The following is a 52,865-nucleotide window of genomic DNA, read 5'->3' on the forward strand; positions in this document are numbered from 1 at the left end:
AGGTTTCTTGGGAAACCCACTGACCGGCGGCATCCAGCACTCGGCGCGCCACGGGTACGTTCAGCGTGGCGTGCCAGTCCGTTTGTGTGGTGCGCTTATCGCCGGTAGTGTCGTTCGCCGCTTCGATGACTTCAGTGAGACGGCCGAAAGCATAGGTATATCGGGTCTGCACCCCATTCGCTTCCGTTCTTGTGAGTAATCGACCACGCCCATCGTAGGTACTGGTCACTGTCCCGGACGCGTCTTGGACACTTAAGGGCTTACGATAAGCGTCATTGCTATAAACATAACTACGGGTCTGTCCTGAAGCAGTATCGACTTCGGCACGGTTGGCCGCTTTATATCGCACATGGGTGGTTTCCACCGGCCCGGAAGGCCCATGCAGCACACTGGATTTAACCCTACCATAGCGGTCATAGCTGAAACTGGCGTAGCGACGACCGTTCTCGCTGGTGATGCCCGTCAGCAGTCCTTTGTCGCCATTAGGCGCCAGTTCCGTCTCGCCATAGTGGTAGCGCTTGATGTGACCGTTACCGTAGTCGACACCAATCAAGTTGAAATCATTATCATATTGATAGGATATGCGACGGCCATCCGGAAGCACCATTGCTTTTAGACGGGAGCCTTCATAACGGAAATGCAATATCCGACCCCGCCGATCAGTGACGGCAACAAGACGCTTTGCACTGGAAACACCCAGATAATCTTCATATGTCAACATGACATCCCTATCTGGCCGCCCCAAATTCCTAATTAGAAAAGGAAATCCTTGCGCATCAAAACTGGTGACATCCCCATTACCCTCCCGCAAAATAAAAGTGCCATCCCGCAATGGGGAAACAACTGCGCCACTGGAATTATCAGAAATCCAATCCTTACCGAAAGAAGAAAGCTTATAATAATAACCCTCATCGGATACAAGAATTTTATTTGTAAAATCCAAGCGCCTTGAAAAGCTATGCGCCCAGCCTATTGCAAAATAATCATCGGAACGAACTTGGCGTAGCGAATGGTAATAGCGAAAAAAATAACGGCCCGCAAATTCAAAATCGGGCTCCGCTCGTGATTTATCTCCATTATCCGGGTGACAGGGATTGGGATTGACAGGGCAGGACGCCATCTGTTTGAAACGGACCTGAATTGACGCAACCGTTATCGGCACACAGATCAAAGGAAAATTCTTTCTCCCATTCACCACATCAGGAACAAACCCCTCCGGACACTGGAATCCCTGCAGTGAAGATATGTCGATTCTTCCACTAGAAATCTTTCCATCCCCCCATGCTGGACACGTATAATTATAGAAAAGACCTCTATTTCCTCCACTTTGAATCATATGACCAACGGAAGAGTAAGACCCTCCGGGTTGCCGGATATAATCAAATGGCTGTGTCAACTCCCCTTCAAATCTCTCGTTAAAATGTGGGCACTGCGGATTTGATCGTTTCAATAAATCAAGAAACTTATATGCCCCTTCTACTTCATCCGCACAATAACCGCCATACTCCACCCCCCCCACCGCCTTGCACCCCAAAGAGCTACCCGCCCCACCAGCCGAGAATCCTTTAGGGTAATAATGAATAGGCGCTTGGTTTCCAGACCTATATTGATAGGACACGAAGCCTTGTGATAGGCCGTAAGAGTCCCGTGAAACCCTCCTAAGCTGCAAATAGCTCCCTCCAACCACCGAAGCACGCATCGCAGCCTCAGCTTCCACAAGCGTGGAATAACACTTCGAGCTGAAACAATAATCCAGCCCGGCGGGGTAGTCCTCGCTATCAACCCCCAAAGCGACGGAAACAAATAACATACTCACCAACAAGGCCATGGATAAAAATGAAATTAATTTCCATGCCCGCCCAAGATAAACCCGCCCCATGCACTTAAACATATTTCCCCCGAAGAGTTTTCCCGCATCAACCGCTCCAACGCCCCGCAGCACTCATAAAAACATGGCGCAGAGCATTTAAAACCACTCCCTTGCCATTCAAGCAACCTCGTCGAACAGCCCAACACTGACTATAGAGCCAATCACACGCCCCAATAACTCTAATATTTGACCGCAAATCCTGAGGTTTCAGCCAAAGAAACGCCGACCCACTCACCAGAAAATCTGGAATTAAATTTATCAGACCACCCCCGCAAATTCACTTTATATATGAATCAGAAATTAAACCGAGACCCCATGCAAGCGCTCAAACAGCTTTAATATTCCATACAAAAATCGTCTTTTTTATAAAGTAAATCTTCTTATTTACTAGAAACATATTTCTTAAAATCATCGCACTCCAGCCAAGCCCAGCTCTCGCCCCGACCATGCCCATACCCAATGGTAATCAAACAATGCAAACATCATTCTCGTTACATTTATAGAAGTCCAAGTTATTTCACCTCCACCTGGAACTAAAAGCATCGAATTAACCACCACAGCCAAGATTAAACAAAAATATCCTCAGAGTTATTTTTATCACTGAAAGATACCCTGCCCCGACGGCAACACACGGGAATGCCCCACCCGCCAAACGCCGGCATCGTCATTACTGGTTCGTGCTTATTGTCACTTCATCGCCTCCTTGCCCTATCACCCTCAAGCTAGGCTCCCGGCCCTTGCGAAGGCCGGCCCCGCAGCCGCTTTTGCTTTTGGCAAACACCCTTTGCCGCCGCCACTTCTAGCCCCATGACGCCGCGATGTCAACCCACTTGGGGTGGGCCATGACTTTATTACTTGCGCCACCGCGGGTCGAATGCGGCATGCGTGCGTCGCTTCGCCGCTGACGCCTCAGCGCTGGCAACGCGAACACCAGACGCTGGCGCGCTGGCCGATCCTCGTTTCTTTCAGCTTGGTTCCGCAGTGCTTGCACGGTTCGCCGCCACGGCCGTAGACCAGCAGTTCCTGCTCGAAGTAGCCGGGCAGGCCATCGGGGCTGATGAAATCGCGCAGCGTGGTGCCGCCGCGTTCGATGGCGTGGGCGAGGATGCGTCGGATCGCGCCGGCCAGACGCTGGTAACGCTCGCGCGAAACCTTGCCGGCCTCGCGCTGCGGGGCGATGCCGGCTTCGAACAGGGCCTCGGCGGCATAAATGTTGCCGACGCCGACCACCACCGATTGGTCCATCAGGAAGGTCTTGATCGATGCTTTGCGGCCACGCGAAAGCGCGAAGAGATAATCGCCATCGAAATCGCCGGCGAGTGGTTCCGGGCCGAGGTCGCGCAGCAACGCGTGGGTTTCGCCGGGCGGCTGCCAAAGCAGGCAGCCGAAGCGGCGCGGGTCGTTGAAGCGCAGCACGCGGCCGTCGTCCAGCGCGACATCGACGTGATCGTGCGCGCGAACCGGCACGTCGCCCGCCAGCACGCGCAGGCTACCGGACATGCCCAGGTGCCAGAGCGCGCTGCCGGCGGCGGTATCGAGCAGCAGGTATTTGGCGCGGCGGCGGATCGCCGCGATCCGCTGGCCGACCAGTCCGGGCGAAACCTCCGGTGGAATCGGCCAGCGCAGCGAGTCACGGCGCAGCACCAGCCCGGCCACACGCCGCCCGACGAGATGCGGCGCCAGGCCACGGCGGGTGGTTTCGACTTCGGGCAGTTCTGGCATCGGGGTCGCGGCCGGTGGAATGGATAAGGAGATGGGGACGAAGCCGCCCCGGGCAAACCCGTCCGGCGCTGAATGCCATACGGCGGCGTCGGGTGCGGTTTGCGGCCACCGGCCCCATGATGGCCGGACACCTTCCGCAACACGCGATCCCCCTCTCGATGCCCACTTCCCCGCTCGACTTCCTGGCCGGCGGCCTGACCCAGATCGGCTGGCTCGGCCTTGGCCTGTATTTTCTGATCGCCACCCAGCTGACGATCTTTTCGGTCACGCTCTATCTACACCGTTCCCTGGCGCACCGCGGGGTGGATTTCCACCCGGCCATCGCCCATTTCTTCCGCTTCTGGTCGTGGCTGACCACTTCGATGATCGCGCGCGAATGGGCGGCGATCCATCGCAAACACCATGCCAAATGCGAGACCGAGGAAGACCCGCACAGCCCGATGTTCAAGGGCATCGGCACGGTGTTCTGGCGCGGCGTCGAGCTTTACCGCGAGGCGCGCCTGGACCGCGCCAGCATCGACCAGTACGGCAAGGGCTGCCCGGACGACTGGATCGAGCGCCGGCTCTACACGCCGTGGGCGAATGCCGGCCCGGTTCTGCTGCTGGTCGCGCTGTTCGTGCTGTTCGGCTTCAAGGGCGTGGCGGCGTGGGCGTTGCAGATGGCGTGGATCCCGTTCTGGGCCGCCGGCGTCATCAACGGCCTGGGCCATTGGTGGGGTTATCGCAATTTCGAGACCTCGGACACCGCCACCAATATTTCGCCCTGGGGCGTATGGGTCGGCGGCGAGGAACTGCACAACAACCACCACGCCTTCCCCTCCTCGGCCAAGTTCGCGCTGCGCCGCTGGGAATTCGACATCGGCTGGGCGGCGATCAAGGGGTTCGAGGCGCTCGGCCTGGCGAAGGTGCTGCGGGTCGCGCCCTCGCTCGACGTGCGCCCGAACATCCCGATGCCGGACATGGAGACGATGAAGGCGCTGCTGGCGCACCGCTTCCAGGCGATGACCGATTTCCACCGCCGCGTGCTGAAGCCGGCGCTACGCGAGGAAAACGGCGGCATCGGCAAACTACCGCGCCGGCTGCGCAAGGGACTGGCCGACGATGGCCGCTGGCTGTCGCCGGAATCACGCGCGCAGATGCAGGCATGGGTCGCGCGCTCGCCACGGGTGCAGGCGCTGATCGAACACCGCCGGCGGCTGGCCGCGGTGCTGGAAGCGCGCTCGGTCAATGCCGGCGAATCGTTGCAGCGGCTACAGGATTGGTGTCGCGAGGCCGAGGCCAGCGGCATCGCCTCGCTGCAAGCCTTCGCGGCGCGGCTGCGCGGGTACTCGCTGCAAACCGCATGAAGCCCCCGGCGCGGCAACACGCGGGCTGGCTGCTGCCGCCACTGTCGCTCCTCCTGGCCCTGCCCGCCGCACAGGCGCGGCCGCCACAGGCCGCCGCCGATTACCTCCAACGCATGGACGCGGATGGCGATGGCCGGGTTTCGCTGGCCGAATACCTCGACTGGATGCGCTACGCCTTCGACGCCATGGACAGGAACCGCGACGGCGTGCTGAGCAGCGATGAACTGCCGGGCGGGCGCGGCAAGCCCGTCACCCGCGCCGGGCATCGCCAGTCGTTGGAAGCCGCTTTTCGCCGGCAGGACATCGACCGCGACGGCTTCCTCTCCGCCCGCGAACTGGCCGTGCCACCGCGCTGAGACGGGCGTTGCGCTCGCCGGCATTGGCGGTTGGCGGTTGGCGGTTGGCGGTTGGCGGTTGGCGGTTGGCGGTTGGCGGTTGGCGGTTGGCGGTCTGCGGTCTGCGGTCTGCGGTCTGCGGTCTGCGGTCTGCGGTCTGCGGTCTGCGGTCTGCGGTCTGCGGTCTGCGGTCTGCGGTCTGCGGTCTGCGGTCGAAAGCATCGGCCGGTCATCGATACCCTGTTGGCAACCATCGCCATGCCGGCATCCGGCAGACGGCCGCCGCCAGCCAGGAAACATCCTCACCCAAAAAAAAGCGCCGGCCAGAGGAAGGGCCGGCGCCACCCCAACCAGAGGAAACCTCAACCTCAGTGCGCCGAAGCCTTCGAAGCGCCCAGCCCGGTCTCCGAACGAATCTGCTGGGCCTTGTAGGCCGCGCGATCCTGCGCCGCGCGCGCGCTGCGGTCGGTGATCGAGAAGAACCAGATGCCGAGGAAGGCGAGCGTCATCGAAAACAGCGCCGGCGAGGTGTAGGGAAACAGTGCCGACCCCTTGGCATTGCCGAGTGTGGCTTCCCACACCGAAGGCGAGAGCACGGTCAACACCACCGCCGAGATCAGGCCGAGAAAGCCGCCAACCACCGCCCCGCGCGTGGTCGTACCCTTCCACAACACCGACAGCAGCAGCACCGGGAAGTTGGCCGAGGCCGCCACCGCAAACGCCAGCGACACCATGAAGGCGATGTTCTGCTTCTCGAAGGCGATGCCCAGCAGCACCGCCAGCACGCCCAGCGCCAATGTGGTGATGCGCGAGACCTTCAGCTCCGAACCCGGCGCGGCATTGCCGTGTTTGAACACGGTGGCGTAAAGATCATGGCTCACCGCCGAGGCGCCGGAGAGCGTGAGGCCGGCGACCACCGCCAGGATGGTGGCGAAGGCCACCGCCGAGATGAAGCCCAGAAACACGTCGCCGCCGACCGCCTTGGCCACCAGCACCGCGGCCATGTTCTTGGCCCCGTCGCCGCCGTGGATCACGCCCTTGGCGGTATCGGCGAACTCGGGATTGGTCAGCACCAGCGTGATCGCGCCGAAGCCGATGATGAAGATCAGTAGGTAGAAGTAGCCGATCCAGGTCGTCGCCCACAGCACCGACTTGCGCGCCTCCTTGGCGTCGGGCACGGTGAAGAAGCGCATCAGGATGTGCGGCAGGCCGGCGGTGCCGAACATCAGCGCCATGCCGAAGCTGATCGCCGAGATCGGGTCCTTGATGAAACCGCCCGGCCCCATGATCGCCTGCCCGGCCGCGCCAGGATCGGCCTCGCCCTTGGCGCCGGCGATGTCGGTCTTCACCTTGACCGCGTCGGCGAAGAGCGATTCGAAGCTGAAACCGTACTTCGCCATGATCATGATCGCCATGAAGGTGACGCCCGAGAGCAGCAGCACCGCCTTGATGATCTGCACCCAGGTGGTGGCGGTCATGCCACCGAACAGCACGTAGACCATCATCAGCGCGCCGACGATCACCACCGCCATCCAGTAATCCAGGCCGAACAGCAGCTTGATCAACGAACCCGCGCCGACCATCTGCGCAATCAGGTAGAACGCCACCACCACCAGCGTGCCGCTGGCGGCGAACGTGCGGATCGGGCCTTGCCTGAAGCGATAACCGGCGACATCGGCGAACGTGAACTTGCCCAGGTTGCGCAGGCGCTCGGCTAGGAGGAAGGTGAGGATCGGCCAGCCGACCAGGAAGCCGGTGGCGTAGATCAGGCCGTCGAAGCCATCGCCCATCACCGCCGCGGTGATGCCGAGAAACGACGCCGCCGACATGTAATCGCCCGCGATGGCGAGGCCGTTCTGGAAGCCGGTGATGCCGCCGCCGGCGGTGTAGAAATCCGCCGCCGATCTGGTGCGGCTGGCCGCCCATTTGGTGATCCACAGCGTACCGACCACGAACGCCGCGAACATGCTGATCGCGATCCAGTTGGTCTGCTGCTTGACGGTCTCGCCGACGTCCGGCGCCGCCAGCGCGCCCGCGCTGACGAACAGCAACGCGGCCAACGGTAGGGTGCGGGCGAAGCGGCTCATTGGCGCGACTCCTGCAACAACTCGGCATTCAGCCGGTCGAACTCGCGGTTGGCGCGGAACACGTAGATCGCGGTCAGCGCCACGGTCAGCACGATCACCCCCATCGCCACCGGAATGCCCAACGTGGTGACGCCCTCGCCGATCCGCCGCCCCAGCAACTCCCTGTCGAAAGCGATCAGGCCGATGAAGCCGTAATAGGCCAGCAGCATCAGCACGGTGAGCGTCCAGCCCAGCGCATTGCGTTTCCGCCGCAACGCCTGGTACTTGGGATTGGCCTCGATGCGGGCCATCATCGGGTCGAGCGGTGCGGACATGCGGACTCTCCGGGGAGCGGTGGAAGAAGGGCGCCGGACACGGCCGGCGCCCGCGGATCAGAAGCTGTACTTCACGCTGGTCTGGACGCGCTTGATGTCACCGGATTGGCCGTTCTCCAGGGTGCGCTCGCCCCAGCCGATCTCGGCGCCGAGGTCGAGTTTCGGGAGCGGCGACCAGATCAGGTTGGCATGTACCGATTGCGTATCACGGGTGATGCCGAACCCGGTCAGGTCGGTGTCGTTGTCGAAACGCGCGGCCGAATACATCAGGTTGCCGCGCCAGCGGGCGTTGAAGGCGTGACGCCAGGAGACATAGCCGCCAACGCCGGTCAGCGGCTTGAGATTGCCGAGCGCATCGGTCATCACGTCCGGCGCGGTGCCGAAGGCGAGATAGCGGCCGATGCCCCTGCCGGCGTTGAGCGAATAACGGATGTCGTCGCGCTCGCCCAGGTTGAACTTACCCGACGCATGGACCGACAACCCGCGCGCGGTATCGGCCGGCACCCTGTATTCGCGCAACATCGTGGCGAACGAAAAATGTCCCCAGTCGCCCTTGGTCTGCCAGCGCGCGGTCACGTCCGGCGACAGGGTGTCTCCGCTGTTATAGCGGCCATCCCCCGCGCGGTAAGACAACACCGTGGTTTGCGGGTTCTCCAGCGAAAACGACCAGCCACCCCGGGTGTAACGCAACTGCGCCTGGCGCGCGAAGATGAGGCCATCGGTGACGCCGGCGAAGTCCACCGATTCGGGGAACGCGGCGGCATCCATGAAGTTCGACCAGGTCTGGCCGGCCAACCATTCGTTCCAGCTCACGTAGGCGTGGCGCAGCGTCGCCCCATGGGTGTTGGTCGAGATTTCGTTGCCCAGCTTGTCGCTGCCGCCGCCGTAGAAATCCAGCTCGACGTGGGCCTTGATCTTGTCGCCGTCCTCGGTGAGGTGATCGGCGCTGAGCCAGACGCGCGAGAACTGCGCGCCGAAATCGGTATAGGCATCGCCGCCGGTGCCGCCGACCGGGATCGCGGCGGGCAGATGGAACATTCGCCCGGCGCCGCCATCGGCGATCCTGCCCCCGCTGGTATCCGTGACCATGGCATCGAACTTGATGAAGCCGCCATAGGTGAAACGCGTGCCGGGCTGAGTGGCCGGCACGACGGCGCCGGACTGAGTGGCCGGCGGGGTTTCCCGCGCCGCCGGCGTCTCGGCGACCCGCTGCCCGGCCAGGCCAGCCTGAGGCGCGCTCCGCTGCTGTTGCGCGGCAAGCTCGGCGACGATCTTCTCCAACTGGGCGATGCGCGCCTCCAGCGCCTTTTCCCTGTCGCTCCGCGTCTGCGCCAGCGCCATGCCCGGCGCGGCCAACGCGATGGTGACGGCCAATCCGAGCAAATGCTTTTGGTTCATTGTCTTCATGTGGTTTCCTCGATGTTCCCCTGTCCACGGAACATTGAACGCCGCCGAGACTCCACGCATTGATACAACCCGCCTATTCCCCATTGGTCGAAGCTGCAATGCAGCATCGACCATCGTCTAACGCCAACGCCACACGCATGGAGGCAGACTCCCCCGGAGCCAACCGACCGGAATCCCATGTCATGAGCCGACCCGCCGACAGCATCCACGCACCCGCCAATTTCGCCGCCAACGCCAACATGCGGCACCGCGACTACGTGCGCGAATACGCCGAGTCGGTGGACAACCCCGACGCGTTCTGGGGCCGCATCGGCGAACGCATCGAATGGATGAAGAAGCCGACCATCATCCGCAACGTCAGCTACGCGCTCGAAGACTTCCGCATCCGCTGGTACGAGGACGGCGAACTCAACGTCAGCGTCAACTGCCTCGACCGCCACCTGCGCGAACATGGCGAGAAAACCGCCATCCTGTTCGAACCGGACGACCCGACCACCCCGGCGCGGAAAATCAGCTACCGCGACCTCTACCTGCAAGTCTGCCAACTGGCCAACGCACTGCGCGGCCTGGGCGTGAAGAAGGGCGATCGCGTCACCCTCTACCTGCCGATGATTCCCGAGGCCGCCGTGGCGATGCTGGCCTGCGCGCGCATCGGCGCGGTGCATACCATCGTGTTCGGCGGCTTCGCGCCGCACTCCATCGCCGACCGCATCGCCGACAGCCAGAGCAAGGTGGTGATCACCGCCGACGAGGGCCGCCGCGGCGGTCGCACGGTACCACTGAAAGCGAACGTCGACGCCGCGCTCAAACTGCCCGGCACCGAATCGGTGGAGAAAGTCATCGTGTTCCGCCACACCGATGGCGCGGTCGATTTCGACACCCGCCGCGACATCTGGTGGCACCACGCGCTCAAGAACCAGCCGATCAAATGCGAACCCGAGCGCATGAACGCCGAAGACCCGCTGTTCATCCTCTACACCTCCGGCTCCACCGGTAAACCCAAGGGCGTGCTGCACACCACCGGCGGCTATCTGGTCTACGCCAGCTACACCCACGAGATGGTCTTCGACCTCAAGCCCGACGACATCTACTGGTGCACCGCGGACGTGGGCTGGATCACCGGCCACAGCTACATCGTTTACGGCCCGCTGGCCAACGGCGCCACCAGCGTGATGTTCGAAGGCGTACCGAGCTGGCCCAACGCCTCGCGCTTCTGGGAAGTGGTGGACAAGCACCAGGTGACGATCTTCTACACCGCGCCCACCGCGATCCGAGCATTGATGCGCGAAGGCGACCATGCCGTCAGGCGCACCTCGCGCGCCAGCCTGCGCCTGCTCGGCAGCGTTGGCGAACCGATCAACCCCGAAGCCTGGCGCTGGTACCACCAGGTGGTGGGCGAGGAACGCTGCCCGATCGTCGATACCTGGTGGCAGACCGAAACCGGCGGCGTGCTGATCTCCCCGCTCCCCGGCGCCACCGACCTCAAACCCGGCTCCGCCACCCTGCCCCTACCCGGCGTGCAACCGGCGCTGGTCGACGCCAACGGCCAATTCCTCGAAGGCGCGGTGGACGGCAACCTGGTCATCAAGGATTCCTGGCCGGGCCAGATGCGCACCGTCTACGGCGACCACCAGCGCTTCATCGATACCTATTTCAAGACCTATCCCGGCCTCTACTTCACCTCCGACGGCTGCCGCCGCGACGAGGACGGCTATTACTGGATCACCGGCCGCGTCGATGACGTCATCAACGTCAGCGGCCACCGCATCGGCACCGCGGAGCTGGAAAGCGCCCTGGTCGCCCACCCCAAAGTGGCCGAAGCCGCCGTGGTCGCCTTCCCCCACGACATCAAGGGCCAAGGCGTCTATGCCTACGTGACGCTGAACGAAGGCGAGGAGCCGAGCGAAGCGTTGAAAAAAGAACTGAACGCCCAGGTACGCAAGGAAATCGGCCCGATCGCCAGCCTCGACCACCTGCAATGGGCGCCCAGCCTGCCGAAGACCCGCAGCGGAAAAATCATGCGCCGCATCCTGCGCAAGATCGCCGAGGATCAACCCGACCAACTGGGCGACACCAGCACCCTGGCCGACCCCGCCGTGGTCGACGCACTGGTCCGCGAACGCATGCACGCCGGACGGAACTGACCCCGCGTGGGCGGGCCCTCCGGCCCGCCCGCCGATCAGCGCCGAATTTTCAGGCATGATCGAGGCATGTCCATGATTCTGATCGCCGACGATCACCCCCTGTTCCGGGAAGCCCTGCGCGGCGCGATCAGCCGCATCCTGCCCGAAAACGAAATCCGCGAGGCCGAGGACGCCGATGGTCTGTACGCCATGGTCGAAGCCGCGCCGGATGCCGACCTGCTGCTGCTCGACCTCAACATGCCGGGCGTACAGGGCCTGTCCGCGCTGGTGCACCTGCGCGCGCAGCACCCGCAATTACCGGTGGTGATGGTGTCCGCCCGCGAGGAACCCGCCGTGATGCGCCGCGCCCTCGACCATGGCGCGATGGGCTTCATCCCCAAATCCGCCGATTCCACCGTGATCGGCCAGGCCCTGTTGCAGATGCTCGATGGCGAACGCTGGGCGCCCGATGCCGCGCTGCACGAACCCCGCGCCGCCAACGACGACGAGCGCGAAATCGCGCGCCGCATCAGCGAACTCACGCCGCAACAATTCCGCGTACTGCAAATGCTTTCCACCGGGCTGTTGAATAAACAGATCGCCTGGGAACTGGGCGTCTCCGAAGCCACCATCAAAGCCCACATGACCGCCATCCTCAGGAAACTCGGCGCCAACAACCGCACCCAGGCCGTACTGATCGCCGGCAAACTGGCGGTGGACCCGAACAGCGTGGAAGCGCCCCCGGAAGACATCGAATGACCCGGCCGCGGCCGGCGGCATTTTCGTATTCATGACCGGCCGGCCGCGCGCGGGCCAGATTGCAGGCATTTACACGGCCGAATATGTCATGCGCCCAATCCCCCTCCTGCCACTCGTCGTCGTCGCCCTGACCATCGCCGCCTGCCAACGCCACGAACGCGTGCCGATGCCCGATATCCGCATCAACCCGCAACCGCAGGAAAAATACGAAATCACCATGCGCGTCGTCGGCGCACCAAGACCTTTCGAGAAAGTCATCGGCACCGCGCAGTACGATATTCCCGATCATGACGATGCCTGCATTCCCACCGACTACACCATCGCACCACTGAGCGGCATCAAGAACAGACCAAGCAAAGACATGCCGGTGGAATGGCACAAGGTTTCGGACACCGAGTACCGTACCGAGGTCTATCTGGATGCCCTGCTGGACGAGGACTATTACGGCTTGGGGACTTGCCGGTGGTATCTGACTGCTGTACGTGCAAAGCTGATTTCCGAACCTGCTATTTTCGTCACTTCAATCGTGAACAAACTACTACTGTCAGGACAAGAAGGTGTGACCTTCGCCAACAAGGAATTTTTCAATTCCCCTCCCCCTTCTTTCGGCTTTTATTCCATGCTGAAGCCCGGCAAATACCAGCCGGGTGACGGTCAATTCCAGATCAACTTCACTGCCCGCAAGGTGATGCCATGAGCCGCCCACTGACCAGCCACGACTATGCTGCACTGGCTTACGATAGCTATACAGATCGGGTAGCCGACCCACAAAAAGAAATTGACATCGAGGGCCGTGATTACCGAATCCTCGCCACCGCCAGCCATCTCAACGGCTATCAGGGCACGCTGTATCACGACGTTGAAAGCAATACCGTCGTCGTCGCCCACCGCGGCTCCGAACTCGACACCTCACTCAAATTCGCCCAGGACTGGGGTTTCACCAATGCCCAGATGGTCCTCCGCCGGGTCAACCCGCAGATAGCATCCGCCGATGCCCTGACCCGCGAGGCGCTGGAATGGTCCAAACGATTGGCCGGCCCGGATGGCCAGCCCGCCACCGTCACCACCACCGGCCACTCCATGGGCGGCACCCACACCCAGGTCATGGCCTATCGCTACGGCCTGTACGGCGAGACCTTCAACGCCTTCGGCGCCAACAGTCTGGCGCTGCGCGTGCCCGCCGACCCGCAGGCCAACGTCATCAACCACGTGCGCGCCACCGACATGGTCAGCGCCCTCAGCCACCATTACGGCGAGGTGCGCGGCTATGCCATCCGCAAGGACGTGCAGGATCTGCTGGCCGACGGCGAGGACCCGCGCATCCAGGGCGTGGCCGGATTCCTCCATGACGCCAAGCAGGTGGGCCTCGCCCCGCACGACATTCAGCAGTTCTACCGGCAGAACCCGGTGTCCGGCGCGCCATTACTGTCGCAGGAAAACGCCGCGCGCTTCGAACAGAACCGCGGCATGTTCCAGGCTTTCCGCCACGACCTTTATCAAACGCGCGCCATGCTGGGCAACGGCATGGACCTCAAGCGCGAGTTCGAGAACGCCATGGAGCACCGCCTGCCGGGCGATCCCGCGCGTCTGCCCAAGCCGCCGCAGGAATGGGATGCCGGTTTCCCCGAGCTGTTCAAGCGCGAGGCCATGCGCTACCACTTGCGGCAGCGCGAGAGCCTGGAACTGCTGATCGACGGCATCCGCTCCACTCCGGGCCGGGTCATGGATTGGGGCGGGGAAAAGATGCAGCAACTGGAAGAAAACGTCCGGCGGGAATTGGGGGTGCCGCTTTCCTCGCTCGACACCCCGCAGGCCGCACCGCCGCCGCCGCGCCTGGACGACCCCGGCCACCCGCGCCACGCCATGTACCTGGGCGCGCTGGCGGGCATGTTGGAGATTGACGAGAAGCACCAACGCGCGCCGGACGGCCGCACCCTCCAGGCCGCCGCCGCATTGGCCACCGCGGCCACCGCCAACGGCCTGAAGCAGATCGACCACATTCTGTTGAGCAGGGATGGGACGAACCTGATCGCGATGGAGGGCGAGCCCGGCAACCCGACACGGCGCATGGCGACATTGCCCACCCTGGCCGCGCTGGATCAACCGATGGACGAGAGCCTGGCGCAGATTGCGCAATCGGAGCGGGCGCAGGCCAGCCAACAACTGGCCGAGCAGCAGAATCAACAACAACAGCAGCAGCAACGCGGCCTTGTGATGGGGTGAGCGGCCCGGGCCGCCTCAACGCCCCGCCAAAAATTCCGCCGCCACCGCCGCCACGGCCGCCGGCGTTTCCATATGCAGGTGGTGGGTGCCGGGCATGACGAACATTTCGCCCCTCGGCAGACAGGCCGCATAGCGGCGGCGCACGTCGTCGGGCAGGTAGGGCTGGGCGGGGTCGGCGAACACCACCCGGGCCGGGCATTCGATTCCGGCCACCAGCACCTCGATCTGTTCGTCCACCGGGCGGATGAACGTCGGCACCATCAACCGCTGGTCGCTCGACCAGACAAAGCCCCCCTCGCATTCGCGGATACCGCGCTCGACGATCAAACGCGCCACCGGCGCGCTCATTTGATTGGCCCGCATCCGCGCCTGGATCGCCTCCTCGACACGCTCGAACACGCGCAGCGGCTTTTCGCGCAGCATGCGGCTGGCCCGCACCGACTCGCGCAGGCGCTCAGCGGTGTGTTCGGCGTGGTCGGACAGCCCGCCCAGCGCCTCGATGCAGACCAGCTTCTCGATGCGCTCCGGCACCGATGCGGCGACCAGGCTGGCGATCCCCGCCCCCATCGAATGCCCAAGCAGACCGAAGCGCGACCAGCCCAGCGCATCGGCCACATCCAATACGTGGTGGACGGCCAGTTCGAAAGTGTAGTTCGCGCCCGCCGGCAGATGCACGCTGCGGCCGTGGCCGGGCAAATCGATGGCGACGAGTTCGACGTCATCGAGATATTCGGCCAGCGGCGCGAAGCTCGCGGCATTGTCCAACCAGCCGTGCAGGGCGAGCACGCGCGGCCGGCCGGCCGCCCCGCCACGCAGACCGGCGACGCGCCCGAGCGGGATATCGATGGATGTTTCTTGAAGACGCATGGAAATAGGATTCAACTCTCGACCTCAGCCGATTTTGGCACAGCCACGTGCTTTGATTCCGCATTGCCCACGCCGCGGGACGGCCCCGCGAGGGAGGGGTCAGGGCCTTTTCTTCGACAGGGCGCTGGCGATCCCCACCCCGACGAGAAACGAAACGATCGTCCCCGCCATGCTGAAGAAGGCGGAAACGGAAAACAACCAAACGTTGACGAATGCGCCAACCACGTTTTCACTCACGCCGCTCATGACGAGCGGAATCGAGAATATATAGACGTATATGGCTGAGATCAGCCCCGAATAGTAGGAAACCGTCAACACCGGCAGCGATAAGGCCACCACCGCGGCAAACGCGCCTTTCCGGTTGCCGGGGGTATCGGCGCTCGCGAACTGTCTTTTGAGCAAGATCGATGCCAGTTTGTACCCGAGCGGCAAGCCGGCCACCATGCCGGCCACGGGCGCATATTCCAGGATCAGAGACTGTATATCCACGCTGGGTACGACGATTGGCCCGTTTCGATCCTCGGCCCGCCCGACGCCACCGTCAAGCGTGATTTTCGGAGGTGTCGGAAACCGAACGACCCGGAATTCCTCCAGCCCGGACGATTTCCGCCAGCGCCTCGGCATGCGCGGAGCTGTCGTTGAGGCAGGCGACGTAGCGGAACTCCCCGCCGCCCGCCGCGCGGAAGGCATCGGCGTTCTGCATCGCGATTTCCTCCAACGTTTCCAGGCAATCAACCGAGAAACCGGGGCAGACGACGTCGAGCCGGCGCACGCCCTCGCGGCCGAGCCGCTCCACCGTGGCCAGTGTGTACGGCTGCAACCAGCGCTCACGGCCGAAGCGCGACTGGTAGGTCAGCACGATCTCCTCGCGGCCGAGGCCGAGCGCGGCGGCGATCGCCCGCGTGCCGGCCTCGCACTGCGCGGCATACGGGTCGCCGCCCTTCACCAGCCGCTCGGGAATGCCGTGGAAGGACAGCAGCAGTTTCTCGCCGCGGCCATACGCGGCCCAGTGCGCGCGGATCGAACCGGCGACGGCGGCCACCCAGCCGGGATCGTCGTGATAATCGCGGACGGTTTCGATGCGGGCGCCGGGCAGGCGCGCGCGCGCGGCGTCGACCACGTCCTCGACCGAGGCGGTGGTGGTGGTCGAATACTGCGGATACAGCGGCAACACGGTGATGTCGCGGATGCCCTCGCCATGCAGTTTCTCGATTGCCGCGCCCAACGCCGGCTGGCCGTAGCGCATCGCCGGCAGCACCTTCCAGCCCGGCATCCGCGCCGCCACCGCCGCGGCAAGACGGGTGGTATGGGCCAACAGCGGCGAGCCTTCGTCCATCCATATCTCGGCGTACTTCTCCGCCACCACCGGGCTGCGCCGCGGCAGGATGACGAAATCCAGCAGCGGCTTCCACAGCAGCGGCGGAATCTGCACCACGCGCCGGTCGGTGAGGAATTCGCGCAGGTAGGCGCGTACCGCATCGGTGCTGGGCGCGGCGGGCGTGCCGAGGTTGGCGAGGACGAGACCGCGCATGGCGGCAACTGGCGAGGGCGCTGGCATAGGACGACAAGGATACCGTCGGTCCCCGCGCGTCGGGCCGATGTTCATCTGCGGGCCGACATCGCGCATTCGGCTGCGACTATCCTGCGACAGTTCCCCGCTACGGATATCGCCATGCGCCGCCTTGCCGCCCTTGCCCTCGCCACCACACTCGCCACCCCGTCCGCCTTCGCCGGCGAGGCCGAGGACGCGCGCGCCAAGGACGCGGTGCGGGTGTTGAACGAAAGCCTGGCGATCCCCGAATCGGCCATCCCCGACAAGCTGTTCGACGAGGCGCGCGGCATCGTCATCGTGCCCGACACCATCAAGGCCGGGTTGGTGCTCGGCGGCCGCCGCGGCCTGGGGCTGATGTCGGTGAAGACCGCCGACGGCAGTTGGTCGAACCCGGTGTTCGTCAAGCTCGTCGGCGGCAGCATCGGCTTCCAGGCCGGCGTGCAGTCGTCCGACGTGGTGCTGGTGATCCGCAACGATCGCGGAGTGGAAAACATCGTCAACGGCAAATTCACCCTCGGCGCCGACGCCGCCGTGGCCGCCGGCCCGGTCGGGCGCAACGCCGCCGCCGCCACCGACGGCCAGTTCAAGGCCGAGATATGGTCGTGGTCGCGCTCGCGCGGGCTGTTTGCCGGGGTGGCGCTGGATGGCGCCGTGCTGAGGATCGACAACGCCGCCAACCAGCTCGTCTACGGCGAAGGCGCGACACCGCGCATGATCTTCGAAAACCGCGCGCCGCGCGCCGCCGATCCCGCCGTGGTGGCGATGCGCGACGCCCTGGAGGAAGCCACCGCCACCGCCCGCGCCCGCCGCCACGAGCCGGAAGAAAGGCCGGTCCACGCACCGGTGGCACAGCCGGCCACGCCCACGGCCCCGGCCAGCGCGCCTGCCGCCAACCCGCCACCGGCCCAGCCGCCACAGCCCGCGCAGAACAGCCAGGTCAAGACCACGCCGCTCACCGACGGCGGCTGAGACCGGCGCGCCGATCCCATCGGTCACCTGCGTTATCCTTCGCTCTCCCGTTTCCGCCCGGACTCCCTGCCATGCTTGGTTGGCGCGAACTACTCATCCTGCTGGTCATCGTCCTGCTGGTCTTCGGCGCCAAGCGCCTGCGCAACATCGGCGAAGACCTCGGCGGCGCGGTCAAGGGCTTCAAAAAAGGCATGGCCGAGCCGGAAGACCCGAAGCAGCTTGGTGACGGTCGCGACAACGAGACGAAGACCGCGCCGCGCCGCGAGGACAGCACGCCGCCGCGCGACGCCTGAACCGGCGCGTCCGGGCGTGAACCGCGGCCATGTTTGAAATCAGCTTTCCCGAACTCGTCATCCTGGCGGTGATCGCCCTCCTGGTGCTCGGCCCCGAACGCTTGCCGAAGGCGGCGCGCTTCGCCGGGCTGTGGGTACGCCGCGCCCGCGCGCACTGGCATTCGGTGAAGAGCGAATTCGAACGCGAACTGGCCGACGAGGAACTGCGCCACAACCTGGAAGCCACCCGCAAGGCGCTGGCCGAAGCGGAAAACGAACTGCGTCAGAGCGCATCGAACATCGAACAGATCGCGCGCGAAGCCGCCGCCCCGGCTGCCGCGGCCCCGGTCAGCGAGCCGGCCGCGCCGCCTTCCGCCCTGGCTGCCGACGCCGCCCGCCGCGACGATCCCGCCCGATGAACGACGCCAGCGCCACCGCCGGCTGGCTCTCGCACCTGGTCGAGCTACGCGCGCGGCTGGTCAAGGTGGCGGTCACGGTGATCGTGCTGTTCGCCGCGCTGGCGGTATTCAGCGGCGAGCTTTACACCCTGCTGGCCGAACCGATGGTGGCCGCCCTACCGGCGGGCAGCCAGATGATCGCCACCGATCCCCTCACGCCGTTCTCCACCCCGCTGCGGCTGGCGCTCTACCTGGCCCTGCTGCTGGCCGCGCCGGTACTGCTCTACCAGGGCTGGGCCTTCGTCGCGCCGGGACTCTATCGCCACGAAAAACGGCTGGCGGCGCCGCTCCTGGCCTCCTCCATGCTGCTGTTCTACGCCGGCTGCGCCTTCGCCTATTTCGTGCTGCTGCCGGCGATGTTCAAGTTCCTCGCCATGGCCCGGCCCGAAAGCGTGACGATGATGCCGGACATCGCCCGCTACCTCGATTTCGTCGCGGTGATCGCCCTGGCCTCGGGCTTCAGCTTCGAGGTGCCGGTGGCGATCACCATCCTGGTGCTGCTGGGCTGGGTGACGCCGACGCAACTGCGCACGGCGCGCGGCTACGCGCTGATCGCCATCGCCGTCATCGCCATGATCATCACCCCCGGCGACGGCGTGTCGATGATCCTGATGATGATCCCGATGTACCTGCTGTACGAAGCCGGCATTCTGGCCGCCGCGGCGGTCGCACCGAAACCGGCCACGCCGCCCGATGCGCCCACCGACTCCGCCCGCTGACGCGCCCGCCGCCGGCCTGTGGCCGCGCACGGTGGCCTGGCTGGTCGATGCACTCCTGCTGGCGGCACTGGCCGCGATGGCGTCCGCCGCATTGCCCGGCGCCCGCTGGCCGGCGCTGGTCGCCGCATGGCGGGCGCTTGGCGCGACCATGGGCCGGACAATGCTCACGATGTTCGAGCACGGCGGCGACCCGCCGAACATCCCGCTGGCGATGCTGGCCGCCAACGGCCCGCTGCGCCCCGCCATCGCCGAGGTGGCCGCCGCCCTGCACCACGCGCTTGCGCCGCCGCTGCTGCTATTGCTCGGCCTGGCCCTGCTCTACTGGCCGTTCGGCGAATCCGGCTCGGCCCAGGCGACGCCGGGCAAACGGCTCGTCGGCCTGCGCGTGACCGACGCCCATGGCCGGCGGCTCGGCCCCGTGCAGGCGTTGAAGCGCCACCTCGCCGGCGGCCTGTCCTGGCTCAGCCTCAACATCGGCCACCTGCTCGCCGCGCAAGGGCCGGAACACCTGGCCCTGCACGACCGCCTTGCCGACACCCGGGTGCGATGGCGCGATGGCGCGGCGCGGAAAACCCCGGCCTGGGGCTGGCTGCTGGTCGTCGCGGCGATGCTGCTACCGCCGCTGCTGGCGGCACAAGCCATGCTCGCCTTGGCGCGGGCAATGAACGCCGCGATGGGGCTGTAGCGCCCCCGCCCGAGCTGTACGGCGCGCTGCTGGCCGTCGTGGCGATGCCGCCGCCGCTGCTGGCGGCACAAGCCATGCTCGCCTTGGCGCGGGCAATGAACGTCGCGATGGGGCTGTAGCGCCCCCGCCCGAGCTGTACGGCGCGCTGCTGGCCGTCGTGGCGATGCCGCCGCCGCTGCTGGCGGCACAAGCCATGCTCGCCTTGGCGCGGGCAACGAACGCCGCGATGGGGCTATACGGCGCGCTGCTGGCCGTCGCGGCGATGCTACTACCGCCGCTGCTGGCGGCACGCGCCATGCTCACCTTGGCGCGGGCAATGAACGTCGCGATGGGGCTGTAGCGCCTCCCGCCCGGGCTGCTCGGCGCGAGGGTTCGTTGCGCACGCCCCCGGCCACGAAGTAGCCGGTGCCGCGACGGCACCGCCTCAGTGCTGCTTGGACGGCCCGCGCGTCACCAGCGATTTCAAACCGCGACCGATCCGCGACAGCAACGAGGATTTGGCCTCGACCGGGGTGGCCGACACCTCCAGCACGCGCTTGGCCTCGGCCACCGCCTGCACGTTGGCATTGTTGTCCTGGCTGGCCACCGCGCCGTCCACCGGCTTGCCGCGACGCCGGCGACGGCGTTTTCTCGGCGCCTTTTCCGCGCCCTCGCCCATTCCGGCGATGGCGGACGCGGCAGCGGCGGGTGCGGCGACTTCGGTATCGGCCTGGGGCGGCCTCGGCGCGCGCGGCTTACGCTCGCCCTGCGGCGCGGCGCCTTCGCGGCGCGGACCACGGCGCTCGCCTTCGCCACGACGCCCGCCGCCGCGCGGGCCGGAACGGCCACCGCCGCCGCGCTTGGCTTCGTCGGCGGCGCGCGCCTCGCGGGCTTCCTTGAAGATTTCGCCGATCGATTCGCCCGCCTCGCCATCGCCTTCCACGCGCGCCGGGCGCGGCAATGCGCTCAGCAACTCCGCCGTCACCGGCTCGGAAGGGATCTTCTGTTCGATGTAAGCCTCGATGTCCGGCAACGACATTGCGTAGCGCTCGCAGGCGAAGCTGATCGCGTCGCCCTCGGCGCCGAGGCGCGCGGTGCGGCCGATGCGGTGCACGTAGTCCTCGGCATCGAACGGCAGGTCGTAGTTGTAGACGTGGCTGACGCCATCGATGTGCAACCCGCGCGCGGCCACATCGGTGGCGACCAGGATTTCCAACTGACCGGCCTGGAACTTCTTCAGCAACGATTCGCGCTTCTTCTGCGGCACGTCGCCAGACAGCACGCCGACCCGGTAGCCGGCCTTCTCCAGCGCGCGCGCCACCCGTTCCACGAACGCCTTGGTGTTGACAAAGACCATCGTGCGTGCGCCCTCGCTGCGCGAGAGCAGGCCGATGAGAAGCGGCAGTTTTTCCTCGTCGGCCGGGTAGTAGAGCTTCTGCCGCACGCGCGCGGCGGTGACGGTCTCGGCCTCGACGACGAGTTTCTCCGGCTCGTTCATGTGCTCGTAGGCCAGCTCCAGCACGCGGTGCGAGAGGGTCGCCGAGAACAGCAGGGTCTGGCGCTCGGTGCGGATCGGCATGCGCCGCAGCAGGAAGCGGATGTCCTTGATGAAGCCGAGGTCGAACATGCGGTCGGCCTCGTCCAGGATGCACACTTCGCAGGCGTGCAGGCTGACCACCTTGTGCTGCTTGACGTAATCGATCAGGCGGCCGGGCGTGGCGATGATGATGTCGGCGCCGGCCTGCAACTGGGCGCGCTGCCTGTCGTAATCGACGCCGCCGTAGACCAACGCGATCTTCAGGCCGAGGTTGGAGGCGAACTTCATCGCATCCTTGTGGATCTGGATGGCCAGCTCGCGGGTCGGCGCGAGGATCAGGCAACGCGGGTCCTCGGGCTTCTTCTCGGCCAGCGCCGGGCGGGTCAGCAGGCGGTTGATCGCGGCGATCAAAAAGGCCAGCGTCTTGCCGGTGCCGGTCTGGGCCTGCCCGGCCACGTCGCGCCCGGGCAGCGCCACGGGCAGGGTCATCGCCTGGATCGGCGTGCAGCGGGTGAAGCCCGCGGCCTCCAGCCCGGCCAGCAGGCCCGGGTGAAGATCGAAGGAGGAGAAGGAAACGTCGGTCAGGGGTTTGTCGGACATGAATATGAGAATGCCGTGGGCGCACGCGGCGCTTGCATGAAAGATGGCCGCGCCGCAGACTTGCGGAAGTGCCGCGCGGGCGGGTCGACGGACGGCTTGAAACCGCCACGGAAGCGCCCCAGTCTAACAAGCCGCGCCGCCTTTCCGCCTATTTTCCTTGGAGCCGCCATGAGCGACAACGTCATCCACGCCACCGATTCCGATTTCGCCCAACACGTACTGGAGGCCGACGTGCCGGTGCTGGTCGACTTCTGGGCCCCGTGGTGCGGCCCTTGCCGGATGATCGCCCCCGCGCTGGATCAACTGGCCGACGAATACGCCGGCAAGGCCAAAATCGTGAAGATCGACATCGACCAGAACCAGGCCACCGCGCTGAAATACCACGTGCGCTCGATCCCCATGCTGCTGGTGTTCAAGGGCGGCCAGATCCAGGCCACCCAGGTGGGCGCGGTCGGCAAGCCGCAGTTGGCGGCGCTGATCGACAAGGCGTTGTAAGCAAGTCCCGGCCGGGGCATCGAGCGCCGGCTTCTCCTTTCCGCGCTCGACGCCGGAAAGCAACCGCCTTGGCTTTCCGCCCGGCGCGCCCTCCCACGCCAAAGCTCCCGCGCGGCCCCCGCCGCCGCAATGCGCCGCCGCGCGCAATGGCGCGGGGTGAAACACCGGCCCGGCCACGCCCTCCCGCCTGAATGTGTCGCGCCGGAATCCCGATGGCACTTGCATCGGCCTCGGCGCGGGTGTAATTTCACCCACGTCTGGCGCAACCTGCGACCCGCAGCTCACTTCCGCCGACGTTCTCCGATTTCATGACTTTCCGACGCCCGATGTCCATGCCGGGCGCTCGACCGCGAGGATTTCCCGCTTGTCCGACGATACCCAGACCCCCGAGGCTCCCGCGCCAAAGCGCCGCGGCCGCCCGCCCAAGGCCCGTCCCGTGGCCGATACCGCCCTGCAACCCAGCCTGATCGAGAGCGCCCCGGCCGAGAAGCCGCCGACCGCCGACAGCGCACCAACGCCCGCACCCGCGCCGGCTGCCGCACCCGTCGCCAACGACGCGCCGGCGCCCTCCGGCCAGGACGCCGGCGACGCCGGAAAGCTCGCGCCCCAGGGCCAGGGCGGGCAGCCACAGAATGGCGATGGCCAGGCGCGCGAGTTCCGCCACAACAACCGCCGCGAGCGCTTCAAGAACCGCCGACAGCGCTACCGCGACCACGGCCTGCCCGAGGACGGGGGCATGCAGGAGCCTTTCGTGCCGCGCCCGCATCCGCAGGTGCCGGAAGGCTTCGCCACCTACTCGCTGTCCGATCTGAAGCGGATGCCCGCGCCGAAACTGCTCGACATCGCCGAGCAATTGCAGATCACCGATGGCGTCGCGCGCGCGCGCAAGCAGGACATCATCTTCAGCATCCTCAAGATTCTGACCCGCCACGGCGAAGGCGTGGCCGCCGATGGCGTGTTGGAAATCCTGCCCGACGGTTTCGGCTTCCTACGCGCGGCCGAGGCCAGCTACCTGGCCGGCCCGGACGATGTCTACATAAGCCCCAGCCAAATTCGCCGCTTCAACCTGCGCACCGGCGACCACATCGCCGGCCGCATCCGCTGGCCGAAGGACGGCGAGCGCTACTTCGCGCTGAACATCGTCGACACCATCAACGGCGAGCCGATCGAGGCCAGCAAGAACAAGACCCTGTTCGAGAACCTGACGCCGCTGTTCCCGCGCAAGCGCTTCCGGCTGGAGCGCGGCGATGGTTCCAGCGAGGACATCACCGGCCGCATCCTCGACCTGATGGCCCCGCAGGGCAAGGGCCAGCGCTCGCTGATCGTCAGCCCGCCCAAGGCCGGCAAGACGATGATGATGCAGCAGATCGCCACCGCGATCACCACCAATCACCCGGAAGTGCATCTCATCGTCCTGCTGATCGACGAGCGTCCGGAAGAAGTGACCGAAATGCAGCGCACCGTGCGCGGCGAGGTGATTTCGTCGACCTTCGACGAGCCGGCCGCGCGCCACGTGCAGGTCGCGGAAATGGTGATCGAGCGCGCCAAGCGGCTGGTCGAGCACAAGAAGGACGTCGTCATCCTGCTCGATTCGGTCACTCGCCTGGCGCGCGCCTACAACAACGTGCTGCCCAGCTCGGGCAAGGTGTTGACCGGCGGCGTCGACGCCAACGCCCTGCACCGGCCGAAGCGTTTCTTCGGCGCGGCGCGCAACGTCGAGGAAGGCGGCTCGCTCACCATCATCGCCACCGCGCTGGTCGATACCGGCAGCGCGATGGACAAGGTGATCTACGAGGAATTCAAGGGTACCGGTAACAGCGAGATCCACCTCGACCGCCGCATCACCGAGAAGCGCGTGTATCCGGCCATCGGCGTCAACCTCAGCGGCACCCGCCGCGAGGATCTCTTGATCGAGTCGGATCTGCTGCAAAAGATATGGATTCTGCGCAAGCTCATTCACCCGATGGACGAGATCGCGGCGATGGAATTTCTGCTCGACAAGATGAAGCAGACCAAGTCGAACGACGAGTTCTTCGCTTCGATGAAGCGCTGAGCGGGCGGGCCTACCGCCCGCGTGGCGGGATCGACGAGCGCCCACGATCGATACGATAAGAAAACGCCCTGGGAAACCAGGGCGTTTTCTTTGCGCATGGCGCGGGGAACGCGACGCTCAGGGGGCGATGGGCAGGGATTTGGCGCGGATGTCGCCGCCGCCCATCGCCAGACGCCCATCCTCGCTATCGCCGACGTCGGAAATGCCGGCGATTCGGTCGGCATCGCCCTCCAGCGCCCAAGGCGCGAGCCGGCGCGGGCTGCGGGACTCGTGCCGCCAGCGTCCTTCCTGGTCGATCCTGGCGCCGCTCATGACGAAGAACACCGGCAACTGGCCGACACCATCGAAAGGTTGGCCCGGCTCGGGCGGCGCCAGTTCGAAGCGCCAGGTCCGGACAGCCGCCATCACCTCCTTCTCAAGCACTTCACGCGCCTTGTCCAGCACGCGGTCACGGCCGCGCACGTTGAACAGGGCGGACTGGGTAATGAAAACATCCTCAACCGTGCCATCGGGGCGCAGCTTGAGTTCGGTCATGACCGCGCCGCTGACGCCCGCCCGCATCAATCCCGCCGGATACTGGATCTGCCGACGCTGCTTGGCGATTGGCCGCATGGGCCTCGCCACCCTCGCTTCGCCCCCCTTCGGCGCGCCCATGCCGTCGTAGCGGCCATCGAAGAAACGCATACGCTCCAACCTGACTTCGTAACCGCCGCCGCGCTGTTGGCGGGCGACGAAAGTCATGCGCGCGAAAGTGCGGGCGTTGACCGGCTTGCCGTCGCGGATCACCGGTTCGAACTCGACCTCGGCCATGGCCTCGTTGGCCATCTTCGCGATGGCTTCGGGCAGCCCGGCGATCTTCAGTTGGTGCGAAGTGACTTTGCCGAGGGTATCGAATTCGATCACGCCATCGACCCGCATCGTCATCACCGATTCGGTGGTGGTGATGTCCAGTGCCCAGGCCGAGGCGGTGCGACTCTGCGCCAGGGCCGGTTGAGCCGCCTGCGCGGCCAGCGCGGCGGCGGCCAAGGTCAGCGACAAGAGCGTGTATCGAATCCGCATGGTTCCCCTCCTTGCGTGGATGTCGACGGAGTATGCACGCCACGGCGGCGCCCTGTCAGTCAGTCGCCGCGCCGATCGCGTAAGAAGCGCGCCATCGACATGCCCGGCCCCGGCGCGGCGGGCTGGGGGAATTCGGCGGCGATGTCGAGGAAGCCACGCATCAGGGCGATCTCGCGCGGGCCGCGGTTGAGCTGGTCGCGCTGCTCGGGGTCGGCCCCGGCCAGCAACAGGCGGCGCACCATGTCCGGCAGGCCGTGCAGGGCGGCCAGATGCAATGGGCCGAAACCGCGCGTGTCGCGCGCCGCCAGCGAAACGCCGGCATCGCGCAAGCGCTCGAAGGCCGCCGCCAGCACGGTCTCGTGGCAGGCCGCGCCCGGTTCGGCGCGGGCGCCGAGCAGCAGCAGCAGCGGCGTTACCCCGAGCGGGGTCGCGGCATCGGCGTCGGCGCCGGCCAGCAGCAGGGTGTCGAACAGGGCGACGACCCGCGCCCGGTCGGCGGCGCCAAAGGCGTGGAGCGCGGCGCAGTGCATCGGCAGCAAGCCTTCCTGGTCGCCCGCCTCGACCCGCGCGCCGGCGGCCAGCAGACGCTGGACGATCTGCGGCTGGCCCAGCGCGGCGGCCAGCATCAGCATGCTGGCGCCGCCGGACAGGCGGGCGTCGACATCGGCGCCGGCGGCCAGCAGGATATCGACCACTTCGCCGTGGTCGCGGCTGATGGCCGCCGAGAGCGGGGTGGCGCCGGTGGCGGCGGCCAGATCGGGGGCGGCGCCAGCGGCCAGCAAATGCTCGACCACCGGCTGGTGGCCGCCGCCGGCCGCGCGCAGCAGTGCGCCGCAGCCTTGCGCATCGCGGGCATCGCAGGCGAAGCCGAGGGCGAGGAGGCGCTTGACGCCCTCCAGATCGCCGATCGTGGCGGCGGCCGGCAGGTCTTCCTCGCGCAGCGGGCGGCCGGGATGCGGCCAGACGCGCCAATCCAGCCAACCCACCAATTCCCGTTGCCCGCTGGCAAGCGCCACGCCCAGCGCGGTCTGTCCGTCGCCGGCGCGCAGGGCCGGCTGGGCGCCGTGGCGCAGCAACAGGCGGACGGTGTCGGCCTGGCCGAGCGCGGCGGCCAGGTGCAGCGGCGCGAGGCCACGGGCGTCGGTCTGGTTGGGATCGGCGCCACGGGCGAGCAGGCCGCCCGCCAACCGTGGCCAACCCAGCCGGATCGCCAAGGCCAGCGGAGACTGCCCGCCGGCGGCCGGCGCGAATGGATCGATGCCGCGGGCGAGCAGATCGAGCGCCAGCGCCTCGCCAGCCGCCGCTGTCAGGCGGGCGGCCAGGGCGGCGGTCAGCAACCGGGCCAGCCCGCCACGGCCACCGGGCTGCGCGCCTGCCGCCAGCAGTGTCTCCAGCGCGTGGCGCGCGGCCGGCTCGGCGATGCGGTCGAACAGCAAGAACGCGACGCCATCGCCCTGGGCATCGCGGGCATCCAGGGTGGCGCCGAGTTGGCGCAGCAAGCCAACCCAGGCCGGGTTGGCGGCAGCGGTATCGAGCAAGGCGCGGTCGAGTTCTGCCTGCGAGAGCAGCGGCGCCAGTTGGCGCACGGCGGTTTCGTCGCCGGCGGCCAGGGCATCGCCCAGCAGGCGCGGCGGCGGCCGCGCGGCTTCATCATCACCCTCTCTGACGGTAACGGGCAGCGGGTAATCGGGATCGATCGCCGCCGCCAGCGCCCAGTGGCCTTCGGCCACGGCCTGTTCCAGCGCGGAATAGCCGGTGGCATCCAGCCGATGGGTATCGATGCCGCGCTCGCGCAACCAATTGGCCAGCGCCGGCCCGGCATGTCCATGGACCAGGGCCAGCATCAGGGCGTCGCGTCCGCGGGCGTCGACCGCCTGCACGTCGGCGCCGGCTTCCAGCAGGGCTTCCAGTAGCGGCTGCCGGCCGGTGCCGGCGGCGAGCAACCAGGCGTCGTGGCCGTCGTCGTCGCGCAGGGCGGGATCGGCGCCGGCATCGAGCAGGGTCTGGAGGATACCGAGATGGCCGGCGGCGGCGGCCTGATGCAGCGCGGTACGGCCATCCTCGCCACGGGCATCGGGGGCGGCGCGTTGCCGCAGCAGGAATTCGACGCCGGCGGGATCGTCCTCCTCGGGCGCGGCGGCGGCCAGCAGCACCGGCTGGCCGCCGGCCGGGTGCGCGTGCGCGCCGCGTTCGACCAGGAACTTCGCCATCCGCCAGTTGCCGGCCTGGCAGGCCAGCGCCAGGGGTGATTGGCGCTGGTCGTCAAGGGCGTCGATCTCGGCCGCGGCATCGAGCAGCAGCGCCGCCACCGAGGGGTCGGTGCTGCGCGCGGCGTGGTGCAGCGGCGTGCGGCCATCACCGTCGCGGGCGCGAACATCGGCGCCGTTGGCCAGCAGGGTCATCACCGCCTCCGGGCGGCCATGCCAGCTGTCGCGGGTGGCGGCGAGCAGGGGCGTGGGCTGGCCGGGCGCGGCGGTCAGCGGCACGCCGCGCTGGATCAGCGCGCGCAGCAGGCGCAGGTCGGGCAGCACGGCGGCCAGCTGCGCCAGCGTGCGCTGGTCGCGCTCGTCGGCGGGCGGAGGCGCCAACGCATCGGCGCCGGCTTCGAGCAGAGCCAGGGCGTGCTCGACCCGGCCATGTCGCGCGGCGGCGTACAGCTCGGCCGGCTCAGGCGGGACGGCGGGGGGGGCAACGGCCTTGGCCGCATCATCCGGGACGGCGGCGGGGGGCGAGGCGGCTTCGGCCGTTGGTTCGTCCCACAGGGTTTCCAGCGCTTCGACCTCCACCGGCTCGGCGTTGCGCGCCGCGCGCGGCGCTGCCGCCACCACGATGGCCGGGCCGCGACGCATGGCGAAGATCGCCGGCAATGACGCCAGCAGCGCGGCGAAGCCGGCGGCCAGCCAACGCGCCGGGCCTGGCAGGAGGCCGGGCACGGCCAACGCCAGCGGCAGCGCGAAGGCCACGGCCACGGCCAGCGCCAGGCCAAGGCCGCGCCAGGCGGCCGGTTCGATCTCGATCAGCCGTGGCCAGTCGCGCAGATCGTGCAGGTCGCCGGCCAGCGCATGCCGCCACAAGGGCCAGCCACGCCAGCACGCCAGCAGCAGGAAACCGAAGCCAGCCGAAGCCGCCAACGCCGCCCACACACCGCCGCCCGAGGCCAGCCACAGCAGCGGCCAGAGCAACAGCACGGCCGACGCGACAAGCCCAAGGCCCAGCAGGCGTAGGATCGGCGCGCGGCACGCGGCGCGCGGGGCCTTCATGCCGGCCAGCACGGCCAGCAGCCAACCCGGCACGGCCAGCGCCGGCGCGGCCCATCCCGCCCACGCCATCGCCAGCAGGCACAGCGCCGCCGGGACGGCCAGCCAGCGCGGGCCGCGAATGCGCGATTCAGGCATCGGTACCCCAATCCTCACGCATCGGATCGCCGGCCTGCGAGGGCGGGAACTGCAAGTGGAAACCGCGCGCGGCCAGGTTCTCCCTCACCTCCACCGGGTTCTCCCGGGCCAGCCGGCGTTCTGGCGTCAACGCCACCTCCAGCACGAACCGCAGCGGGCCCAGTTCGCCGCGCAGCGGTTCCGGCAGCCGGTCGAAATCGTCGCGGGCGGCGAGGAAGACGTAGGTATCGGCGCGCTTCGTGCTTTTGTAGACGTGGGCGAGCATGCGGAATGCCGGTCGAAACAAGCGCGGATTGTGCGCGAAAGCCCGTGATGACGAAAGCCACGCCGGGGCCGCGCCCTGCCCGCCCCGGCGCGAATGGTCTAGCCTAGCCGGCTACCCCCCACCGATTCCCGCCATGCGCCGATTGCTGCCGTTCGCCCTGTTCGCCCTCGCGTGTGCCGCCCCGGCGCACGCATCGCCGCCATTGACGTTGAAGCGGATCATGGCCGACCCGGACTGGATCGGGCCGGGCGTGGAAGACGCCTGGTGGCGCTGGGACGGCGCCGCCATCGACTTCAACCTCAAGCGCCGGGGCGAGAACATCCGCGATACCTACGGCGTGCCGGTCGATGGCAGCGCCGCCGCCGCCCGCCTGGACGGCCCCGCGCGCGCGCGGCTCGATGGCGCCACCCCGGTCTATACCGGCGATGGCCGCCGCAGCGCCTTCATCCGCCATGGCGATGTCTTCGTGCGCGATCTGCGCACCGGCGCGCTGACCCAGCTCACCCGCGGCCATGCGCGCGAATCGCGCCCGCAGTGGTCGCACGACGGCGCGCTGGTCTGGCGCCAGGGCAACGACTGGTACCGCTGGGACGGCCGACTGGTGATGCAGGCCGCCTCGCCACAAGCCATCGACCGCCCGGGCACCGCGCCCAAGCCCGACGACCTGCGCGAGCGCCAGCTTCGCCTGATCGACACGCTGAAGGCCGAGCGCGACCGCCGCGACGCCGCACGCAAACAGGACGAAGCCTGGCGCGCCGAAGACCCGACCCGCGCGCCGGCCCCGGTCTACCTGGGCAAGGAGGTCGAGATCGCCGACAGCGCGCTCTCCCCCGACGGCCGCTGGCTTCTGGTCATCACCACCGGGAAAAACGCGGACGCGGGACAGGCCGGCAAGATGCCGAAGTACGTGACCGAATCCGGCTACGAGGAATTCGAGGAAGTCCGTACCCGCGTTGGCCGCGACGCCCCGCCGCCGCAACGGCTGTGGCTGGCCGACATGGCCGCCGGCAGCGTGCGCGAGTTGACGTTCGACACCCTGCCAGGCATCGACCGCGACCCGCTGGCCGGCCTGCGCAAGGCCGCCGGCAAGGAAGCGCTGAAGGGCCAGCGCCCGGTGCGCATCGCCAGCGACGATCGCGGCAGCGATCCGGCGATCCGCTGGAGCGCGGATTCGCGCAACGTCGCCGTGCTGGTGCGCGCGGTGGACAACAAGGATCGCTGGATCGCCACCGTCGATCTGGCAGCGGGCCGGCTGCAACCGCGCCACCGGCTCACCGATCCGGCCTGGGTCGGCTGGGCCTTCAACGAATTCGGCTGGATGCCCGACCATCGCACGCTCTGGTACCTCAGCGAGGAAAGCGGCTACTCGCACCTCTACACGCTGGATGGCCAGACCCGCCGCCAGCTCACCCAGGGCCGCTGGGAAGCCTCCGCGGTGGAAGTCACGCGCGATGGCGGCGCCTTCTACTTCCGCTGCAACCGCAAGTGGCCCGGCGATTACGAAGTCTGCCGGGTGCCGGCCGGCGGCGGCGACGTGCGCGAGGTGACGGCGCTCGACAGCGTCGAGAATTTCGCGCTTTCGCCCGATGGCGCGAAGCTGCTGCTGCGCTGGTCGTCCAGCTACACCCCGCCGCAGCTCGCGGTGATCGGCAGCGATGGCGCGGGGCTTAGGAAGCTGACCGACACCCGCAGCGCCGAATACCGGGCGATCGACTTCGTCCAGCCCGAATTCGTGCGGGTGCCGTCCAAGCACGGCGCCGGCGATATCTGGGGCAAGTTCTACGGCCCGGAGACGATGCGGCCCGGCAAGCGCTATCCGGTGGTGATGTTCGTGCATGGCGCCGGCTATCTGCAAAACGTCGAGGCCGGCTATCCCAACTATTTCCGCGAACAGATGTTCCACCACCTGCTGGTGCGGCAGGGCTACATCGTGCTCGATCTCGATTACCGCGCTTCCGCCGGCTACGGCCGCGACTGGCGCACCGCGATCTACCGCTGGATGGGCAAGCCCGAGCTGGAGGACTACCTCGACGGCATCGACTGGCTCGTGGCCAACAAGCAGGGCGACCGCGACCGCGTCGGCATCTACGGCGGCAGCTATGGCGGCTTCATGAGCTTCATGGCGCTGTTCAAGTCGCCCGGCACCTTCAAGGCCGGCGCCGCGCTGCGCCCGGTCGCCGACTGGTCGCAGTACAACCACGCCTACACCAGCAATATTCTCAACACGCCGGAGCTGGACCCCGAGGCATACAAGCGCTCCTCGCCCATCGAATTCGCCGACGCGCTGCAAGACCACCTGCTGATCAGCCACGGCATGATCGACGACAACGTGTTCTACAAGGATTCGGTGATGCTGGCGCAGCGGCTCATCGAACTGGGCAAGGACAAATGGGAAGTGGCCAGCTACCCACTGGAGCGCCATGCCTTCAAGCACCCCGCCAGCTGGCAGGATCAGTACCGCCGCATCTTCGAATTGTTCGAACGGACCTTGAAAGACTAGCCCGGAAGTTGCCACCTCCTCTCTTCAACCTCCGTCGCGCGGGTGATCGCGTGGCGCCATCGCTCCTTACGCCATGCCCGATCTCCGCCGCTTTCGCCCCACGCTTTCCGCCAACGCCGTAATGGCCCTGGCGGCCCTGTGGATGACCCTCTTCAGCAACCAGCGCCTGTGGGGGCTGATCTACGCCGCGCCGTTCGACAGCCCCCTTTCAACCTGGCTGTTCCGCGCGGTGATGGCCGCGCTGGTGTTCGCCTTCGCGCTGATGATGATCCTGCCCTTCTCGTTCAAGGGCGCTTTGAAGCCCTGGCTGGCCTTCCTGCTGGTCGCCGCGGCTTCGGCCAATGTGCTGACGGTGGATTTCGGCGCGGTCGCCGACCGCCATGCCATCGCCAGCGTGTTCGAGACCGACCGCCGCGAGGCCGGCGAGATGATGTCGCCCTGGGTGCTGGCACGGATCTTCGCCACCGGCGTGCTGCCGGCCTTGTTGGTGTTCTGGACGAAGATCGCCTGGAAGCCGTTCGGCCGCGAACTGCTCGCGCGTTGGAAGCCGTTGGCCGGCGTCATCGCGCCCATCGCCATCGCCATCGCCGGCTTTGGCCAGCAGGTGATCCCATTCGTGCGGAACCACCCGCCGGTGCGCTATCTGACCCTACCCTTCTCCACCCTGAGCGCCAGCGCCGGCTACCTCCAGCACGCGGTGGAAGGCAATCGCCCGCATACCCAGATCGGGCCGGATGCCAGGCGCGTGCACGGCGCGGAAGCCGGACGCAAACCGCGCGTGCTGGTCGTGGTGGTCGGGGAATCGGCGCGCAGCGAAAGCTTCGCCCTCGATGGCTACGCCCGCGATACCACCCCTGAACTCGCCAAGCTGCCCGTGCTGTTCTTCGGCAACATCGCCAGTTGCGGCACCAATACCGCGACTTCGCTGCCCTGCATGTTCTCCGACCTCGTCCGTGGCAATTACCGGCAGAAGGTCGCCAACACCCGCGACAACGCGCTCGACCTTCTGGCGCGCGCCGGCTGGCAGGTGGAATGGATCGACAACAACACCGGCAGCAAGAAAGTGGCGACGCGGGTCAAGGAAACCCCGGTGATGTCCAGCACCGATTCGCGCTGGTGCGTCAAGGAAGGCTGCCACGACGAACTGCTGGTGGACAAACTGCAAAAACGCCTCACCGACATCGGGCAAGACACGGTGATCGTGCTGCACACCCTGGGCAGCCACGGCCCCGCCTACTACGCCCGCTATCCGCAGGCATTCGCCCGCTTCCAGCCCGAATGCCGCAGCACCCAGTTGCAGCGCTGCGCGCGCCAGTCCATCGTCAACACCTACGACAACAGCATCCTCTACACCGACCACGTACTGGCGCGGATGATCGACGCACTGCAAGCCGACACCGCCATCGATCCCACCCTGCTCTACCTCTCCGACCACGGCGAATCGACCGGCGAAAAAGGCCTTTACCTGCACGGCGCCCCCTACGCCTTCGCACCCTCGCAGCAGACCCGCGTACCGATGATCCTTTGGGTCTCGCCCGGCTACGCCAAGGGTATCGGCCTCGACCTGGATTGCCTTGCCGGCAAGACCGGCGGCACCTATTCGCACGACAACTTCTTCGATAGCCTACTTGGCTTCGGCGACGTGGCGAGCGACGCACAGCGCGCGCAACTCGACATCACCCGGAGCTGCCGGAGCTGAGCGGCTGGACTGGCCCGCCTCGCATCCACCAATCGGCAGTCCGGCTCACCCGCCCCCTCCTGTCCGCGGAACCGGACACCGGCTAGGCAATCCCCCCCTCCCCCCACGAGCCGCACCAGCGGTAACGGGTGGTGCTGGATGAGCCCCCGGCCGGGTCACCCGGGGGATAGCCGTCAGGCCCGCCGACAGAAAGCCGCTCCCGAACTGGCCTCCTTGAAGCCATTCCATTACGCCCCCCGTCACCGCCTGTGCCGCTATCTGGGCGACGTCGCTGGCCACGCCATACCCTATCCCGAACGTCAGCGCCGCCGTGAACGCCCCCTTCGCCGCCCCAGACCAGCTTTGCGTCGCGATCCCCGCCGCCGCCGCGCCCCCCGCCACCGTCACCAAAAACGCCGCCGCATACATCTGTTGCGCCAGGTAGTACTGACCGAACACCGCCGCCACCACCCCCACGATCACCGCCAGCCACTGCCTCTCCTTCACCCCGATCATCCCCGTCGGGTCGGTATAGGCATACGGGTTGTTGAACACGTACGTGTACGCGTTCCAGCTCTGCGCGTTCTCGGGTGCTTGCACCACCGGGTCCACTTGCAGGAATCGCCCCAGTTGCGGGTCGAACATCCTCGCGTTCATGTGGATCAGGAAAACATTTCTCATAATTTACCTTCCAAAAGGAAGAGTAATTTGATATTCCGTTATTTTATTCTCCACCATTGAGCACTATAACCATTACCGACAATCCTCCAGGTCGGGCAAACCGGCTTTACGTCGTGAATCAATTATATAGGTGATGTATTTCGAGGCATTTTCACGCCCTTTATTTGCATCAATAACACGTAACCACTGTGCATTCCATGAAACCATCCCACCTCTGGGACGGCTTCCTGCAACTTCATTAGCAACAGCTCTATCCACGTCGGCTTGCCAATCGCGCCACATCCTCGGCGTATCTAGCAAGATAACATTGCCTCGCTCATCCTTTTTTACATCAACAAAGGACTCTTTATTAAAGATACCGCCGCCATTGGACATACTGCACCCCACAAAAATCGTTATGCACATTAACCAAAATATATTGCTTTTCATGGCATACTCTCTACGGCAAACCATTGGCCGAGTGCGCACACATACCGCACATCAGGTCACGGAACCCAGACAGCCATTTGAGCGGATTTATTGTAGGGGCATAGATGTTCGCCACATCGCCCCACGACTGGACGTATTGCATTGAACCACCATTGATGTTCACAGCAGAACGCGCACTGGAGTAACTCAACGCTGGGCTTCGCAGCACGAAACTTGAACCTCGCGGCAGACCGTAGTAACGCGCCGCATTGGTTACCGTCAATGTGCCCTGGCTGTGAGCAATGATCGTCATCGAATGATCGACATCAGATAATCCTTTAGCGAATCTCGCTGCCAGCGGATCCCCGTATCTGCCAAAGAACTTCTGACGGAACGATTGCCATATATCAGCAACAAAGCCGCCTGATGGATTGAAATAACCAGCAGCAGGTGTTGGGCTTGAATTCAATGCTGCTACGAAGGCATCGCGATCTCCCTTGATGCCATTTGTCATCACCGTGTCGTAGTCATTAATGTTTGTCGATCCTCCGTTCGGATAAATCCATTCCCCATCACTTTGTGCCGCATCCTGATCCATATCACGCTGAGCGTGATCGCCCCTCATCATTGCAGCCTGAATCGCCCCACTGGCCGCTCCGTTCGCAAACTTGCCTCCCGTCACTTCCGAGATCGTTCCCCCCACCAGCGCGCCCGTCACGATCCGCCCCATGTCGTTACCAATCCGCCCCACCTGCGGCATGAACGCCGCCGTCAGGCCCGCCGACAGAAAGCCGCTCCCGAACTGGCCTCCTTGAAGCCATTCCATTACGCCCCCCGTCACCGCCTGCGCCGCTATCTGGGCGACGTCGCTGGCCACGCCATACCCTATCCCGAACGTCAGCGCCGCCGTGAACGCCCCCTTCGCCGCCCCAGACCAGCTTTGCGTCGCGATCCCCGCCGCCGCCGCGCCCCCCGCCACCGTCACCAAAAACGCCGCCGCATACATCTGTTGCGCCAGGTAGTACTGACCGAACACCGCCGCCACCACCCCCACGATCACCGCCAGCCACTGCCGCTCCTTCACCCCGATCATCCCCGTCGGGTCGGTATAGGCATACGGGTTGTTGAATACGTACGTGTACGCGTTCCAGCTCTGCGCGTTCTCGGGCGCTTGCACCACCGGGTCCACTTGCAGGAATCGCCCCAGTTGCGGGTCGAACATCCTCGCGTTCATGTGGATCAGGCCCAGCGCCCCGTCGATCATCTCGTGGCCGGTGTAGCCGCGCGTGCTCAGGCGCGTGTTCGGCGCCCGGTCGTCGCGCAGCGTGTCCGGGTGACGGCGGCCGCCAAAGCCTTGGAAGTCCATCTGGCCGAGCACCGTGCCGGCCGCGTCGGTCAGCCGGATCAGGCTGCCCAGCCGGTCGTGGAACTGGTAGTACGTGCTGGCCTGCTGGCCCACGATCAACTGCAAGGCCACCCCGGCCACGATCCGCTTCAGCGTCACCCGTCCGCCCTCGGTCACGATCTCCACGTTGCCCAGGTACAGCGTGCGGCGGGCGCCGTCCTCGCGTTTGTAGCGCTGGCCGTCGCTGCCGTACCAGAACCGCGTGGTCTGGCCGTTGCCGGTGCGCGCTTCGTAGGCTTGGTTGGCGGCGTTGTACCGCACGCGCCGGCTGCCCTCGGCGCGATCGCCGGGCGAGTGACCACCGGGGGGGACGGCGGCACGAAGTCGGGCGGCAAGGGGGCAACTGACGTTATACATCTAGTAATCTCATTTACCAGCAACTGTAATACGCCCCAAGCTTAGGATTGGGACACCACCCATTTTTATCCTTAAATTCCCTGTTCTTGCTTCCATCCCATCACCGCACCTAAACACAAAAAATAATTTCATTCCCCGTATGGAGCCGAAGTAAAAAGCTCTGAAAATCTGCTATCTACATGATGGTAACTAATCAAAATTTCATCTTCTGCAACCCGCTCCTCGATAACACAACCATTAACGGCATTGCCTTTTTGTCAACCATCTCCTCTTCAAGCCGATACCCGCCATCAGCAACACCAACACAGCCATGAATAAAAATAATTACGCATAGAATTAGATATGGTTTCATAGAAATCATGGGCTTTGATCTCAATATGCATTGAACAAGCCTTGAAACTTACTCGCAAATGCCTTTGCTTAAATTTCATAAGAGATTTTTGATAGTTATAACCCACCCTCCTCCACATGCGCCGGACGCCGTCCTCGCGCTTGTAGTACACGGCCGACCAGAGCCCCTATCAATCAGAGTTTCTTTTGACCAGATTTTTTTACCGCACGCGCCCGCAGCAACCAATAACACATAAAGACAAACCACGGGACACTGAGTGCCGCATATATAACCGCAGACGGATCATTATAAACCAAAGAATGCAGCATATACAAAAATAAACAAATAAAACACATGAATGAAACAAGTGCCCCCATTACCGCAGACCAACGAAACAAGCCAAAAGATGCAATTATTCCAATTGCCGAAAAAACAAAGAAAAACCCGTACTGCGCAATATAAGGCACACAAGAATAGCCGTACATTGCCATATCATCACAATAGGAACCCCTTGACGGAATAATGATTTCATAAAATTGAAATCCCGCATAGCAAAAAAACAGCGAACAATAAAATCCAAAAAGCATAGCAACCAAACCATTCTTCATGCTCATCTTCCAAATGCACTTGGGCCATAATAAATTACATCACCAGGAAGTGTTTTTATGACATTAAAAACCTTTGGATTAGCTCGTGCAAATTTCTGATCTGCGCCAGACGGGCCCTTAACTGAACTTTGGTTCCATAACTGTCCAGTGCCATACCTATATGGATGAGTATGAAATGAAAGCACAACACGGTAACCTTCAGGGATATTCAAGGATGGCATTTGAAGATCGGAAAACTTTCCACGCGACCAAATAAATTTAGCAGGAGGAAGGTCATAAAAAATCATCTTTCCTTCAGAATAATTAACCATGGCCAGGAATCCATTTTCTCGTAGAAACCCTAAGAAACCAACAGGCTCATTGATTGATTTCGCCATAACCATATCCATTTTTACTTGAAGCTCAGGATATCGATCATGTAACAACCTGACACCAGCCGGCATTTCCTCAGTATAAGAACCGGCAGCGTTCCTACCTTCAGGTGCACTAAAAACTGAGTCGGAATCCCCGCCTTCACCTGATCGCCCCCCATCATTGCAGCCTGAATCGCCCCACTGGCCGCTCCGTTCGCGAACTTGCCTCCCGTCACTTCCGAGATCGTTCCCCCCACCAGCGCGCCCGTCACGATCCGCCCCATGTCATTACCAATCCGCCCCACCTGCGGCATGAACGCCGCCGTCAGGCCCGCCGACAGAAAACCGCTCCCGAACTGGCCTCCTTGAAGCCATTCCATTACGCCCCCCGTCACCGCCTGCGCCGCTATCTGGGCGATATCACTGGCCACGCCATACCCTATCCCGAACGTCAGTGCCGCCGTGAACGCCCCCTTCGCCGCCCCAGACCAGCTTTGCGTCGCGATCCCCGCCGCCGCCGCCGCCAAATTAGAATTCAGGATACTTTCAATAATAAGAAATTGCACCCCAATCCAACACCCCACCCTCCCAATCAATCACCTCCAACTCATAAAGCCGCCCATTACAGTCTGCATAAAGAATAATCGAGAAGCTTTGCCCTAAATTATTCTTCCCTACCATTTCTACAGGATACGCATGTTGCCCCAAGTAAGGTGGCCTGACATAGCCATCTATTGAAAACAACACTCTTCCCGCCTCCTCTTCACTCAGGCAAACCCTGGCATTACACAGGTCATCAAGCAGGATGCGGCGCTCTGTATCAGGAAGCTTATTCGCAACCTCTCGAATAAGACGAGCCTCATTAATATTGAGATCCCTCATTATCCTACCTCACTGGAAAAATTGTCCCAACATTAACCGTTCCATTATTAAGAACTTTCATTCTGTATTCAACAGCAACCCCATTCACCCTAATCCTACCAACAACATTTGCTCCAGCCTGCATGTCCCTAGATATTCTAGCCACCTCCCTGGCAACAACCATCTCCGTCCTCACCACATCCAACCCTGCCGCCTGCAGCCTAGAGGCATAATGACTACTTTTAAATACAACCCCAGCCCCACCCAACCCCCTTAAAGATACCGGAGGCGTCCCTGTGAGAGTTGGCACAGCTACATATGAATACCCGCCCTCAACTTCAAAAACACTTGCAACATAGCCAGACCCAAACAAAAACTCCTTAAGCCTCCCCCCACTAATATCCGTCAAATAATTATCTGCACTTTCAACCGCCATCTTTCTTGTTCTGAAAATGGACCCTGGCCCTGGAATTTCCGTTACTGTATTTTTATTTCTTGTATGCACTTCATCATTAAACGCCCTTGAGAACGCCGCTGTGGCGGCCCCATTGGCGAACTTCCCGCCCGAAGCCGCCGACGCCGTGCCGCCCACCAGCGCCGCTGCCGCCACCCGTGCCGCCGATCCGCTCGCACCATTCCCAGGTATCCGATCAATCGCAGGCGAAAAGGCTTGCACGACGCCCGCACTGGCAAAGCCATCCCCAAACTTACCTCCTTGCAGTTGGGACATCACACCGCCCGCCACACCATGTGCCAGCGTCTTGGCTCCATAGCCGCCCCAACTGAGCCCACTACCGAACGCATTACTCGTCTCCGTCGCTTGCGCCCAACGGGCATATTCGAAGTACGACCCGATCCCATAGAACAAGGCTGCCGAAAATGCACCGTAGGCCGCCCCCTGCCATGAGCCCGTGGCGATTCCACCCGCTATTGCACCTGCCGCCACCGCATATCCGAACTTGGCTATTGTTGGCGCTGCCGCCGGGAAAAATATCGCCGCCACTACCGTGAATATGACCGCCAGCCACTGCCGCTCCTTCACCCCGATCATCCCCGTCGGGTCGGTGTAGGCATACGGGTTGTTGAATACGTACGTGTACGCGTTCCAGCTCTGCGCGTTCTCGGGCGCTTGCACCACCGGGTCCACTTGCAGGAATCGCCCCAGTTGCGGGTCGAACATCCTCGCGTTCATGTGGATCAGGCCCAGCGCCCCGTCGATCATCTCGTGGCCGGTGTAGCCGCGCGTGCTCAGGCGCGTGTTCGGCGCCCGGTCGTCGCGCAGCGTGTCCGGGTGACGGCGGCCGCCAAAGCCTTGGAAGTCCATCTGGCCGAGCACCGTGCCGGCCGCGTCGGTCAGCCGGATCAGGCTGCCCAGCCGGTCGTGGAACTGGTAGTACGTGCTGGCCTGCTGGCCCACGATCAACTGCAAGGCCACCCCGGCCACGATCCGCTTCAGCGTCACCCGCCCGCCCTCGGTCACGATCTCCACGTTGCCCAGGTACAGCGTGCGGCGGGCGCCGTCCTCGCGTTTGTAGCGCTGGCCGTCGCTGCCGTACCAGAACCGCGTGGTCTGGCCGTTGCCGGTGCGCGCTTCGTAGGCTTGGTTGGCGGCGTTGTACCGCACGCGCCGGCTGTCCTCGGCGCGGCCGGTGGTCTTGTCGGTCTGGTTGCCGCGCCGGTCGTACTGGTAGGTGACGCCGTTGACCACGCTCACCTGGTGCGCGCCGCGGGCGTTGCTCGGCGCGATCGCCGGGCGGGTGACGACCGGGGGGGACGGCGGCACGAAGTCGGGCGGCAAGGGCGGCGGTGGTTTGTTCGGGTCCAGAAGAAAGTCCCGCCACCCCGGCTCATCGGGGTCGGGCGGGCCAGGTCTGGGCCTGCCCGGAATCCAGGGCCTCAAGGGATCCTCCTCCCCCGGCGGTAAGGTGACACCGCCCCCAGGACTGCCCCCCGCGCCCACGCCCCCGGCGCCGCTGTTGGCACCGCCCAGCCCGCAGCCAGCCGGGCCGCCGTACTGGTAGGTCAACGCTTCGCCGCCTCCCACTTTCCGGCACAGGTTGCCCAACTGGTCGTATTCGTAGCGCTGCGTCTCCTGGTTCACCTGAACGCCGTTCGCCATCACTCGCGTGCCGCGCACCAGGCGGTTCAGCCGGTCGTACTCGAACGTCTCGGTATACCGGCGCTCCTTGCGCTGTGTGGTCAGGTTGCCCAGACCGTCCCAGCCGTAGTGTTCCGATACCAGTTGGCAGTCCGACTCGCCCGCGCACAGTGTCGAGAGCCGGCCGGTCTCCGCCCAGTAGCTTCGCTTGACCTCCAGGCGGGTCTGGTTGCCCCGGCGTTCGTGCAGTACCTGGCCCCGGGCATCGGTCGACAGCGTCCGGGTGTAGGTACTGCCGTCGGCCGGGCAGGCCGCCGCCGTGTCCGCTTCCCCGCTCTCGCACACCGCCGCCGGGTGCCCGCGCAGGCCGTACTGGGTCTTGGCCCAGCGGCCGCTCGCGTCCTGCACCTTCCACGGCCGGCCGAAGCGGTCGTACCGGGTCTGGGCCGGGTAGTCGGCGCCGTCGATCCGCGTGCGGCTAGCTTGCGGGCGGCCCAGTGGGTCGTATTGGTAGTGCCGTTCGAAGGCCACGCCCAGCCCGGTCTGTCCCGCCCAGGCGGCGTAGCCGCCGCTGATCGTCTCGCTGACCGGCTGGCCCAGCGCGTGGGCGCCGGTATCGAAGCCGTAGGCCGCCTGTGTCTCCACCGCCCCATCCGGGCGCAGGCTGCGGGCGCGCCAGACCCGGCCCCGGGCGTCGTACCAGCGTTCGCCGCGGTAGCCTTCCGCGTCCTGCTGGGCAATCAGCTCACCCAGCGCGTTGTAGGCGAACGTGGTGACGCCGCTGTCGGGGTCTTCCTGACGGGTCTTCCGCCCGGCCGTGTCGTAGTGAAAGGTGTTCTGGATCTCGCCGCGGCCGGCGTTGCGCGTCACGCCGTAGGGCGCGCCGTCGGCGTGGTAGGTGTAGCGGGTGGTCAGGCCGTTGGCGTCCTCGGTCTCGACCAGTTCGCCCATCGCATTGCGGGTCTGCCGGGTGAGGTTCCCGCGCGGGTCGGTGCCGAACGTGACCCGGCCCTGGTAGCGCGTGGTCGTGGTGGTGGTCGCCCCCACGTCCGGGGTCTCCACCCGCACCACCCGGCCCAGCAGGTCGTAGGTGGTGGTGGTCCACTGCCGGGCCGGGGCCGTGCAGACCCCGGCCAGGCCGTTGGGGCCGTCGCCGCCGGCCACCCCGGGCAGGAAGAACGGATGCGAGACGCCCACCGGCTGGCCGTTCGCCGCGTAGGTGGTGCAGACCGCGCTCACGTCCTGACCGGGCACGCCGGCGTTGAAGCTCTCGGTCGCCTTCAGCACCGGCCGGCCCAGCCGATCGAAATAGGTCCATTGCCCGGGGGCGCCATCGCCGCGCACCTGCTCGCGGAACCGGGCGCCGGCCGGGCAGTCCACCCCGCCCGGGCCGCACCAGCGGTAGCGGGTGGTGCTGGAGACGCCTCCGGCCGGGTCGCCCGGGGCGCTGCCCGGCACGGTCTCCTGCCAGGTGTAATACGTCCGCCCGAACGTGCCCGGCACCGCCAGGCTGTCCCGCCCGTGGGCGTCGTAGGCGTGGGTCACCTCGCCGAAGAGGTTGCGTGAGACCACCTGTTGGGTCGGCTTCTCCACCGTGCCGGCGCCGCTCCAGAACGACTCGTAGGTCGTCACCGGGTAGCGGCCCTGGGCGTCGTAGGCCACCCGGCCGGTGCGGTGGATCGATTGGGGGTTGTCGGGCTGGAAGGCCACCCCGACGCCATCGCAGGCGGTGATGTCGGTGCTACAGGTGCTGCTGCGCAGGCGGTTGCCGTAGGCATCGAGGGTGTAGCGCTTGACGAGTTCCTGGTCCGCCCCCGCGCCGGCCATTGCGCGTTCCTCCAGCAACTGGCCGGTGGCGGCGGCGCCCATGTCGTAGGCGAAGCGGCTGGTGCGCACGATCGCTGGCCGATCCGGCATGTAGCGTTGCTGGCGCACTGTCGATTGTGTCAAGCGACCCAGGCGCCAACGGCCCGGGTCGTCGGCGTAGGTGTTGTGCGTGCTCACCCGTTGTTGCAGCACGCCCTCGCCGGTCATCGTGTCCACCTGGGTGCTCAGCGTATGGCCGTGGGCGCCATAGGTGAAGGCGGTCAGCACCGCGCGGGTGATCTCGCCGGTGAAGGGGTCGCGCAGGCGTTCGTGGCTGCTGAGCGTGCGTACGTGCAGCGGCGCCTGGATGCCCGCCGCGAAGGGCTGCACGGCCGGCCCGGCCATCTCGCCATCGGCTTCCCAGCCTTGGTCGTTGGACGAGAACCACTCGCCCGCCGGTGCCGCGAACGGCGTCCCCGCGGCGAGGAAGCAGCGCTGGTCGATGCGTCCGTTCAGGCAATCCGGCACGGCATACGTTCCGCCGCTCACCGCCCGCTTGACGGTGCTCAATGGCACGCCCACGAAGGGGAAGGACTGGGCGTAGCGGGTCTGGGTGGTGACGTAGCCGCCGCTGGGGTTGGGGTCGATCGTGACGATCTCCTCGAAGCCCAGGAAGCCGCGCCCGCCCGCCTGCATCCGGGCGTTGGCGTAGCGGTAGTGCACGGTGGCCTTGGCCTCGGGCGCGCCGGCCTGTGGCGCGCTGCTCGATGCCCGCGCCACCACGTAGCTCGGCACAAACAGGTCGTGTACGGCCGAGCCTCGGCCCCAGTCCAGGGTGTTGCGGCTGTGGCTGGCGCGGCGGTACACCGCCTGCTGGGTCAGCGATGCGTAGTGCAGGTCGGTCTCGGCGCCGAAGCCGTTGGTGAAGCGGGTGATCACGTCGCGCGGGGCGTGCCGTGCGCTGGCCCGGTAGAGCGCCACCGGGATGCCCCGGCTTCCGCCCAGGCTCAGGCGCAGGTAGTCCAGATGCCCGTCGCCATCGACGTCGGCGAAGATCGGCAGGTCGTTCTCGCCCACCACCTCGCCCGCTTGCAGGGCATACGGGGTCCCGAACCCGCCGGCCGGCAGCGCCGGGCTGACGTGATAGCGGGTGCCGCCGACGGTATGCAGGAGGTCCGTCCGGCCATCGCCGTTGAGGTCGGCGAAGCGCAGCTTGTCGAGGTTGCCCTGCGCGGGCAGGGGGGTGGCCGGCAGCAGGCCGGCGCCGGTGTTGAGCCGGGCATGCCAGGCGCCGGCCTGCCGGTAGGCCAGGTCGGTCAGGCCATCGCCGTTGAAGTCCACGTACTCGATCTGGGTGAGGCCACCGGTGACGCGGAGGTCCGCATACGGCGCCAGCGTGATCTTGTCCGGCTGGATGTCGCTCACCACCATCGCGTGCAGCGTGTCGATGATGAAACGCTCCACGCAGTCCCTGTCCAGGGCTTGCGGGCTGCGTGCGCCCGACGCCGCCGCGCGCGCGGCTTCGCTCAGATAGCCCAGCCAGGTCACGCCGGTACCCGCCGAGCCGCCAAGCGGCCGGGGGGCGCGGCCGGGGGAAAGCGGTAACACGTTGCAGCCGGGCATCCCCTGGCGATAGCGGCGCACGTCGATCCGCGTGCCCATCATCAAATCCGAGGCGCTGTCGCCATTGAAATCCGCCTTCTGCACGAAGCCGGTCTGCGTCACCGGGGTGCTGATCATCCCCCCGAAGCACTGGGTATTGGGATCGAGGCAGACCGGGTCGTTCAGCGCGCTGAGCCGGCCCACGTCCACCATGCGTTCCGCGCCCCAGCCGAAGCCTTGCGGGCCGCGCTCCATCAGCCGCGCCTTCAACCCGCCATCGCGGGGATAGACCACGTCGCTCAGGCCGTCGCCGTTGAGGTCGGCCAGTTGTAGTTGGTCGCTGGGACCGTCGTAGGAGGGAATCGCCGGGGTCAGCCCCGCGATCACGTTGGTCGGGATGAAGTTGGCGTTCCCGGCGCGGCCCTGCGAGCGGTAGACCCGCCACGGCTGGCCTTGGACATCCGACACCAGCAGGTCGTCGCGGCCGTCGCCGTCGTAGTCGAGCAGCTTCCAGCTACCATGGCCGCGCGCGGACATCAGCTCGGCCGGCGTGCAGATCGGCGAACTATCCTGGTAGGACAGCGTGCCGCCCGCGCCGAGCGTGCCGTACAGAACGATGATGTGCTCGGTCGGGCAGGTATCGCCCCGGCTGCCGTCCTTCAGGTAGACGATGTCCTGAATGCCGTCGCCGTCCACGTCGCCCATCTTGAACCCTTCGAACTTGCGGCCGCTGCCGGTGGGCAGATCGGGCAGGCCTTCGTAGGTGGACAGCCCGTACCGGGCGGTGCTCCAGGTGAAGCGGGTCGCCGGCAGGCAGACCGCGCGGGTGCTGTCGCGGCATTCCTGCAATTGCTTCAGATTCTCCAGCGGGCTGCCCGAATCGCTGGGGCCGTAGCTCAGCGGGTAGAAGCGCGCCTGCGCGTCCAGGGCGCAATCGCCCGCGCCGCCGCTGGCGCACGAGACGATGCTGTCCAGCCGCCGGGTCTGCGCCAAGAGCCCGCCCGAGGCATAGCCCTGGCCCCATTGCTCGGCGGGCCGGGCGCTGTAGTTGAAGCGCAGCTTGGCGTAGGGCGCCTGGGCGGCCCCGCCCTGGCCGGCCAACACCCGCTTGCCGGTGTAGCGCACCTCGTGGATCAGGTGCTCGCCCAGGCCGGCGCCGGCGGGGTTCTTCAGGTAGTGGAAATCGATGTAGTTGCCGGTCGAGTCCTCGAACCGGGTCTGCGCCCACGACAGGGCGAATGCTTCCTTGCCCGGCGCGGTGCTGTTGAAGTAGCCATCCGGGCGGTTGGCCGCGCCGGCCTGGTCGCGGTCGCCGTACCAGCCGCGCGAGCCGTCCTGGCGGTCCACGGTGAAAAAGGCCACGCCGCTGCCGCCGTCCGGGGTGTAGGCGCAGACCCGCTGGAACGACTCGATCTCGGTGCGCAGGTTCCGCACCGCCATCCCGCCGATCGCCGGGCAGGCCGCGCCATTGGCCTGGGCCGGGATCAGCCGCTGGCCGTCCAGGCAGTAGCGGTCGGTGGCGCTGAAGTTCACTGGCGCCGGGCGGCCGTCGACCGGCTGACCATCGACGATGAAATCGCCCGCCTCGCGGGTCATCCGACAACGGCTGATGGCGGACAGCCCGGCGATCGACCAGCCCTTGCCCAGGGGGCCCGCGCCGCCCTGGCTCGAATAGGCCAGTGACAGGCGCGGCGAGACCCCCGCCGTGCCCGGCACCGCGTAGAGCGCCACCGAATAAGTGGCCGCGCCCGACGCGTCCACCCGGAACGCCGCGGCCGTCGCCGCCACCGTGTCCGAGGCCACGTCCGGCCCGATCACCGGGGCGGGCGGGCCGCCGCCGGGGTCGGCCAGTCCCGCCAGCGCCGCCAGCGCGCCGCCCACCAGCAGCGCCCCCAGCCCCCAGACCGGTAGCGGCGTCCCGCCCCGTCGCAGTCGCCAACCCATCCCAGCCGACCCCTTGCAAGCCCTCGCCCGCTGGGAGTTTATGCACAGTTCAGGGGTGAAATGCAAATCAGTGCTTCGCCCAGACCGCGCCAGCCCCCGTCGCGTCACCGAACCTCACTTCAGACAACGCCATGCCCCCTCCCGACTTCGACGCCGTCCGCGCTTATCTCATCGACCTGCAAGAGCGCATCTGCGCCGCGATTGAACAGGCCGATGGCCGGGCGCGCTTCACCGAGGACGCCTGGACGCGCGACCCCGGCGAGGTACTACTGGCAGGCGCCGGCCGTACACGCATCCTGCGCGAGGGCGCGGTGTTCGAGCAATGCGGCATCGGCTTCTCCGATGTCTCCGGCCGCCAGTTGCCGCCCTCGGCCACCGCCGCGCGGCCGGAACTGATTGGCGCGGCCTGGCGCGCGACCGGCGTGTCGCTGGTGTTCCACCCGCGCAATCCGCACATTCCCACCACCCACGCCAATGTGCGCCACTTCCGCGCCGTCAAGGATGGCGAGACCGTGGCCTGGTGGTTCGGCGGCGGCTTCGACCTCACCCCGTACTATCCGCACGACGAGGACGTGCTGCACTGGCACCGTGTCGCCCGCGCGCTGTGCGAACCGTTTGGCGGCGAGGCGCGCTACGCCGCGCACAAGCGCGCGTGCGACGATTATTTCTTCCTCAAGCATCGCGGCGAGACGCGCGGCGTCGGTGGGCTGTTCTTCGACGATCTGCACGACGATGCCGAAGCCGATTTCGCCTACCTGCGCGCGGTCGGCGACGGTTTCCTCGACGCCTATCCGCCCATCGTCGAGCGCCGCCGCGACACGCCTTTTGGCGAGCGCGAACGCCAGTTCCAACTGTATCGGCGCGGCCGCTACGTCGAATTCAACCTGGTGTTCGACCGTGGCACGCATTTCGGCCTGCAATCGGGCGGGCGCACCGAATCCATCCTGATGAGCCTGCCGCCGCTGGTGCGCTGGGAATACGGCTACCAGCCGGCGCCAGGCAGCGCCGAAGCGCGCCTGGCCGACTATCTGCGCCCGCGCGACTGGCTGCGCGAGCTGGCCTGAGGCGGACGCCTCAGCGAATCACGCCGCAGGCGATGCGCTTGCCGGCATTGCCGGCCGGCTGCGAGTGGTAATCGTCGGGATCGGCGTGGACGACGATGGCCTTGCCAAGCACGTCGTTGGCCGCGCCGGTACCCAGGCTGACGCCGGCGAAACGGGCATCGACACGGGCGATACCGTTGCTGTCGGTCTGCAAGTTGGCCTGGTCGCCCAGATGGTGCATGCCGCCGTGCTCGATACTGCCATGCGGCTGATGGGTCGGATTGAAATGCCCCCCGGCGCTGGCGGCGTCGGCGGCGCTGCAATCACCCTTCTCGTGAATGTGGAAAGCATGCACGGCATTGGGCTTGAGGCCGCTGACGCTGCCGCCGACATGAACGCCATCGCCCATCGCCGCCACTTTGAGGACGCCGCCGACCTGGCTGCCGGATTTCGATTGCAGATGCGCGGAAGCCGTTTGGCCGGCGGACGGGGGATTGCTCGCGCAGGCGGCCAGCGACAGCACGGCAGCCAGTGGAACAAGGCGAAGGACGATGCGATTCATGGGAGATATCCTCGACAGGGGGCTCCAGCCTAGTCCAAGAAGTGTTCAGGCGGCATTGACATGTTCTATTCGAAATCCCTTTATTTCCGCCGGCCGCGCGACGCGCCCAGTTTGCGGGTCAGGGTGTTTCGGCCCAGCCCCAGCCGTTCCGCCGCCCGCCCCCGGTGGCCGTCGCTGGCGGCAAGCGCGGTTTCCAGCAGTACGCGGTCGAAGCGCGCGCGCGCTTCGGCGTGCAGATTTTCACGGCCGGCATCGAGCTCCATCGCAACCCAACCGGCCAGCGCCCGCTCCCATCCCGCGCCATCGACACGACCGGCCATGCTCAGCTCACCGAGATCGGCCACGCCGATACGCTCGCCCGGCGCCATCGCCACCAGCCGCCAGCACAGGTTTTCCAGCTCGCGAACATTGCCCGGCCAATCGTGCCGGACAAGTCGCTGCAATGCCGCCTTGGCGAACGATTTCGGCTTGAATCCCAGCTTACGCGAGGCGGCGGCGAGGAAATTCTCGGCCAGCGGCGCGATGTCCTCGCGGCGCTCGCGCAGCGGCGGCAGGTCGAGACGCACCACGTCGAGGCGATGCAGCAGGTCGGCGCGGAAGCGGCCTTCCTCGACCCCTTTCTCCAGCGGCTGATGGGTGGCGGCGACGATGCGAACATCCACCCGGATCAGCTCGCGGCCACCAACGCGAAAGAATTCGCCCTCGGCCAGCACGCGCAGCAAGCGCGTCTGCAACCCGGCCGGCATGTCGCCGATCTCGTCGAGAAACAAGGTGCCGCCATCGGCCTGCTCGAAACGGCCGACGTGGCGTTTCGCCGCGCCGGTGAAGGCGCCGGCTTCGTGGCCGAACAATTCCGATTCCAGCAATTCGGCCGGAATCGCCGCGGTATTGAGCGCAACGAAGGGCGCGCCCGCGCGCGGTGATTCCGCATGCAGCGCGCGCGCCACCAGTTCCTTGCCGGTGCCGGTCTCGCCGGTGATGAGTACGTTGAGCGGGGCTTGCGCGACCCGGCCGATGGCGCGGAACAAGGCACGCATCGCCGGCGCGTGGCCGATCAACGCACCATCGGTGGCGGCGGTTTTTTCGCCATCGTCGTTGGCCGTCTTGGAGGCCGTCTCGCCGCGCTGCTCGTCCAGCGCGCGCGCGGCCAGCGCCACCGCGGCATCGAGATCGAACGGTTTGGAAAGGAATTCGTAGGCCCCGCCACGGAACGCGCCGGCGGTGGAAGCGACATCGGTATAGGCGCTCATCACGATCACCGGCAAATCGGGACGCGCGGCCTTCAGCCGTTCCAGCAACACCAGGCCGCTGTCGCCGGGCATGCGCACGTCGGTGAACAGCAGCATCGGCGCGCGTCGTTGCGGCAGGACGGCCTCGGCCTCGGCGGCGGAGGCGAACGCGCGCACTTCGTAGCCGGCCTCGCGCAGCGCGGTGGCCAACACGAAGCGCACGCCATGATCGTCATCCACCACCCAGATGCACTCAGCCATCGATGTTCTCCTCGTCCGGCAACGGCAGCAGCAGGGTGAACACGGTATGCCCCGGCCGCGAGCGGAAGCTCAAGGCGCCGCGGTGCTCGCGCGCCACTTGCTGCGCCAACGCCAGACCCAGCCCGCTGCCTTCGGCACGGCCGCTGACCAGCGGCAGGAATACCTGCTCGGCCAGTTCGTCGGGGATGCCGCGGCCGTCATCGACGATGTCCAGCCGCAACGCCAGCGCGTGGACTTGATCGGCGATGCGCACGCCGTGTTCGGCGCGGGTGCGGATGGCGACGCTGGCCGCGCCAGCCTCGATGGCGTTGCGCACCAGGTTCCACACGGCCTGGGTGAGACGGTCGCCGTCGCCGGTCATTTCCGGCAGGCTGGGATCGTAATCGCGCACCAGCCGCACCGCCCAGCCGGCATCGCTCTCGGCCAGCCTCAGCACGCGGTCGAGCACCAGATGCAGGTTGAGCGGCGTATGCGGATGCGCCGGCCGTGGCGACATCAGCCGGTCCAGCAACGCCGCCAGCCGGTCGACTTCCGACTGGATCAACGCAGTCAATTCGGCCGAAACCGCATCCGCCCGTTTGCGCGCGAGCAACTGCGCGGCCCCCTTGATCCCCGCCAACGGGTTGCGCAACTCGTGAGCCAGCCCTTTAAGGGCCGCCGCGACCGCCGCCGGCAACAAGCTGCCGGCCTCGTTGCCGGCGAACTCGTCCACCGGATGCGCCTCGACCCACCAGCCTCCGGGCCACGCGGCGAGCCAGAGATCGGCGAAACGCGCTTCGGTGACACCGGGTACCGCCATCGCCAAGCGGCGCAAACGCGGCGGGGCATCGGCCGGATCGCCCCTCAAGAGCGCCGACAAACGCTCGCCCTGCGCCTCCAGCGAAGCCAAGGGCTGGCCCAGCAAGCGCCGCCGGCCGACACCCAGCCAGCGCGCGAACGCCGGATTGCAACCGATGATCAAGCCCGCCCCATCACACCAGACCAGCGGCGTGGCGAGCTGGTCGGGATCGGGCGCGGGGATGGCGGCGGTGGCGGCATCGGGCATTGCGGCATTATGGGGGTGACGTATCCAAGGGGAAACCTGTTGCCCTTAGCTGCATCAAGCCCTATTTGTCCCTATTAACATCCGCTACAATGCTTAAATAAAATCCCACTTGTGTAGGCTTTTTTCTAAGGGTCAACTACCGACCTTTCAATTAACTCAAGATCCTCATCGGGCTCAATGAAATGAATTAATCCATACTTTGGCAAGTCGATCATTACACCTTTCTCCAGATAACCCCATTGTTCTTGGGGGTGTTCAGCGGTGTATTCACCACTATCAATCGAGCAAACTACACCCCCCCTTCATCGTCTCCCAAGCGGACACGATCTCCGACCCTCATATCTCTTCCGTCTAAATATTTCATACCAATTAATCAACAAAAGGTTCTGCTGGAATTGCGCCTACGGGAAGTGCACTCGGCGCTACCGCTCCAATCGGTTGCCAAAAATACTTAAAATATCTGGGAGAATTTCTCGGCGCTTTGTTCTCTCGCAAAAGATTGTGATGTGAACCTGTAATGCCATGTTCATGTTGTGGTCTAGTGGGGGTGTCTAAGGAGCGGAATCCAATGGTTCCTACCGGAACAATTCGACCGCTAATGGTACTGCACGGCGGACACGATTTCTCTTCTAGACACATAAGCTGTCCTGCCAGATTGCCAATAGATCCTCCTAACAAGCCGCAGCCCCCGGTCCGGTTGGACTACATACCAAACCACCACCAACCCCTCCCAGCATTCCACCTCCATATGCTCCAGTAGCACCTCTGTAAACCGCTCAACCAACTGCATATGCACCGACACAAACTTGATCTTTTCCTAAACCGAGGGAATCCGTAAAAATTGTGGGGTTGGATTCAACGCATGTGTAGGTCGATAGGCCTCCACTCAACCCAATCGGGTCGCTCTGCACGTCATTCGACTACCACGCCCTGCGAGCGAAGCTTTTTCTTTTCCCACTCATAGTAAGGCCGCATTTTTTCTGATATATCTTTGGGGCTTTCATTAATGAAGAACTTTTGTTCTTTGACCTCGTATTTCATGCCGCTCCTCTCCAAATAATACAGGTACATCTCCCGAGACTCAGGATCATTAATCGTTACATCAACCGTTCCGTTGCCGCACGCCGAGAGAATAAATAAAAAATAGACTATAATTAAACGATTCATTTGCATATCTCGCAGTATTGCTTCGCCCACCGCTCCAAAGCTGGCGCTTTGTATGGTCCCTCCCGTGGATCAAAAGGATATGCGGACTCGGGTGCATAGAGTGCCCGATTCAAGCTGTAATTGAACTCCGGCTTCCCAAACGTCGTTCCCAAGCAGACACCCTCTCTACCATCGTCCAGCGACTTGTCTCCCCAACGCATTTCGATATGTGTGGCACGAATGTACGAAATGTTTCCTTTCCCATTCGAGCAAGCATATGTGCAAGTCACGGTGTGCTTGGTTCTGATTCCTCCCCAAACATTCACTTCTGCGTGATTCCCAGTCCCTTGGTAATGTCCATTTGCTTTGAGTGGCATACAGCGGCACAGCCCCTTGGAATCGAACCACATAAGCGGATCACCTTCAACATAAGCATACGTATTCACCCCCCCCTTAAGCCCAATCGGGTCGCTCTGCACGTACCGCCCTGTCTGTGGTTCGTAATCCCGGAAGTAGTTGTAGTGCAGCCCCGTGTGTCGGTCGTAGCGTTGGCCAGGGAAGCATAGGTCGAACTCGTAGCGTTCGCCGTCGCCGTCCGGGTCTTCTTCCGGTGCGTCCGCGCCGAACGCTTCCCCCGTCAGCGGCCATCTCCATGTCGCCACGTTGCGCTTCGCATCGATGATCACTCTCGGTGTGCCCAGGTGGTCCGGTTCGATGTAGCCGATATTCGCTGCCGCGCCGCTGCCGTCAATCACGGCAATCGGGTAATTCTCCAGCCAGATCACCTGTTGCTTCGACAAGTTCAAGCTGTTTGGCTGAGCTGCTTCGCGCTCCAACGACTAAAGACAGATAAAATAAAAACCACTTATTTCTAAGTAAAAGGCGAATCCAGTCTAGGCTGGTAAGAATAACCAATCTGCAACTCGATAGAGCGGATAGATGGATAAGGAAAAAATAATTAAGCAGTAGATTGATGCAAATCGGCTTTTGCCCGAAAGCAGCGCCGATATCGATGTGATGAGGATCAATGCAGAGATAACAGCCGAGCACCTAACAACAACGTATCCATCCGCCGAGAACACAATTTTCTGAAAAGATGCCAACGCAAGAACCAAGATGATACCGAAAGAAAGCAAAGAATTAAAAATAAGCGCTACCGAAATATTCATTTACAACTCTCCTTACACTGCCCGTCACCATTTTGGGCAGCTCCCTTTACAGCTTTTTCCAAAGCATTCAAAAAACCTGAATTTAATAGACTATCCCAAAGACCTGACGGCTTCCATGGAGAGGTTTGCATATTAAAATACCCATAACCTTCCGCTGTTTCGTACATTTTACCACTAGGGGATACACCTTGCTGAACTATAGCCCCACGACACATTTGAGAACCGAATCCACCTGTGTATCCAGGACCAAGAAAATTTACCGAGCACCCCGTACTTTTTGAGGTGCAGCTATAGCCGCATTGTTTTGTACCATTAATATAATTACCTTCATTGGGCCTGCTCGCGATACAAGAAAACTCCTCGAGACCCAATGGATCAATGGCATTGACCGGATTCCCTCCGACATAGGCGTACGTATTCAATCCCCCCGCCAGCCCGATCGGGTCTTCCGCAATGAATCGCCCCATGTCAGGGCGGTAGTAACGGGCGCGGTAGTACATCAGCCCCGTCTGGTCGCGTTCACGGCCCGTGTATTGGTACGGGTTGCTGAAGCCCTGCGCGCTCTGACGCGCGTTGCCGTACGGGTCGTAGTCGTAGCGGTTCACCACTTGGCCCGCGGCGTTGGTCAACGCTCGCGTGCTGTTCTGGTGGTCGCTCAGGAAGTAGGTGCGGCCGATGGCTTCGTTT

42 protein-coding genes and 1 pseudogene are annotated in these 52,865 nt (G+C 65.0%); 17 read left to right on the top strand and 26 right to left on the bottom strand.

Features of this window, described 5'->3' with window-relative positions; translation table 11 throughout:
• Together EBB59_RS13535 and mutM are read right to left on the bottom strand one after the other, a co-directional pair.
• Positions 1-1,942: pseudogene (locus tag EBB59_RS13535) on the bottom strand (RHS repeat protein); the annotation flags it as partial.
• An 837-nt stretch (positions 1,943-2,779) separates the two neighbouring features.
• The gene (gene mutM / locus EBB59_RS12020; RefSeq protein ID WP_122102396.1) at positions 2,780-3,592 is read right to left on the bottom strand and encodes a bifunctional DNA-formamidopyrimidine glycosylase/DNA-(apurinic or apyrimidinic site) lyase; all 813 of its coding nucleotides are present in this window, start codon (positions 3,590-3,592) and stop codon (positions 2,780-2,782) included.
• 158 nt (positions 3,593-3,750) lie between these two features.
• On the opposite strand from mutM, the gene EBB59_RS12025 reads away from it, so the two are divergent.
• Together EBB59_RS12025 and EBB59_RS12030 are read left to right on the top strand one after the other, a co-directional pair.
• Positions 3,751-4,938, top strand: a complete 1,188-nt coding sequence (locus EBB59_RS12025) for a DesA family fatty acid desaturase (RefSeq protein ID WP_122102429.1) — start codon at positions 3,751-3,753, stop codon at positions 4,936-4,938.
• Positions 4,935-5,294 carry an EF-hand domain-containing protein gene (locus tag EBB59_RS12030; RefSeq protein WP_122102397.1) on the top strand — a complete coding sequence of 120 codons (360 nt, stop codon included), beginning with the start codon at positions 4,935-4,937 and terminating at the stop codon, positions 5,292-5,294. Before EBB59_RS12025 ends, EBB59_RS12030 begins: the two co-directional genes overlap by 4 nt.
• A gap of 347 nt (positions 5,295-5,641) precedes the next feature.
• On the opposite strand, the gene EBB59_RS12035 is transcribed toward EBB59_RS12030, so the two are convergent.
• Genes EBB59_RS12035 through EBB59_RS12045 form a run of 3 tightly spaced genes read right to left on the bottom strand, consistent with a single transcriptional unit; the run spans position 5,642 to position 9,081 of the window.
• Entirely contained in the window at positions 5,642-7,360 is a 1,719-nt protein-coding gene (locus EBB59_RS12035; RefSeq protein ID WP_122102398.1) for a cation acetate symporter, read from the bottom strand.
• Complete coding sequence (locus tag EBB59_RS12040) at positions 7,357-7,674, bottom strand: DUF485 domain-containing protein (RefSeq protein WP_122102399.1); 318 nt, start codon at positions 7,672-7,674, stop codon at positions 7,357-7,359. Before EBB59_RS12040 ends, EBB59_RS12035 begins: the two co-directional genes overlap by 4 nt.
• Before the next feature lie 57 nt (positions 7,675-7,731).
• Positions 7,732-9,081: a DcaP family trimeric outer membrane transporter gene (locus EBB59_RS12045; RefSeq protein ID WP_245979302.1), complete on the bottom strand. Its 1,350-nt coding sequence runs from the start codon at positions 9,079-9,081 to the stop codon at positions 7,732-7,734.
• 182 nt (positions 9,082-9,263) lie between these two features.
• Between EBB59_RS12045 and acs the strand changes: the two genes are divergently transcribed.
• The 4 genes from acs (at position 9,264) to EBB59_RS12065 (ending at position 14,186) form a co-directional block, all read left to right on the top strand.
• Positions 9,264-11,225 (top strand): acetate--CoA ligase, encoded by a 1,962-nt coding sequence (gene acs / locus EBB59_RS12050; RefSeq protein ID WP_122102401.1) that lies wholly within the window; start codon positions 9,264-9,266, stop codon positions 11,223-11,225.
• A gap of 66 nt (positions 11,226-11,291) precedes the next feature.
• Positions 11,292-11,963: a response regulator transcription factor gene (locus tag EBB59_RS12055; protein ID WP_122102402.1), complete on the top strand. Its 672-nt coding sequence runs from the start codon at positions 11,292-11,294 to the stop codon at positions 11,961-11,963.
• 31 nt (positions 11,964-11,994) lie between these two features.
• A complete protein-coding gene (locus EBB59_RS12060) occupies positions 11,995-12,660 on the top strand; it encodes a hypothetical protein (RefSeq protein ID WP_122102403.1) in 666 nt (221 codons plus the stop codon).
• Positions 12,657-14,186 carry an XVIPCD domain-containing protein gene (locus EBB59_RS12065; RefSeq protein ID WP_122102404.1) on the top strand — a complete coding sequence of 510 codons (1,530 nt, stop codon included), beginning with the start codon at positions 12,657-12,659 and terminating at the stop codon, positions 14,184-14,186. Before EBB59_RS12060 ends, EBB59_RS12065 begins: the two co-directional genes overlap by 4 nt.
• Before the next feature lie 15 nt (positions 14,187-14,201).
• Here the strand turns inward: EBB59_RS12065 and EBB59_RS12070 are convergent, their stop codons facing one another.
• The 3 genes from EBB59_RS12070 to hemH form a co-directional block, all read right to left on the bottom strand.
• A complete protein-coding gene (locus EBB59_RS12070) occupies positions 14,202-15,053 on the bottom strand; it encodes an alpha/beta fold hydrolase (protein ID WP_122102405.1) in 852 nt (283 codons plus the stop codon).
• Between the two features lie 99 nt (positions 15,054-15,152).
• Positions 15,153-15,506, bottom strand: coding sequence for a hypothetical protein (locus EBB59_RS12075; protein WP_158601799.1), 354 nt, complete (start codon positions 15,504-15,506; stop codon positions 15,153-15,155).
• Between the two features lie 88 nt (positions 15,507-15,594).
• On the bottom strand, positions 15,595-16,584 hold the full coding sequence (hemH, locus tag EBB59_RS12080) for a ferrochelatase (RefSeq protein ID WP_122102407.1): 990 nt from the start codon (positions 16,582-16,584) through the stop codon (positions 15,595-15,597).
• A gap of 141 nt (positions 16,585-16,725) precedes the next feature.
• Between hemH and EBB59_RS12085 the strand changes: the two genes are divergently transcribed.
• The 6 genes from EBB59_RS12085 (at position 16,726) to EBB59_RS13910 (ending at position 20,048) form a co-directional block, all read left to right on the top strand.
• On the top strand, positions 16,726-17,574 hold the full coding sequence (locus tag EBB59_RS12085) for a lipid-binding SYLF domain-containing protein (RefSeq protein WP_122102408.1): 849 nt from the start codon (positions 16,726-16,728) through the stop codon (positions 17,572-17,574).
• A gap of 71 nt (positions 17,575-17,645) precedes the next feature.
• Entirely contained in the window at positions 17,646-17,867 is a 222-nt protein-coding gene (gene tatA, locus EBB59_RS12090; protein WP_122102409.1) for a twin-arginine translocase TatA/TatE family subunit, read from the top strand.
• 29 nt (positions 17,868-17,896) lie between these two features.
• Entirely contained in the window at positions 17,897-18,265 is a 369-nt protein-coding gene (gene tatB / locus EBB59_RS12095; protein ID WP_122102410.1) for a Sec-independent protein translocase protein TatB, read from the top strand.
• On the top strand, positions 18,262-19,023 hold the full coding sequence (gene tatC / locus EBB59_RS12100; RefSeq protein ID WP_122102411.1) for a twin-arginine translocase subunit TatC: 762 nt from the start codon (positions 18,262-18,264) through the stop codon (positions 19,021-19,023). The genes tatB and tatC overlap by 4 nt, the downstream gene beginning before the upstream one ends.
• On the top strand, positions 18,998-19,708 hold the full coding sequence (locus EBB59_RS12105; protein ID WP_122102412.1) for an RDD family protein: 711 nt from the start codon (positions 18,998-19,000) through the stop codon (positions 19,706-19,708). Before tatC ends, EBB59_RS12105 begins: the two co-directional genes overlap by 26 nt.
• Before the next feature lie 163 nt (positions 19,709-19,871).
• Positions 19,872-20,048: a hypothetical protein gene (locus EBB59_RS13910; RefSeq protein WP_158601800.1), complete on the top strand. Its 177-nt coding sequence runs from the start codon at positions 19,872-19,874 to the stop codon at positions 20,046-20,048.
• Positions 20,049-20,132: 84 nt separating this feature from the next.
• Here EBB59_RS13910 and rhlB read toward each other — a convergent pair whose 3' ends face one another.
• Positions 20,133-21,824: an ATP-dependent RNA helicase RhlB gene (gene rhlB / locus EBB59_RS12110; RefSeq protein ID WP_122102413.1), complete on the bottom strand. Its 1,692-nt coding sequence runs from the start codon at positions 21,822-21,824 to the stop codon at positions 20,133-20,135.
• Between the two features lie 168 nt (positions 21,825-21,992).
• On the opposite strand from rhlB, the gene trxA reads away from it, so the two are divergent.
• Together trxA and rho are read left to right on the top strand one after the other, a co-directional pair.
• The gene (gene trxA / locus EBB59_RS12115; protein WP_122102414.1) at positions 21,993-22,319 is read left to right on the top strand and encodes a thioredoxin TrxA; all 327 of its coding nucleotides are present in this window, start codon (positions 21,993-21,995) and stop codon (positions 22,317-22,319) included.
• A 364-nt stretch (positions 22,320-22,683) separates the two neighbouring features.
• Positions 22,684-24,372, top strand: coding sequence for a transcription termination factor Rho (gene rho / locus EBB59_RS12120; protein WP_425451833.1), 1,689 nt, complete (start codon positions 22,684-22,686; stop codon positions 24,370-24,372).
• 117 nt (positions 24,373-24,489) lie between these two features.
• Here rho and EBB59_RS12125 read toward each other — a convergent pair whose 3' ends face one another.
• Genes EBB59_RS12125 through EBB59_RS12135 form a run of 3 tightly spaced genes read right to left on the bottom strand, consistent with a single transcriptional unit; the run spans position 24,490 to position 29,091 of the window.
• Complete coding sequence (locus EBB59_RS12125; protein ID WP_122102415.1) at positions 24,490-25,431, bottom strand: energy transducer TonB; 942 nt, start codon at positions 25,429-25,431, stop codon at positions 24,490-24,492.
• A 59-nt stretch (positions 25,432-25,490) separates the two neighbouring features.
• On the bottom strand, positions 25,491-28,826 hold the full coding sequence (locus EBB59_RS12130) for an ankyrin repeat domain-containing protein (RefSeq protein ID WP_122102416.1): 3,336 nt from the start codon (positions 28,824-28,826) through the stop codon (positions 25,491-25,493).
• The gene (locus EBB59_RS12135) at positions 28,819-29,091 is read right to left on the bottom strand and encodes a YcgL domain-containing protein (protein ID WP_122102417.1); all 273 of its coding nucleotides are present in this window, start codon (positions 29,089-29,091) and stop codon (positions 28,819-28,821) included. The genes EBB59_RS12130 and EBB59_RS12135 overlap by 8 nt, the downstream gene beginning before the upstream one ends.
• Before the next feature lie 133 nt (positions 29,092-29,224).
• Between EBB59_RS12135 and EBB59_RS12140 the strand changes: the two genes are divergently transcribed.
• Both EBB59_RS12140 and EBB59_RS12145 read left to right on the top strand, forming a co-directional pair.
• Positions 29,225-31,591, top strand: coding sequence for a S9 family peptidase (locus EBB59_RS12140; RefSeq protein WP_122102418.1), 2,367 nt, complete (start codon positions 29,225-29,227; stop codon positions 31,589-31,591).
• A gap of 73 nt (positions 31,592-31,664) precedes the next feature.
• Positions 31,665-33,290 (top strand): phosphoethanolamine transferase, encoded by a 1,626-nt coding sequence (locus EBB59_RS12145; RefSeq protein ID WP_122102419.1) that lies wholly within the window; start codon positions 31,665-31,667, stop codon positions 33,288-33,290.
• Between the two features lie 45 nt (positions 33,291-33,335).
• Here EBB59_RS12145 and EBB59_RS14415 read toward each other — a convergent pair whose 3' ends face one another.
• The 8 genes from EBB59_RS14415 to EBB59_RS12165 all read right to left on the bottom strand — a co-directional run bounded on the left by EBB59_RS14415 (position 33,336) and on the right by EBB59_RS12165 (position 45,723).
• A complete protein-coding gene (locus EBB59_RS14415) occupies positions 33,336-33,950 on the bottom strand; it encodes an RHS repeat-associated core domain-containing protein (protein WP_122102420.1) in 615 nt (204 codons plus the stop codon).
• 72 nt (positions 33,951-34,022) lie between these two features.
• A complete protein-coding gene (locus tag EBB59_RS13540) occupies positions 34,023-34,379 on the bottom strand; it encodes a hypothetical protein (RefSeq protein WP_147455584.1) in 357 nt (118 codons plus the stop codon).
• A 10-nt stretch (positions 34,380-34,389) separates the two neighbouring features.
• Entirely contained in the window at positions 34,390-36,120 is a 1,731-nt protein-coding gene (locus tag EBB59_RS14420; protein WP_122102421.1) for an RHS repeat-associated core domain-containing protein, read from the bottom strand.
• A gap of 525 nt (positions 36,121-36,645) precedes the next feature.
• On the bottom strand, positions 36,646-37,065 hold the full coding sequence (locus EBB59_RS13545; protein WP_147455585.1) for a hypothetical protein: 420 nt from the start codon (positions 37,063-37,065) through the stop codon (positions 36,646-36,648).
• Positions 37,062-37,436: a hypothetical protein gene (locus tag EBB59_RS13550; protein WP_211327746.1), complete on the bottom strand. Its 375-nt coding sequence runs from the start codon at positions 37,434-37,436 to the stop codon at positions 37,062-37,064. Before EBB59_RS13550 ends, EBB59_RS13545 begins: the two co-directional genes overlap by 4 nt.
• A gap of 14 nt (positions 37,437-37,450) precedes the next feature.
• Positions 37,451-37,978, bottom strand: a complete 528-nt coding sequence (locus EBB59_RS12160) for a hypothetical protein (RefSeq protein WP_147455587.1) — start codon at positions 37,976-37,978, stop codon at positions 37,451-37,453.
• Positions 37,959-38,294 carry a hypothetical protein gene (locus tag EBB59_RS13555; protein ID WP_147455588.1) on the bottom strand — a complete coding sequence of 112 codons (336 nt, stop codon included), beginning with the start codon at positions 38,292-38,294 and terminating at the stop codon, positions 37,959-37,961. The genes EBB59_RS12160 and EBB59_RS13555 overlap by 20 nt, the downstream gene beginning before the upstream one ends.
• 4 nt (positions 38,295-38,298) lie before the next feature.
• Positions 38,299-45,723, bottom strand: a complete 7,425-nt coding sequence (locus EBB59_RS12165) for an FG-GAP-like repeat-containing protein (protein ID WP_122102423.1) — start codon at positions 45,721-45,723, stop codon at positions 38,299-38,301.
• A gap of 131 nt (positions 45,724-45,854) precedes the next feature.
• On the opposite strand from EBB59_RS12165, the gene hemF reads away from it, so the two are divergent.
• Complete coding sequence (gene hemF, locus EBB59_RS12170) at positions 45,855-46,787, top strand: oxygen-dependent coproporphyrinogen oxidase (RefSeq protein ID WP_122102424.1); 933 nt, start codon at positions 45,855-45,857, stop codon at positions 46,785-46,787.
• Positions 46,788-46,797: 10 nt separating this feature from the next.
• Here the strand turns inward: hemF and EBB59_RS12175 are convergent, their stop codons facing one another.
• The 6 genes from EBB59_RS12175 to EBB59_RS12195 all read right to left on the bottom strand — a co-directional run.
• Positions 46,798-47,328, bottom strand: a complete 531-nt coding sequence (locus tag EBB59_RS12175) for a superoxide dismutase family protein (protein WP_122102425.1) — start codon at positions 47,326-47,328, stop codon at positions 46,798-46,800.
• A gap of 80 nt (positions 47,329-47,408) precedes the next feature.
• On the bottom strand, positions 47,409-48,818 hold the full coding sequence (ntrC, locus tag EBB59_RS12180) for a nitrogen regulation protein NR(I) (protein ID WP_122102426.1): 1,410 nt from the start codon (positions 48,816-48,818) through the stop codon (positions 47,409-47,411).
• On the bottom strand, positions 48,811-49,863 hold the full coding sequence (locus EBB59_RS12185) for a two-component system sensor histidine kinase NtrB (RefSeq protein WP_122102427.1): 1,053 nt from the start codon (positions 49,861-49,863) through the stop codon (positions 48,811-48,813). The genes ntrC and EBB59_RS12185 overlap by 8 nt, the downstream gene beginning before the upstream one ends.
• A 912-nt stretch (positions 49,864-50,775) precedes the next feature.
• On the bottom strand, positions 50,776-50,904 hold the full coding sequence (locus EBB59_RS14425; protein ID WP_281273247.1) for a hypothetical protein: 129 nt from the start codon (positions 50,902-50,904) through the stop codon (positions 50,776-50,778).
• 122 nt (positions 50,905-51,026) lie between these two features.
• Positions 51,027-51,809, bottom strand: a complete 783-nt coding sequence (locus EBB59_RS14490) for an RHS repeat domain-containing protein (protein WP_342769040.1) — start codon at positions 51,807-51,809, stop codon at positions 51,027-51,029.
• 365 nt (positions 51,810-52,174) lie between these two features.
• Positions 52,175-52,865: RHS repeat-associated core domain-containing protein (locus EBB59_RS12195; protein WP_245979305.1), on the bottom strand; the 691-nt coding region annotated here is incomplete at its 5' end.

The sequence above is a fragment of the Solilutibacter pythonis genome, from assembly GCF_003697345.1.
Taxonomy (GTDB): Bacteria; Pseudomonadota; Gammaproteobacteria; order Xanthomonadales; family Xanthomonadaceae; genus Solilutibacter; species Solilutibacter pythonis.

Excerpts from the sequence above, each read along its gene's own strand:
- EBB59_RS12055 (WP_122102402.1), top strand. The coding sequence starts at position 11,292 with ATGTCCATGATTCTGATCGCCGACGATCACCCCCTGTTCCGGGAAGCC.
- tatA (WP_122102409.1), top strand. The coding sequence starts at position 17,646 with ATGCTTGGTTGGCGCGAACTACTCATCCTGCTGGTCATCGTCCTGCTG.
- EBB59_RS13550 (WP_211327746.1), bottom strand. The coding sequence starts at position 37,436 with ATGGCGAAATCAATCAATGAGCCTGTTGGTTTCTTAGGGTTTCTACGA.
- EBB59_RS14415 (WP_122102420.1), bottom strand. The coding sequence starts at position 33,950 with ATGAGAAATGTTTTCCTGATCCACATGAACGCGAGGATGTTCGACCCG.
- mutM (WP_122102396.1), bottom strand. The coding sequence starts at position 3,592 with ATGCCAGAACTGCCCGAAGTCGAAACCACCCGCCGTGGCCTGGCGCCG.
- EBB59_RS12130 (WP_122102416.1), bottom strand. The coding sequence starts at position 28,826 with ATGCCTGAATCGCGCATTCGCGGCCCGCGCTGGCTGGCCGTCCCGGCG.
- EBB59_RS12085 (WP_122102408.1), top strand. The coding sequence starts at position 16,726 with ATGCGCCGCCTTGCCGCCCTTGCCCTCGCCACCACACTCGCCACCCCG.
- EBB59_RS12045 (WP_245979302.1), bottom strand. The coding sequence starts at position 9,081 with ATGAAGACAATGAACCAAAAGCATTTGCTCGGATTGGCCGTCACCATC.
- EBB59_RS12035 (WP_122102398.1), bottom strand. The coding sequence starts at position 7,360 with ATGAGCCGCTTCGCCCGCACCCTACCGTTGGCCGCGTTGCTGTTCGTC.
- EBB59_RS12025 (WP_122102429.1), top strand. The coding sequence starts at position 3,751 with ATGCCCACTTCCCCGCTCGACTTCCTGGCCGGCGGCCTGACCCAGATC.
- EBB59_RS12040 (WP_122102399.1), bottom strand. The coding sequence starts at position 7,674 with ATGTCCGCACCGCTCGACCCGATGATGGCCCGCATCGAGGCCAATCCC.
- EBB59_RS12030 (WP_122102397.1), top strand. The coding sequence starts at position 4,935 with ATGAAGCCCCCGGCGCGGCAACACGCGGGCTGGCTGCTGCCGCCACTG.
- EBB59_RS13910 (WP_158601800.1), top strand. The coding sequence starts at position 19,872 with ATGCCGCCGCCGCTGCTGGCGGCACAAGCCATGCTCGCCTTGGCGCGG.
- tatC (WP_122102411.1), top strand. The coding sequence starts at position 18,262 with ATGAACGACGCCAGCGCCACCGCCGGCTGGCTCTCGCACCTGGTCGAG.
- hemH (WP_122102407.1), bottom strand. The coding sequence starts at position 16,584 with ATGCGCGGTCTCGTCCTCGCCAACCTCGGCACGCCCGCCGCGCCCAGC.
- EBB59_RS12185 (WP_122102427.1), bottom strand. The coding sequence starts at position 49,863 with ATGCCCGATGCCGCCACCGCCGCCATCCCCGCGCCCGATCCCGACCAG.
- tatB (WP_122102410.1), top strand. The coding sequence starts at position 17,897 with ATGTTTGAAATCAGCTTTCCCGAACTCGTCATCCTGGCGGTGATCGCC.
- EBB59_RS12145 (WP_122102419.1), top strand. The coding sequence starts at position 31,665 with ATGCCCGATCTCCGCCGCTTTCGCCCCACGCTTTCCGCCAACGCCGTA.
- EBB59_RS12105 (WP_122102412.1), top strand. The coding sequence starts at position 18,998 with ATGCGCCCACCGACTCCGCCCGCTGACGCGCCCGCCGCCGGCCTGTGG.
- trxA (WP_122102414.1), top strand. The coding sequence starts at position 21,993 with ATGAGCGACAACGTCATCCACGCCACCGATTCCGATTTCGCCCAACAC.
- EBB59_RS12135 (WP_122102417.1), bottom strand. The coding sequence starts at position 29,091 with ATGCTCGCCCACGTCTACAAAAGCACGAAGCGCGCCGATACCTACGTC.
- hemF (WP_122102424.1), top strand. The coding sequence starts at position 45,855 with ATGCCCCCTCCCGACTTCGACGCCGTCCGCGCTTATCTCATCGACCTG.
- EBB59_RS13555 (WP_147455588.1), bottom strand. The coding sequence starts at position 38,294 with ATGAGGGATCTCAATATTAATGAGGCTCGTCTTATTCGAGAGGTTGCG.
- EBB59_RS12165 (WP_122102423.1), bottom strand. The coding sequence starts at position 45,723 with ATGGGTTGGCGACTGCGACGGGGCGGGACGCCGCTACCGGTCTGGGGG.
- EBB59_RS14420 (WP_122102421.1), bottom strand. The coding sequence starts at position 36,120 with ATGTATAACGTCAGTTGCCCCCTTGCCGCCCGACTTCGTGCCGCCGTC.
- EBB59_RS13540 (WP_147455584.1), bottom strand. The coding sequence starts at position 34,379 with ATGAAAAGCAATATATTTTGGTTAATGTGCATAACGATTTTTGTGGGG.
- EBB59_RS12065 (WP_122102404.1), top strand. The coding sequence starts at position 12,657 with ATGAGCCGCCCACTGACCAGCCACGACTATGCTGCACTGGCTTACGAT.
- ntrC (WP_122102426.1), bottom strand. The coding sequence starts at position 48,818 with ATGGCTGAGTGCATCTGGGTGGTGGATGACGATCATGGCGTGCGCTTC.
- EBB59_RS12125 (WP_122102415.1), bottom strand. The coding sequence starts at position 25,431 with ATGCGGATTCGATACACGCTCTTGTCGCTGACCTTGGCCGCCGCCGCG.
- EBB59_RS12070 (WP_122102405.1), bottom strand. The coding sequence starts at position 15,053 with ATGCGTCTTCAAGAAACATCCATCGATATCCCGCTCGGGCGCGTCGCC.
- EBB59_RS14425 (WP_281273247.1), bottom strand. The coding sequence starts at position 50,904 with ATGAAATACGAGGTCAAAGAACAAAAGTTCTTCATTAATGAAAGCCCC.
- EBB59_RS12175 (WP_122102425.1), bottom strand. The coding sequence starts at position 47,328 with ATGAATCGCATCGTCCTTCGCCTTGTTCCACTGGCTGCCGTGCTGTCG.
- EBB59_RS13545 (WP_147455585.1), bottom strand. The coding sequence starts at position 37,065 with ATGAGCATGAAGAATGGTTTGGTTGCTATGCTTTTTGGATTTTATTGT.
- EBB59_RS12140 (WP_122102418.1), top strand. The coding sequence starts at position 29,225 with ATGCGCCGATTGCTGCCGTTCGCCCTGTTCGCCCTCGCGTGTGCCGCC.
- EBB59_RS12060 (WP_122102403.1), top strand. The coding sequence starts at position 11,995 with ATGACCGGCCGGCCGCGCGCGGGCCAGATTGCAGGCATTTACACGGCC.
- rhlB (WP_122102413.1), bottom strand. The coding sequence starts at position 21,824 with ATGTCCGACAAACCCCTGACCGACGTTTCCTTCTCCTCCTTCGATCTT.
- acs (WP_122102401.1), top strand. The coding sequence starts at position 9,264 with ATGAGCCGACCCGCCGACAGCATCCACGCACCCGCCAATTTCGCCGCC.